Consider the following 42,610-nt stretch of genomic DNA (forward strand, 5'->3'; position numbering starts at 1 on the left):
CCTAAAGCCCCACCCAACACCGCCGATAACCTCCTACCACCAATCACCACCTGCTCCCCCACACCCGATTCGCTCCCAGCATGCCCGTATGGCACGTCGCATGCTTGCCTCACCCCGGCCCGTCCACATGGAGTACGAGTGAATGCCTGCCCAAGCCCGTTTCATCGAGCACTACCGCAAAGCCGACCGCATCATGCTCGCCCTGATCTGGCTGATGACCCTCTTCTCCCTCGGCCTGGCGTTCTGGCACGACACGCTGCTTCAAGCGCTCTTCATAGGCGGCGGCACCAGCGTGGTGCTGACCCTGGCCTATCGCGTCATCGGCGGCACCCGCCTGATGCGTTGCGCCCTTGGCGTTGGGCTGATGGTGATGGCGGCGTTGCACATCAACCAGGCCCAGGGTGTCATCGAATCGCACTTCGGTATCTTCGCGCTGCTGGCGGTGCTGACGTTCTACCGCGACTGGCTGCCTATCCTGGTGGCCGCCGTCACCATCGCGGTGCACCACGTGGTGTTTCATGCCTTGCAGCATCAGGGTTTCCCGGTGTTTGTGATGGAGCATCACGGCGGCTGGAGCATGATTTTCATCCACGCGTTCTACGTGGTGATGGAGACGGTCGCCCTGCTCTACCTCGCGGTGCACAGCCAGACCGAAGCGGTAGAAAGCCAGGAAATGCTCGAAAAAATGCTCGCCGTCACCACGCAGTTCAGCGGTGAGGCCGTCAAGGGCAGTCCGGAAAAAGTGCATGTCTCCCTTGCCACCCGTTTCGATCACTTTCTGACCCAGATCACCGGCCTGATCGACGGCGTCGCCCGCGACTCCCACGGCCTCGGCCAACTCGGTCAGGAGCTGGCTCACGCCAGCGGCACCCTGGAAAAAGGCGCGCGCCACCAACTGGCGGAAATCGCCCAGATGACCGGTTCCATGCAGCGCATGGAAGATGCCATGGGCCATATCGCCGTGCACGTGGAGCATGCCGTCGAGCACGCGGGGCAAGCCAGCCAGCAGATCATCCGTGGCCAGGAAAGCGTCGGCCGCGCCCAGCTGGAAATCACTCAACTCGCCACCCGCCTCCACGACACTAACGAGACGGTCGAAGGGCTGGCCGTGCAAGCCGAACAGATCGGCTCGGTGCTGGAGGTGATCAACAGCATCGCCAACCAGACCAACCTGCTGGCCCTCAACGCCGCCATCGAAGCCGCCCGCGCGGGTGAGCAAGGGCGCGGGTTTGCCGTGGTCGCCGATGAGGTGCGCAGCCTGGCGCAACGCACGGCGGTGTCGACCCAGGAGATCAAGACGATTATTGAAGGGTTGCAACACGGCAGCCGGCAAGCGGTTGAAGCCATGCACGACAGTCGCCAAGGCGTAGAGCGCTGCGTGGAGGACAGTCAGTTGGCGGTGGAGATGCTGCGGGCGGTGGGCAATGATATTTCGCAGATCGACCAGTTGAATGGGCGGATTGTGTCGACCACCCGTGAGCAATCCACGGCGAATGTGGAGATTGTGGGGCGGCTGCAGTCGGTGCAGAGCATTGCGCAGAATACGGCGCAGGATGTGGAGACGCTGGCCAGGAGCAGTGAGCGGTTACCGCCGATTGCGGTGCGGCTGGATGCGCTGGGGCGCCGGTTTCATCAGTGAGTGGGAGCATGGGCCGGTGCTTGATTCAGGCACTGCTTCTGACGCGGATTGTTAGTCCAGGCGTGAGCGTCGCTACGGTCAGATCGGGTTTCAATCAAATGAATCGGGCCCTTTCTGCTCCTTTATTTGGACGTGGCGTGTTCATTTTGAGCGTGGGCCGGATAACGCATAGCGGCTTGCCTCTTCCATCAAGTCATCGCACATCGGATTGGCTTTGAGCATGTACGCAGCCGGGTCGATTATCGACAAGCCAAGCGATGTCTCTTCTGTGGCAGATGCCCAAACTTCTCCCATTGGCCCGACAATCTATTTCACTGCCCTCCCAGGTGCGTAGGGGTTGATTTACCGCTACCTTCCCTGGAAATCTTGCAAAGAGACGATGCACATGGATGTTGAATGGGCGCATGCCATCGAAGCCGCAGAAAGCGAGTACTTGTGTTCCCGCGTTGAGAGCTTGTCGCAGGTTAGTGGAAATCCTTTTGGTGCTCGTGTGTTTTTCAATGGGGCCTTTCCGTGCTTTCAGGTGAAGGCAACACCTAGCCCGATGTTCAATCGTATCTACGGTGACAGCACCGGCAACCCCCATTCACTGCTGAGCTTGCTCAAGGAGTCAGCGGAGTATTCAACAGTAACGCCCCTTATCGGGAAAGCCTCGACGTTGGAGCAATTCGCTTTTGTGGGTGAGGAGCGATTCGAGCGTTTGAGGGGGTGGACGCATCTGCAGCTTGCGTGCCCCATCGAGGATGCCGTGTTGAATGCCCCATTATTCAACATCGAAGAGGCCACTTCAGACTCTCTTCCGGAGTTCGCGGCAGTTCATGCGAGTGGCTTTCATACCAAGCCAGAGCATCGTCAGTTGATGCCAGGCTTGTTTTGCAGGACTGATGTCGAATGATCGCCTGAAAATCTACGTCCTTAAAGCGGATGGGCAAGTCGTTGCAGGCGCGTTGATGTACCTGGCCACCAATGGCGTAGCCTACCTGGGCACGGCTGCCACTCGAAAAAATGCACGAGGCTTGGGCTATCATGGAGCGCTGATATCTCACCGGATAGAGCAAGCAAAGAAGCACGGCAGCCTGGTGATTGCTGCAACTGCGCTTCCAAGTTCACAGAGTCGCCGTAATTTGCAGCGCATTGGGCTGGCGGCGTCTCATGCTCAGGCGCTGTACCGCTTGGCAGATCATTGAAGTACGTCGGTATGGGAACGTTCGCTATTGGCCGGTAACGACGTTTCGTGAGGGGCCGCTAACGGCCAAAAGCAGTCTTTCAATGCTCTACAAAATTAGAGCCGATTCGCCCCATCTCAACTACCGCGCTAATTCCGGGGAGAGTGGGCATGGAAAACACGCGCTCACCCATCCGACAAAGACCGGTACGCAAAGCATGAGCCTCCAATCTGTCCGGCACCTCAAAGATGGCTGGCAAGCCAAGACCAGTGTTTACTGCCAGTCCAGAATCAAAACAGGCATTAATTCAGCTTCCTTACTGCCTTCAACAGCACTGCTACTGCTGTATATCACTGATCACAATCTGCGAACTCCCCTCGATCCTTCTGACTTCTACAGTCATGCTCCCATGCTCGCCTTTGACCAAGTAAAGGTACTGATGAAAACCTGGCTCAGTGTCACTTTTATAATATGTGAACCGCTTCAGCAATGTTAAGGAAGCTACATTGCCTACCTGAGTAGCGATCTGTTGGTTTGAGCGTAAATACTCTTCAAACGCAATATTAGCCTCATCCTTTGCCTCGTAGTACCTCAGCACAAATCCTGCGATCACGACGATCAACACTATCGCAATTAGAGGCCTGATTTTTTTGAATCTCGGGCTTTTTAAACTATGCATACCCACCCCCTAAAAATGGTTATAACCACCAAATTCTACGTTGATATTAGTACCCCAACGTCCGCCCAATTTACTGCGTTAGGATCAATAGAAAATACGACCGATGGACTGCCAAAGCGACCAACTACTTTGTTCGTGATGGCGTTGCCTATCGCCCCCTTATAGGAAATGCCTGCCGCTAGAGGGCCGACGCCTATCACCACCAAGAGGGGGCATTTGGTGAGGCTTTGAAATCAAAAGATTTTAGGTTAACAAGTGGTGAGTGATCCCTAACCAAGATAACTCCCTCGTGAAATATCACACTCGCTTGCCAGTTGAAATTTTCAAGATAGTAGACGCATAGACTGTCGCAACTTTTCATAAAAGCACATTCATTGAGGGCGATTCTTTTAATTAGATCGTCAGTTATTGGGAGTCGTTGAGTGCACCTGCCGATAATTCCGTCGGAGTAAGTTGTAACGGATATTGCATTGACTGCAGTGGGCGAATGAACGTCAAAACCCATTATGCTGTTGGCACTTGAGTCCGGATAAAGCCAAACAACCAACTCGAGTGGTGTTTGACTCGCAAATTCGGAAAGCAATTGGATTTGCCTATCAAAGCTGCTTTCTGAAATGTAAAGCACATCATCTATTTTACTTGTCATTGTCAGTATGTCGTCATCGGTCTCCATGATCGAGTATAGACGGTAACGCAATATATGTTTTACGGGGCGCATCTTTACTACTGGAATCGGTCGCCGGGGGCGAGCGGCCCCTCTTGGCCGATTGCAGCCCATCATGACGGGTAGCTTCTTGAAAACTGGCCCCCATTATCGGCCCCAATTTTTCGATGCTGATAATTGACTACTTTTCCCCGAAAAACCTCCTGGCTTGGGTCGAAGTCGTCGATACAACTACCACCGCCTCCACCACGCTTTCTGAGCAACCACCTCAGGCTTCAGCGAGGCAATCTTAGAGCCTGCAATCTTTACCGGTGCGACGTCCAGACCATCGAAGCTACCTAGACCCAGAGGGGGGCTTTCTGCTTGTAGAAAGCGAGTGGTTTCTGCTGAAGCCACTGCATGCAGTAACGACGAGGGCGTTATATTCCGACTCAAGACGTGAATGCCGCTCTCTGGGTCATGCAGACCACTTGCGTCGGTGCCTTCAACCCCATCTATCAGAAGCGGCTGGATCATGACCGTGCCAAGCTCGTAGGTGATTTCCAGATCACCGCAAACGCAACGCAGTCTTTGCAGTTCACCATTCGACGATACACACACAAAATCCAGCCCGTCGTCATCCGTGCAAAAGCTGCAAACGTGTAATTGAAGGCTTTTACTCAGCGCTAAATTCACATTCAGGAAAGCTCTCTTGAAGTAGTCGGCTAGCTGAGCATCCTTAAGCACTTTGTATATCCGCGATAGCGCTGCCAATTCTTGAGGGAGCTCAAGCGGTACATCCTTGATGGGTGGCATAGACGTAAAGGGCCATTTCCGTTCTTCGCCAGCCTTGAACGTGTCTAAGTAGAACGACGTGGCGTTTTCATCCTGGTGCAATGACCAACCAATGCTCACCGGCAACGTAGAAAGTGGTTCTAACTCCGGCTTCACATTCATCGCGTGAGCAACGACAAGGTACCCCATTGTTTAGATCCTTCAGGTACAGGGCTGAATCGCTCCAAGCATAGTCGATACTTGAGTGTGTGCTATTGGCCGATAGCATTCGCGCATGGCCGAGAGCTGACTCAAACGGCCTGAAAAATTCCGGGGACTGAAAATGGAAGAAACGCTCTCTTCGATATTTATGCACTAAAGGAAAACCCATAAATTTCAATGGAAAAACCGTCGTTGCGATCATCAACCCCGATTTTTCCTAGCCGTTTTACAAATGTTAACTCCTTCAAGTGGCTATTGGCTTTAGGCTTCGAATCACAAAGTCCGATCGGACCCAATCAGCTCTAAGACGACTCTACAACCATGAATCTGCACGCCATCGCCGCGACGCTTTTTGCGTTTTTCACGCTGCTTCCTTACTCGGTACACGCCGCAACCCCCATCGCCCATGTCGCTATCTACCGAGGCCCGGCGGGCTGCGAGGGATGTTCAGAGAATGTCAAAACAGCCCTGCTGCGCGTCCGCCCGAATGCGCAGATTGACTTTGTAGGTGCCGATGAATCGATCGACATCACGCCGCAAAGTCTCGCTCGTTATGACCTCTACGTTCAACCGGGTGGCGGTCAGGACATCCCTGCGGCGCTTGATAGTTTGGGGGATGCGCGGGTGCAGGCCATTCGTGACTTTGTCGCCCAGGGTGGGCGCTACCTGGGGCTGTGTATGGGCGCTTATCTGGCCGACGACAGCAACTTTGGCCTGATACCCTACGACCTTGATTCAGAGGCGGGCAGGCCTGGGTTTGAGGTCGCGGGCATTGCGGACGCGGCGGTGCAGGTTGTGTGGGATGGGAAAGCCGATAGCGTCTTTTATCAGGATGGGCCTTACTTCCCCAAGCCTGACGCGACCTCGCCTTCTTCAACCATTGCGACCTACCGGAATGGTGATGTGGCGGCAGCGCGTTACACCTATGAAAACGGGGTCGTGGTGCTGAGCGGCCCGCACCCAGAGGCGGATCGGGAGTGGTTCGAGAAGGCGAATATTCCCTTGAGCAAGATGCCGCGGGGTGAGCTTTTTGGGGCGTTGGTGCGCAGCATTGAGGGGCGCAACGGCGCAAAGTCACCCTGATTTGCAGCGCGCTGGACTGGCGACATCCCACGTTCAGGCGCTGGCTGGAACACCGTACCGATTGTTCCAGCCGGGGTTTCTGTTGTGCCTGACGGCCATGCAATAGGTATTGGCAAAGAACCCTGCCCTAATAGCGTTTTTCCAGTCTACAGGCACCTGTTTGATGACCCGACTCCCCCTCATATTCCTGATGGCTGCTGCAGTTACCAGTGCGAACGCCGCCGACAATGTCCCTTTGGAGCGTTCTATCAAGGACTGGATTGTCGGCTGTGATAACACGCGTGCCTGCACGGCTATCGGTGCCGTCCCGGAGCGTGACGATATCGGTATCTCGACGTTCAGCCTGCGGGTAACCCGTGAAGCCGGCCCACATGGAGACTTGCGGGTAGGCGTGTTCAGCTACACCGCCCCCCAGGGTCAGCCAACACTCGATGGCAAGCCGCTGAAAAATCGATTCGAGCCTGGCGAACTCAAAAAAGGTGAGGTATCTGAGGTGTTTGCTCTGACCGGAACGAATGCCGACGCCTTGATTGCAGAGTTGCGCAACGGGCGGGAGTTGATTTTACCCATTGAGGGCGGTACCTCCGTCGCCTCGCTAAACGGGATGAGCGCGGCGCTTTTGCTGATCGACTCGGTCCAGGGGCGCGTTGGTACACAGGGCGCACTGATTTCCAAGGGGCAGGCGCCCGCCAGCAGCGTGCCGCAAGCACCGGCCGCACCGCCGGCACCGAGTTGGCAGGCACCCGTTGCGCTAACCCCGGACAGGGCAAAAGAAGTCGCGGATGCCGTGGTGGCGGCCACGCGCAAGGAGTGGCAAGCGGATCTGAATGAAGGCGTTGCGCCAAAGGCAAACGCCTATGCCTTGAGTGCAGATCAAGCGCTGGTGATCATCGAAACCGGCTGTGGGGCATACAACTGTTTCTACAATATCTACCAGGCGCCCCTGGACCACCCTGAGCAGGCGCGCCCAGCACGGGTCGCCGAAGTGCCAAATCTGCCGGAAAGAGAGCCCAACGGCCTGGTCGATTTTGATCCGGCCACGGGTGAGCTGAGCAGCCAGGCAATGGCGATGGGCATGGGCGGTTGTGGCACTGCGCTGCGCTGGCGCTACGACGGTAACGGTTTCACGCTGACCCATGCGGCTGAAATGAACACCTGCATGGGGCTGGAGCAGGTTCATTGGCCTGTGCTGTGGCGTACCGAGGCAAGTCGCTGAAACTGTCGAATACATCAATGTGTGTGGCGAGGCGCGAGCGCCCTCGCCACACACGGGTGTGGCCCCTACCCCTTCAGGAAGCCTTCAACGCCCGCAACTCACCCTCTACACGCGCCGCGTTGCAGTAGGTGTCCAGCATTTCCAGCACTTGTTCGCCGGTGAGGACTTTACCGTTCAGTTGCAGGCCGAACAGCGTCAGGCATATCTGAGGCTCCCGGGAGCGCTTGATCTTGACGTGGGGCATCAGGGGGCCCGCAGCGTTTTTGCAGGCGGGCAATGGCGCACCCTCGCGCAATGTCAGCGTGATCCATAGCTTGATGCGGCCCTCTTTGATGTGGATATCACCGATATCCAGCAGATCGATTTCTGCATCAAGGTTGCGAAACCACAAGTGGCTATGGGTCAGGCGCATCAGGATCTCCTCGCCGGCCCGACGGTGCAGCCACACCCCGCTGAGCAAGACCAGCGCCACGATTGCAAAAATGCCTCCCATGAACGCGTTTTTGCCATCCCATGCACTCCCGCCCGCCATCACGAAAGCGAACACTGAAAAGAGCAACAGGGTGCGGCGCACCTTGCGTGGGTAGGCCAGTTCGGTGACTGCGGGAACCTCGGCCAACCACTCCTCGCGTTCCTGGATGGCCGCCTGCAACTGATCGCCAGTGTGCTGATTAAAATCCTCAGTGAGGGATTGGGCCAGGCTGGCCAGTGGATCATCAGGGTGGTTCATACCGGTACTCCATTCTTGTTGGCATCTTCAGCCGACTGCGGATCATGAGTGAGTTGACTGAACCACTGCCGGTCGTGCGCGGTGGGCGTCCGTGTTGCCTGGGCCAGCAACTGGTCGTCGAGAACCACACCCAGTTGCTGCAGGCGCACGGCAGTGGGGGGATGGGTATCGAACGGATGAGCGATCGCGTGATCCATCACCGCCTCGTTCAAGATCACCGGAGCCTGGCGAAGGTGTTCCGCTAACGCCTGGATCAAGTTGCTGTGGGTACGCTGCCCAAGCAGTTTGTTGACTTCGGCATCAAGGGCGATGACGCGCAGCAGCGCCTGGCAAAACAGCCGCTCGCCGGCAATTTGCGCCCCGACCTTATCCGCCACCAGTTCCTGCGCACGGCTCCAGTGGTGCACGGCAATCTGGAAGTGATGCAGAAAGCGCCACGTCATCCAGATCGCCGGGCGTTCGATCCAGGACGGCATGTCATCCACCGCGCTGATGTTCAGGAATTGCATGTACATCAGGCTGAACCGTGCCCCGGCTTCACTCCCGCGCTCGGTGTCGCGGCTGCTGAAGTGGCCAAGCTCATGGCCGATAATCGAGGCGGCTTCTTCCTGGCTCAGGGTCGACAGGAAAGTCAGCGGCAGGTACATCGTACGGCCCGTCAACAGTTGCCCCGAGGGTTGCAGGGCCACCTGGACACTGGTGACGAAAAACGATTGGTCGACCCCAATCACGATGTGGTCCGGCACGGGCGCGCGGGTGACGGCTGCCAGTTTTTCTATCCACTCCCATAAGGCCGGGGCGCTGGCCCGGCTGATTGAACGCCCCAGAAACCCGGATTGCGGCGTTTCCATATCCTGCCATTGCCGACGCAGGCGCCCAATCAACAGCACGCCCAGGTACAGCATCACCAGCAAGGGCACCACCACCAGCAGTATCACCATGCCGCTGTTCTGGCGGTTGCTCCAGCCCCAGCTGACTTCATACAGCAGGGCCATCGCCAGCGCCCCCACTATCAACCCGGTGTAGACCACCAGCCACTGCCCCAGCGCACGCCAGCTCAGGACCAGTCGATCATAAAGAAAGTCCCGCGAACGCAACGCGCGCCAGGCATCCAGGCGCAGTTTTACCCAGGTCGCGCAGCCCGCCAGCACGGCTGCGACCGCCAGCCAGTAACCGAGAAACGCCAAGACCTGGCGCATGTGCACCGAGCCCTGGTCGGCATCGGCCCGAGCGACCTCACGCTGCAGGTAGCCGCGCAGGCTGTCGTCCGGGAGTACCGGCGTTTTGCGCCATTGTTGCGGCAGTTGCTGCCTCAATTCATCGCTCGGGCTGGCGAGCCATTGGCGCATCACCTGCGCTTCTTCCAGGGTACTGTCGGCACGCCAGCTCTGAAGGCTGCTCCAGCCCATCAGTACCAGCGGCAGCAGCAACATCGCCAGGCCCCACGACCATCGTCTCAACAGGCTCATGGCTCAGTTCGCCTGGAGATAGTCAGTGAGAAATGCTTGCGCATTGCCCTGACTCGCCAGCGCCTCGTTATAGGCGACGGCCAGCGCTTTTGCTTCGCCTGGCAAGTACAGCTCTCCCCAGCCGTTTTGCAGAATCAGTACGACGAACTTCTGACCGTCTACCGTGGTGTAATAGCGCGTGTCCTTGCTGGTCTTCTCGACAGACATCTTTTGGATTTTCAGGTTCCAGTCGTGGTCAGCCCCTTCCACTTGCACCAGTGCCTGATTTTCGTCACGGGCCCCGATACGCAGTGTCCAGACTTTCACCCCGGCCTCACCCGAATACGCAGCGACCTTATCTGCGACTTCCGGGCGATCTTGAGCGAAGGTATTGCCCGTCATGACGGCCAGTACCATGCTTAGCACGGCAGCCCATTTGCGATAAATCAGCATACTCAGGTTCCTTGAATTTCACGGCCGACCATTGAAAGTCACCCTCGGCGATCTGCCAACCGTGCAGGCCGTTGCGCACAACAATGAGACTGCGGTTCACAACGACGAGTGACGGGGTACAATGGCGCGAACACATAAGGACATGACTCAAACCCTTCTCGATGAAACGCCAGAATCCTTATCTCGACACACACTTCTGCTTCGATCACCCGGGTCCCCTGGACCAGGCCGGCGTATTCGACGACAGCGCTCGTCAGGTTATTGGTTCTGCCATCGGCCACTACCGCGCACGGACCGTTCGGCCAGACCTGCAGTATTTCGACTGTGACTTGCAGTTCCCCGAGCCGCTGAAGATCCACAAGGTATTGCCCGACAGTGTGTGCATCGTGCAGGTGCTCGGCGGCCAGTGGCAGCATCGGGTCGACGGTGTGCTCAATGAATACACCACGGGCGCAGTCCATGTGCTGGGCCTGAGTGAGAGCATGGAAACCGTCGATCAACTGCCCGCCGGCAGTCATGCGCGCATGGCCGGGCTACGCATCGCAGGCGATTATTTGCGCGAGCTGGCCGAAGAAGACTCGGCGCTCCAGCCGTTACTCAGCCTGCTCAATGACGGCGTTCAATTTTCGGGACTGCACGGGTGCCCGGCACTGGGGCGTTTGCTGGAGCGGATATATCACTCTCCCTACCAAGGCGCCTTGGAGCGCCTTAATCAGGAAAGCCTGAGCCTGGCAGCGCTGGTGGAGCTGGCAGCCCATCTTGCCCCTCAACCTGCCAGGCCAATACCTGCGGTACGCGGTCATTCAGACCTGGCCCATGAAGCGCGGTTTCAACTGGATGCCAACCTGATCGACCCTCCCGGCACTCAAGCGCTGGCCCGTAGCCTGGGTGTGGGGGAAACCACGCTGCGCCGGGCGTTCAGTCAAATCTACGGCCAGTCGATGCTGGATTATGTGCGCCAGCAACGCATGGAGCTTGCGCGCAATCTGCTTCGTCAGCGCAAGTGGCAGGTGGCGCAGATCGCCTACCGCCTGGGCTATGCCAATCCCGCTAACTTCAACCATGCCTACAAGGCCTACTTTGGTCACCCGCCAGGTGCCGAACGCTAGAGAGCAAAGCCATGAATAGACCCCTTCCGGCCATTAGCTATCCCAATTCCCGCCCCAAAAACGGCGCAGTCCGGCTCCCCTTACTCTTCGCCACCTTCTGCGGCGTCCCGCTCACCACCACCTTCCCGCCTCTGTCCCCAGCCCCCGGCCCAATATCAATCACCCAATCACTCTGCGCCACCACACGCATTTCATGCTCCACCACAATCACCGTGTGCCCCGCCTCCACCAGATGATTCAACTGGCTCAACAACCGGTCCACATCCCGCGGATGCAGCCCGGTCGTCGGTTCATCCAGCACATACAACGTCGCGCCCCGGGCATTGCGTTGCAGCTCGGTCGCCAGCTTGATGCGCTGCGCCTCCCCGCCTGACAACTCGGTCGCCGGCTGGCCAAGGCGCAAATAACCCAAGCCAATATCCCGCAGCACTTGCAGCGAGCGCAGCACACCCGGCTCTTCAGCAAATACCTCTACCGCCTGTTCAACCGTCAGCCCCAGCACCTGGGCGATGGTCAGCCCTTCCCACTTGATTGCTAACGTTTCCGGGTTGTACCGCGCCCCGTGGCACGTCGGGCATGGCGCGTACACGCTGGGCATGAACAGCAATTCAACGCTGACAAACCCCTCGCCTTCGCAGTTCGGGCAGCGGCCTTTGGCGACGTTGAAGGAGAATTGCCCGGCGTCGTAATTCCGCTTTTTCGCCGCGGGTGTGGCGGCGAACAGTTTGCGTACGTTGTCGAACAGGCCGGTGTAGGTCGCGAGGTTGGAGCGCGGTGTGCGGCCGATGGGCTTCTGGTCCACCTGGACCAGGCGGCGGATGTGTTCCAGCCCGCCACTGATACGGCCGCCGCTGGTTTGCGGGGCGTCGTCTTCGAGGCTGGGTTCGTCTTCGGTTTCCACCACGCGGCCCAGGCCTGCGCCTACCAGTTCCAACAGCGCCTGGCTGACGAGGCTGGATTTGCCCGAGCCGGAAATGCCGGTGACGGCGGTGAAGCAGCCCAGGGGAAAGTCCACGCTGAGGTCGTTGAGGTTGTTGCGCGTGACGCCTTCCAGGCTCAGCCAGCCGGTGGGTTGGCGCGGTGGTTGGCTGACCGGGCGTTTTTCGGCGAACAGGTATTCGCGGGTTTGCGAGGCTTCGACCTGCGCCAGGCCGGCGGGTGGGCCGCTGTACAGGACCTGGCCGCCGTGCTCACCGGCAGCCGGGCCGACGTCGATCAGCCAGTCGGCGCGGCGCATGGTTTCCAGGTCGTGTTCCACCACGAACAGTGAGTTGCCGGCGGCCTTCAGGCGGTCGAGGGCGGCGAACAGGGCTTCGCCATCGGCAGGGTGCAGGCCGGCGGAAGGTTCGTCGAGCACGTAGATCACGCCGAACAGTTGCGAGCCCAGTTGGGTGGCCAGGCGCAGGCGTTGCAGTTCGCCGGAGGACAGGGTTGGTGTGCTGCGTTCCAGGGCCAGGTAGCCGAGGCCGAGGTCGGTCAGGGTGCTGACGCGTTCGAGCAGGTCCTGGGCGATGCGTTGGGCGGCCAGGCGTTTTTCCACGGAGAGCTTTTTATCGCCCTGCCCTTCGGCCACCGGTCGCAGCAGTTCGGCGAGTTGCAGCAGGGACATCTGCGACAGCTCGCCAATGTCCACGCCGGCAAATTTCACCGACAGCGCGGCCTTGTTCAGGCGTTTGCCTTCACACAGCGGGCACGGGCTGCCTTGCATGAATTGCGAAACGCGCTTTTTCATCAGGGCGCTTTGGGAGTGGGTGAAGGTGTGCAGGATATAGCGGCGGGCGCCGGTGAAGGTGCCCTGGTAGCTGGGCTCGAGTTTGCGTTTGAGGGCGTCGCGGGTTTGGGCCGGTGTGAAGCCGGCGTACACCGGTACGGTGGGGGTTTCTTCGGTGAAGAGGATCCAGTCGCGCTGCTTTTTCGGCAGGTCGCGCCACGGGATGTCGACGTCGTAGCCCAGGGTGACGAGGATGTCGCGCTGGTTCTGGCCTTGCCATGCCAACGGCCAGGACGCCACGGCGCGTTGGCGGATGGTGAGGGAAGGATCCGGCACCATCAGGGCTTCGGTCACTTCGTACACGCGGCCCAGGCCGTGGCATTGCGGGCAGGCGCCCTGGGGCAGGTTGGGGGAAAAGTCTTCGGCGTAGAGCATCGGTTGCCCCGTCGGGTAGCTGCCGGCGCGGGAGTAGAGCATGCGGATCAGGCTGGACAAGGTGGTGACGCTGCCCACTGAGGACCGTGTGCTGGGTGTGCCGCGCTGCTGTTGCAGGGCCACGGCAGGTGGCAGGCCTTCGATGGAGTCGACGTCCGGTACGCCGACCTGGTCGATCAGGCGGCGGGCGTAGGGCGCCACGGATTCGAAGTAGCGGCGCTGGGCTTCGGCGTAGACGGTGGAGAATGCCAGCGAGGACTTGCCGGAGCCTGACACGCCGGTGAACACCACCAGGGCGTCGCGGGGGATGTCCACGTCGACGTTGCGCAGGTTGTGTTCCCGTGCACCCCGCACCCGCACGAAGCCAGGGCGTTGGGAGGTGAGTGAGGTGTCTGGTGGCAGGTTGCGCTGGGAAGTCATGGGTAACCTTATCGGTGTGTTCAAGGCAGTGAAGATCAACTGTGGGAGCCGGGCTTGCCCACGATGACGGTGTGCCAGTTACCGGATGGGGTGCCTGACACTCCGCCATCGCGGGCAAGCCCGGCTCCCACAGTGGCTTGGTGTTACTGGCTGGATCTTCATTCGTCACATCATTCGGGAGGTCAGTACCGAGCGCACCCGTTGCGCCAAGTCATCCGGGCCATAGGGTTTGCTCAGCAGGTGAATGTCGTTGCCCAGCAGGTGGTTGCTGGAAAGAATGTCGCGGGTATGTCCGGAGGTAAACAGCACCGCTATCGCCGGCACTTGCCTGCGCGCCCACTCGGCCAGGTCGGTGCTTTTGACCCGGCCCGGCATCACCACGTCGGTGAAGATCAGGTCCGGTTGCAGGCCGGCCTGGAGCATCAGCATGGCCCGGTCGCCGTCTTCGGCGGTGAGCACGGTGTAGCCGGATTGTTCGAGCAATTCCACCGCGGCCGCGCGTACGCCTTCGTTGTCCTCAACCACCAGGATGGTCTCATGGCCGCCGGTGGGTTGTGTGAGCTCGACGGGCGCATCGTGGTTTTCCGGCTCTCCCAGGTTGCGCGGGAAATACATCTGCACCACGGTGCCGCTGCCCTCCACGCTCTCGACCTCAACATGCCCGCCACTTTGGCGCACGAACCCGAACACCATGCTCAGGCCCAGGCCGGTACCGTGGCCATTCGGCTTGGTGGTGAAAAACGGTTCGAAGGCCCGTGCCAGGATCGTTGGTGACATGCCGGCGCCGCTGTCGGCGACGGCCAGGCGCACATATTCACCGGGGTTGATGCTTTTACCGGCGCAATCCGGAGGGTTGAGGATGATGTTTTCGCCGGTGATCCGAATCACGCCCTCGCCTTTCATGGCATCCCGGGCGTTGATCGCCAGGTTGAGCAGTGCGTTTTCCAGTTGGTTGCGGTCGACGTTAATGCACCACGGATCCTGGGGCAGTTGCACATCAATGTGGATGGTTTCTCCCAGCGCCCGCTGCAGCAGCTCGCCCAGGCCTTCATAGATGCGCAGCGGGTTGTACACCGCCGGTGACAGCGGCTGGCGACGGGCGAAGGCCAGCAGTTGCGAGGTCAGTTTGGCCCCACGTTCCACTGCCGCGATGGCGGCGCTGACCCGGCGCTGCACCTGGGGGTTGTCCGGTTCATGCCGGGCCAGCAGGTGCAGGTTGCCGGAGACCACTTGCAGCAGGTTATTGAAGTCGTGGGCCACGCCGCCGGTCAGGCCGCCAATGGCTTCCAGCTTCTGTGATTGGCGCAACTGTTCCTCGGCGGCGGAACGGGCTTGCACCTCCGCGGCCACGCGCTGCTCCAGGTTGTGGGTGAGTTCCTGGCGCAGGCGCTCGGAGATCATATGTTCGGTGGTCTCCACTACAATCGCCAGGACCCCGGCCGGTCGTTGGTCGTCACCGGCCACGGGGCTGTAATACAGGTCCATCCAGACTTCTTCCGGGCGGCCGTCGCGCAACAGTTCCAGGGGCAGGTTGCGGTAGGACAAGGTGCCGCCAGCCAGGCAGGTGTCGACCACATTGCGGTTGAAGTCGGCGACTTCCGGCCAGCCCAGTTCCACCGGCGCACCCAGCAGATAAGGGTGGCGCCCGCCGGCAAACACCGAATAGCTGTCGTTGTAGATCATGTAACCGGCGTGCCCCCACAGCATCACCATGGGCATGGGCGACGCCAGCATCATCTGCACGGCGCTGGTCAGGCTGGAGGGCCAGGCACTCATCGGGCCGAGGTCGGTGGTGGACCAATCGAAAGCACGAATCCTCTGGGCCATTTCCCCAGCCCAACCCTCACAGCCGTGGGTATTGGATAAAAACTGCATCGGTCGGCTCTGCAAAAGATAAAAGGTGGGCGGCGATGAAAACTTTGAGCCCGGCAGTGGCGGTTGGTTTCATCGCATATTGCTTATGCCGGCAGGAAGGAGCAAGGGCCGACTCAGCGAAAGTCCCGGCTGCGCACACTGATGCCCGACAGCAACGGGGTCAGGTCGGTCAAGCGCCCGGCGATCAAGTGCCGAACCTCGCCCACCGCCTCCCAGCGGCCATCTACCTTGAGCAACCGCGAGCCCACCAGCGCCTGGCGTTGGCGCTCGGCCAAATCGCGCCAGACCACCACATTGATATTGCCGAACTCATCTTCCAGGGTGACGAAGGTAACGCCGCTGGCCGTGCCCGGGCGTTGTCGACCGGTGACCAGGCCGGCGACGCTGACGTTGCGGCCATGTTCAACCCGCAGCAATTCCCTGGAACTGCGGCAACGCCGCGCGCGCAGTTCATCGCGCAACAGCGCCAACGGGTGTGGGCCCAGGGTGGTGCCGACGCTGGCGTAGTCGGCATATAAATCTTCGCCGACTGTCGGCTGCGGCAGCTCCACCACCGCCTCTTCCGGGCTGGCGATACCGGCAAACAGGCCCAGTTGTTTCTGCACCCCGGCCACCTCCCAACGCGCCCGGTGCCGATGCCCGGCCAGGCCGCGCAAGGCACCGGCATCCGCAAGCAATTCCTGGGCGCGAGTGTCCAATTGGGCACGCTCGCCCAAGTCGGCAATATCAAAAAACGCCCGGGCCTGGCGCGCCGTTTCGATACGCCGGCCGTCCTCTTCGCGAAACCCGGAGATCATGCGCAAGCCCATGCGAATCGCCGGTTGCTGGCCTTCGATCGGCTCAAGGCTGCAATCCCAGTCACTGGCCTGCACATCCACCGGGCGGATCTGCAAATGATGGCGACGGGCGTCCTGCAGGATCTGGTCGGGGCTGTAGAAACCCATGGGCCAACTGTTGATCAGGGCGCAGGCAAACGCTGCCGGTTCATGGCATTTAAGCCAGCAACTGGCATAGGTCAGCAAGGCGAAACTGGCGGCGTGGGACTCGGGAAAACCGTAGCTGCCAAAGCCCTTGATCTGCTCGAAGATCTGCGCGGCGAAGGCTTCGCTGTAGCCGTTTTTCAGCATGCCGGTGCGCAGGCGTTGCTGATGGGGTTCGAGGCCGCCGTGGCGTTTCCAGGCGGCCATGGAACGGCGCAGTTGGTCGGCTTCGCCGGGTGTGTAATCGGCGGCGACCATAGCGATCTGCATGACCTGTTCCTGGAACAGCGGGATGCCCAGGGTTCGTTCCAGTACGGACTTGAGTTCCGGCGATGGGTAGGTGGTTTCTTCCTCCTTGTTCCGCCGCCGCAGGTACGGATGCACCATGCCACCCTGGATGGGCCCCGGCCGCACGATGGCGACCTCAATGACCAGGTCGTAGAATTTTTCCGGTCGCAGGCGGGGCAACATCGACATCTGCGCCCGCGACTCAATCTGGAACACGCCGATAGTGTCGGCCTTGCTGATCATCGCGTAGGTTGCCGCATCTTCCTTGGGCACCGAAGCCAGGCTCAGGTCCTGGTTGCGATGGCGGCGCAGCAGGTCGAAGCAGCGGCGAATCGCACTGAGCATGCCCAGCGCGAGGATGTCCACCTTGAGCAGGCCCACGGCGTCGAGGTCGTCCTTGTCCCACTGGATGATGGTGCGCTCGGCCATGGCCGCATTTTCCACCGGCACCAGGGTGTCCAGCGGGTGTTCGGAAATCACGAAACCGCCGGGGTGCTGGGACAGGTGCCGGGGGAAGCCGATCAGTTGTTGGGTCAAGGTCAGCACCCGGCGCAGCACCGGGCTGTCGGGGTCGAAACCACCTTCGCGCAGGCGTTCCAGGGGCGGTGCTTCGTCGCTCCAGCGTCCACAACAGTCGGCCAGGGCGTTGACCTGATCCGGCGGCAACCCGAGGGCCTTGGCCACGTCGCGCACCGCGCCGGCGCCGTGGTAGCTGCTGACCACCGCCGTCAACGCGGCGCGGGTGCGCCCGTAGCGCTGGAAGACGTATTGCAGCACTTCTTCACGGCGTTCGTGCTCGAAGTCCACGTCGATGTCCGGCGGCTCGTTGCGTTCGCGAGACAGGAAGCGCTCGAACAGCATGTTCATCAGGCTCGGGTCGATCTCGGTGATGCCCAGGGCAAAACACACCGCCGAGTTGGCCGCCGAGCCACGGCCCTGGCACAGGATCGAACGGCTGCGGGCGAAGCGCACAATGTCGTGTACGGTGAGGAAGTAGCTTTCGTAGCCGAGGTCGCTGATCAGTTCCAGTTCGTTATTGATCTGCTGGAGGGTCTTGGCGTCGACCCCTTTCGGCCAACGCTGGGCGATGCCTTGCTCGATCAAGGTGCGTAACCAGGATTTTGCATCCTGGCCTTCAGGTACCAACTCCCTGGGGTATTGATAGCGCAATTGGCCGAGGTCAAAGGTGCAACGCCGGGCAATGTTCAGGGACTCTTCCAGCAAGTGCGCCGGGTACAGCGCGGCCAATGCATCGAGGCTGCGCAAGTGCCGTTCACCATTGGGATGCAGGCGCGCGCCGGCTTCGGCCACCGGGACGTGGTGACGGATTGCGGTCATGGTGTCTTGCAACGCACGGCGACCGCGCACATGCATATGCACATCGCCGCAGGCCACCGCCGGCAGGTGCAGGCTGGCGGCCAGGTTCAGGCGTTGCTCAAGGTGACGGGCATCGTTCTGGCCGCAATGCAGTTCCACCGCCAGCCACAGGCGATCGGTGAAGGTGCTGCACAGCCATTGGATATGGGCCTGGGTGTCGGTGTCTTCGACCATCCATAACGCGAGCAAGCCGTGTACCGCGGTGAAGTCTTCCTGCAGCAAGCGGTAGTGACCTTTTCCCGCACGGCGACGGGCAATGGTGATCAGCCGGCACAGGTGTTGATAGCCTTCCAGGTTCTCCACCAGCAGCACCAGCTTGGGGCCGTTTTCCAGGCGCATCTCGCTGCCGATAATCAGCGGCAACCCGACTTCCTTGGCCGCCTGCCAGGCACGGACGATGCCCGACAAGGTGCATTCATCGGTGATGGCCAGCGCCTCGTAACCCTGCTGCCTGGCCCGTTCAAACAGCTCGCGGGCACTGGAGGCGCCCCGCTGGAAACTGAAGTTGGACAGACAATGCAGCTCCGCGTACTTCATGCGAACCAGCCTTGCAGCCACAGCGTGCCGCTCTCGCCCACGGTGCGGTAGGCCCAGCCTTGCTGGCCGGCACGGGTGCGCACCAGGTAATAATCGCGGCGCACATCGGCGCCATCCCACCAGCCGGATTCGATGCGCTCCGGGCCCATCAGGATGTGTAGACCCTGCTCGGCCAGGGGCGTCGGTTCATGCAACAACCAGCCCGGGCGTTGCACGTTGTTTGAGGGTGAGCACGGGCGAAGATCAGCACCGGCTTGCCAGGCGCATTCTGGGCGGTGGTCGGCGTGAAAGCGCAGGCCTTGCACCGCTTCGTCCCCCAACCGCGCCCGCAGGCGTTCGCGCAGTTGTTCCCACGGCAGGGTTTGTTGCGGGCGCTCGTCGAACAGGTCCTGGCGCTGGGGCACAAACACCGGCAGGTCCTCGGCCACCAGGCGAAAGCCGCGCACCGGCGAGGTGACTTGCACCTGCTCCAGGCGGCCGCGGGCCAGTTCGAACAGCATCGCCGCGTCACGCTCGGCGCTGAGCAGGCCGACCTTGATCACGCTGTCGGGCTCGGCCGCGTGCTCCAGGTGCAGGTCAAAACGCTGCACGCCACTGTCGCGGCCACACAGGAACGCCGACAGATCGCCAGTCAAACGGCGCAAGGGAAACAGCAAGGCCTGGTGGGACAACACATCAAAATTCAGCTCGATGCGCACATCAAACCGGTCCGGCGGCTGGTAGAACGCCAGCGCCAGGGGCCGTTGGCCGCACAGTGCATCGAGGTGCTTGAGCAGCGCAGCGTCGAAGCGCCGGGCCAGGGTATGCCGAGGCAACGCCTGCACCTGGGCCAGGGTGCGCAAGCCCATGCGCGACAATGCGGTGGCGGCTTGCGGGTCGAGGCCGGCGCGGTCGATGGGGATCGGTGCCAGGGCGTGTTGCAGGTATTGCTCATCGGCCACGGCCAGGCCGTCGTAGACATTCGCCAATATCCGCGCCGCCGCCGGGTTCGGCGCGGCGACGATGCGGTGACGAAACCCCAGTTCGGTCAGCTCCTTGCGCAAGCGTGCTTCGAGCAACGGCCACGGCCCGAACAGGCCCAGGCTCGACTCGATCTCGAACAGCAACGCCCGTGGGTAGAACACGCTGACCTGGGAGCTGAAACGGTAGGCCCAGGCGGCGAGAAACTGCTGCCAGTATTCGATCTGCGCCGGGTCGTATTCGGCGCAGGCGAACGCCTTGGTCAAGGCATGGGCCGCCGTCAGGGATTGGCCGGGGCGCAGGCCGAGTTTGCGCGCGGCGTCATTGACGGTTTGCAGCACCCGCCGCTGCGGCGTGCCGGCCAGCAGGGCCAACGGCTGGTCCGGTTCGGGGCGCGAACGCAGCACCCCGTCCAGCGCCAATTGCGGGAACACAATACACACCCAGCGCATGCCAACCTCAGTGCCCAAGCGCAATGGGCGCGGGATGGGCCAGGCCACCCCGGCACTTGAGCACCCGCACCTGCGCCGGGCTCGCCTCAACCGCCAGGCGCAACGCGGCCGGTGACGGGTTGATGGCCTCGTTCAAGGAGCGCCAGGCAAAGGCCAGGGTCTGGCCGGTTTCCGCCGCCACCTGCAAGCGGCGCAAGGCGCGGTCATCGGCCTTGCGCGGCCAGCACAGCACCGCGCCACAGCTGCCGGAACGCAGGCATTGCTCCACTGCCCACAAGGCATCGCGTTCATCGGCCTGGATCACTGACAGCTGGCGCACATCCACCCCGGCGTTTTGCCAGGCGTGGGGGTACGGCGTGTAGGGCGGCGCCACCAGCACGATGCGCTCACCGGCCGCCGCCAACCGTGCCAGGGTCGGCCACACCAGCTGCAACTCGCCCACGCCCTCCTTCGCCATCAGGATTTCGCTCAACGCCGCTTCCGGCCAGCCACCGCTGGGCAGCACCGCATCCAGGGCCGCAAGCCCGGTGGGATGGACGCTGGCCGGCGGCGCGGCGGGCCGGCCTTTCCAGACCCGGCCGCCATTGAACAGCGAGTCCAGTGCAACGACGGCGCCCATCAGCCTTGCCTCACCAGGCCGCAGAACACCCCTTCGATGGCCAGGTCCTGATCGGGCCGCACCACGATGGGTTGATAGGCGGGGTTGCGCGGCAGCAGGCGCACGCGCTCGCCCACGTGTTCGAAACGTTTGATGGTGACTTCACCGTCCAGGCGTGCCACCACGATCTGCCCGTTCAAGGCCTCGGCACTGCGGCGTACGCCTACCAGGTCGCCATCGAGGATGCCATCTTCGATCATCGAATCGCCCTGCACCCGCAGCAGGTAATCCGGGGTTTTCGCGAACATGCCCGGGTCGAGCAATAGACGGTTGTGCACTTCGGCATCGGCGCCAATGGGCAAACCGGCGGCCACCCGGCCGAGCACCGGAATATCCAACAGCTCCGGCCGCGCCGGTTGATTGAGCAGGCGGATGCCGCGCGCCTGGTTGGGGTTGACCTCGATAAAGCCGCCCTCGGTCAGCGCCAGCACATGCTTGCGCGCCACGCTGCGGGAGGCAAAGCCGAACGCCTCGGCGATCTCGGCGAGGCTGGGGGACTGGCCTTGCTGCGCGATACGGTCGCGGATAAAGGTCAGGATGGCGGTACGGCGGGGCGTTAGATTCTTCATGGAGTACATTTGTACTCCTGTGGGAATTTTCTGGCAATATCCGTCAGTCGCTTCCTTGGCAACCGCCGGAAAAGTACCCGCCAAGTTGACGAATGGTCTTTCGAATGTTCAGATGCCGGCCTGTTTCAGGTGCCTCATGCCGCCGTGCATGGGGTGAAACGGGAAACCGGTGCCGCTCTTTTCGAGCCAGTCCGGTGCTGCCCCCGCAACGGTAGACGCGTGATTCCTTCGACACACCACTGTGGCCTGCGCGCCATGGGAAGGTGAAGGTGTCCATACGCGTGAGCCCGGAGACCGGCCTGGAATTCTGTTTGGCAAAATCCTGCGGTGGGCGGGCATGGGCCGGTATTGGCGTGTGCTCGGTGCCTACTCGTGCGTGCTTTTCGCGAAAGATACTTTTCCGAGAAGACTATGATTCGACCTTACACTACTTCCGTGCCCAGCCTGTTGCTCGGCTGCCTGTTCAGCCCCCTGCTGCTGGCCGACGACCCTCCCCTTGAACTCAAGCAGCAGATCATTTCCGCACCGTCGGTGGAATCCACTACCGTGGCCGACATGGCCCAGTACGGCAGCAAGGTCGAGATCGTCACCCGCGAACAGATTGAACGCGCCGGCCCCGCCGCCGATGTGTCGCGCGTGATGCAGATGTTCATCCCCGGCCTCTACGTGGCCCCCAAGAACGGCCCGTTCGACTACGGCACCTATTCCCTGCTGGGCGGGCGCAACGATGACACGTTGATCCTGCTGGACGGCGTGCGCCTGAACAACCGCCTGTACGGCGGCCTGTACCTGGACACCCTGCCCGCCAACGCCATCGAGCGCATCGAAGTGCTCAAGGGTGGCCAGAGCCTGCTGTTCGGCACCCAGGCGGTGTCGGGGGTGATCAACATCGTTACCCGCAGCCCGCAAACCCGCGAGGCGTCCGGCGAGGTGAACCTGGGCGCAGACACCTTCGGCGGCACCACCGGCGATGCCCGGGTCGAGAAGATCTTCAACAACGGTTTTGGCGACCTCGGCTTGCTGGCCTACGTCAGCCGCAACGTCTCCGAGGGCTACCAGCCGTTTCGCAACCGCGACATGAAAAACGTCAGCGACAAGAAACGCTCCTACGAAGTCACCACCTTCGGCACCAAGGCGATCCAGTCGTTTGGCGATGACACGCGCCTTGAGCTGTTTTACCAGTACGCCGACGCCAACCTCGATTTCGCCCGGCCGGTGGACAACCACAAGACCACCAACGACCGCGTGCAACAGATCGCCACGGCCACCTTCGAGCAAACCCTCAACGAGCGCCTGAGCTACTTCGTCAAAGGGCATATCAACGATTGGGACACGCGCTATACCCGCATCAACAATATCGAAGGCGGCGGCACCCGGGCCATCAACCACAACGACTACTGGGGCTTCACCGACTGGGGCGTGCAGGCCGAAGGCAAGGCCGTGCTGCCCGGCGAGCACGTGCTGGTATTCGGGTCCGACAACCAGTGGTTCAAGGGCCAGGACGATGTATTGATCATCGACGACAACAAGGCCCAGGCCCACGCGCTGTATACCCAGTTGCGGCCGAATATCGAAGCCCTGCCGAACTGGCACCCGAGCATCGGCGTACGCCACGAAGCCATGAGCGGCGGCGACAGCGCCACCGTCGGCATGCTCACTTCGCTCTACGACCTCAACGACAACTGGGCCCTGCGCGGCCAATACGGCACTGCCTACAAACTGCCGAATGCCGAGCAACTGTTCGTCAACGAAGACGATGAAAAAGGCAACCGCAACCTCAAGCCGGAGAAGAGCCGCAACGCCGAACTGGGCGTCGACTACAAGGGCAGCCTGCTGGCCCGGGACTTCAGCGCCAGCGTCACGCTGTTCAAACGCAAGATCACCGACCTGATCACCCTGGACGATATCCAGTGGGTCAACGGCCAGGGGCAGATCCAGATGCGTGGTTTCGAGGCCGACGCCAAGCTGCAGCTCAATGAACAATGGAGCGTGCAGGCCGACATGACCCGCAACCTCACCGAGTCCCGTGCGGGTGTCACCATCAACGATATCCCGGGCTTCTTCGCCCGCTCGCGGGTCGGCTATGAATCGGTGGACCGCCTGTGGGGCGTCGGTACTGCCGTGCGTTACATCGGCGATATTGTCAGCTCGAAAAAGGTCGAGTACGGCAACTACACCGTGGTCGACGCCGACGCCTATCGCTACCTCGACAACGCCCACCAACACCGCGTCAGCCTGCTGGTAGAGAACCTGTTCGACCGCGATTACGTCACCAGCCGCGCCAGCAACGTCGACAACCTCGGGCGGCCGTTCACCTCCGAAGTACGCTACACGTATCGCTTCTGATGAGTACGCCCGTGGAAACTCATCCGGACTGGTCCCATGTGCCTGACCACGCCCGTCACGTGTTCCTGTGCACCGGCCCGCGCTGCACCCAGCGTGGCGCGCTGCAACTGTGGAAAACCCTGCGCCGCCACCTGCTGCAACACGACTGCATCGAAAAGCCTGGCGGCGTGCTGTTGGCCCGCACCCACTGCCAGTTCCCGTGCAACCTGGGGCCGATCGTGACGGTGTACCCGGACACTTGCTGGTACGGCGTGCACAGCAACGCAGACGTGCAACGGCTGGTGGAAGTGCATCTGGTGGGCGGCGAAGTCGTCGAGGATCTGCTGATCAAGGAGCGCCCATGAAGGCCTCGTGGTTGCTGTTGGGCGCCCTGCTCTGCCCATCGTTGGCCCTGGCGGACCGTTATCGCAACTGCAACCAGGACTGGACGGCCGCCCACTCACCGCCTTCGCGCATCGTGGCCCTCAATCAGCATGCGGCCGACCTGTTATTGGCGCTGGATGTCGGTCCCGCATTGGTGGGCGTGGCTTATCTGGATGACAACGGTGTGGCCCACCGACACGGCGAGTATTTCGGCGTGCCGGTGATTGCGCCCAAGTACCCGTCCAGCGAAGTGCTCTATGCGCAGAAACCGGATCTGGTGGTCGGTGGATTCGCCACTGCATTTGGCGCCGGCGTTACTTCCCGCACAGGGTTGGCAGGCAACGGAGTGGCGTCGTACTTGCTGGAGTCGGCGTGCGACGGGCATTCGCTGGATTACTTCGGGCATATCCGCAACGACCTGTTCACCCTTGGCGCCCTGGTGCATAAACAGCCACGGGCGCGGGCGTTGAGCGATGCCATGGACGCCGACCTGGCCAGTGCCCAGGCGCTGGCTGGTGAGGGTAAACCGCTGTCGGTGTTTTACCTGGACAGTGAGGTCAACGGGTTGGACAGCGAGGGTCGGCGTGGTTTTGTCACCACGTTGGTGGCGGCTGCTGGTGCGCGCAATTTATTTGCCGGGATCAACCAATACCGCGTCACCGTGAGCAGCGAAACCCTGCTGATGAGTGACCCGGATGTGATTTTGCTGGCAGATGCGCTGTGGTCACCGGCCAGCCGCAAACGTCAGTTGCTGACCACCGACCCGGTGCTGTCGCGTTTGCGGGCGGTGCGGGAGAACCGGATGATCGATATTCCGTTTACCCATTTGGTGCCCACCGCGAATAGCGGCCGAGTCGTGTTGGAGTTGGCGAGGCAATTCAAACAACTGGCTGAATAATTCACGAGCGAAGCGTCTGACCAATTTACTCAGTCCATGCCACCGACCAAAGTTGTGAAACGCTGTAGGTTTCCAATGCTGAGCGCTTCGTACTTTTAATCGCCTCCAGCTCCTGGCCTGACAGATCAGGGTGATAGAGCTCGCACTTGGTGGCCGAGATATCACTCATCCCGGCCTCAGTGACTACCGGCTCGACCGCGCCACCATCCACCGGGGAAAGCCGGGACCCCAAGACGAAAAAAAGGGGCGATCAATGATCGCCCCAAATACAACGAGAGGTCCTTTTCTAAAACTACAAGCTGATCTGCTGGCGCTCCTCATCCGTCAACCGCGCCCGCGCCTGGTCACTCAACGGTCCGGCGCCGAGTACCTGCACCGGGCTGTTGGGGTTGTAGCCCGAAGTCTTCTGCCCGTCCTCCGGCTTGCGCTCCACTGGCTCGCTGCCAAAGCTCAACACTTCCACCGTGACAATCGACGCCCGGCCCTGTTTGGCCGCCGCCTGCTGGCTGCGCGCGGCATCTTCCGCCGCCTGGGACGCCGCCGCACCGGCTGCGCTCGCCGAGGTCATGGCCCCGGTGTTTACCGCCGCCGACACCGGCACCCCGGACGACTTGCCCTGGGTCTGGATGTTGGCGGCATTAACGACGCGCAACGCGGCAATGTTGATGTTGCCCGAGACCCGAATCCCCGCTTCACCCGCATCGATAGTGCCCAGCGGGGCGATCAGGTCGATGTCTCCGGCCGGCACTTCGGGAATCGGGTTCAAGGTGGCAATCCCCGCCCCAGTGCTCGGCACCGCCGGCGACAGGGTCACGTTGCCCCAGTTGTCGTAGACACGCTTGGGCGGCGTGTACACCACGGTGGTCTTGGATCCGCGACCGGCGTTGATGTCGCCCTCGCCGGACCAGCCCATGATCGAGCCGCCGAAGGTGGTCATGATGCGGCTCTGGCCCAGCAGGATGCTGCCCATGGAATACAGCTGGATATCGCCGGCGCCCTGGGTGATCACACCGGCGGTGGACGGCGGTGCCGCGCCTTCGATGCCGAAGGTCTGCCCACCGCCCGGGGTGAGCATCTGGATCGAGCCACCGAAATTGGTGTGTACACCGGAGCCGCCGAACAACGTGATATCGCCCTTGTAGGTGATCGGGTTGCCGGCCACGTCCTTGTCCGGGAACAGCGCGGCAATCGCCGCACGCCCCCGTACATAGCTGCCCTGGCGCACACCGCCCACCGCGTTGTACTCACGGCCGGCGGCCTTGAGTTCGGCGAAGTACACATCACGGGCGAACACCCGTTGCTGTTCAGCGGGCAGTGCGGCGTAAACCGCGCGGGCCTGCTCGCGGGTGCCGACGAAACCGAAGCGCTCGGCGAGCCAGGTGACCAGTTCGTTCTCATAGGTCTTGGCGACCTTGCCGCCCTGGATCGACAGGGCTTCGCCTGGCTGGACGAGGTTGGCCGGGTCCAGGTAGGCCTCGACAAAGCGCCGGTAATCCGGGCCGTTGGGGCCGACGCCAGCTTGCATGACGATGCCTGCGCCAGGGCGGTTGTCGCCCGCGACCACCGGGCCCAGGCTGGTGATGCTGACTTCGCCGCCCTTCGCCGGGTCACGCCCGGACATCAGGATATTGCCGCCCGCCGTCACTTCCAGCAGGCCAGGACCGGCAACCTGGAAGTTGCTGTACAGAATGTCGCGCCCGGCGGAGACGATGGAGATGTCAGTGGGGTTGTTGTGGATGAACAGGTTGCCGGTCGACTGCTCGCTGACCGCACCGGGGGCCGTATTAAAACGGCTGCCACTGCTGACAATGTCTCGCCCCGCCATCATCCAAACCGGCCCGTTGCCCTCGTACCAGGTCTGCCCCGAATGCAAAAACGTGGGGGAAGAATTGAACGTCAGGGTCCGGCCGCTGCTGACCCCCACCAGATCGCCGGTCAAGGCATAGAACCGCGCCGGTTCCGTTGGCGCGTAAGCGGCTGCCGACGCCGTGGCGGAGCCAAAGGCAAACAAAGGACGCGGAATGGAACCCGACGAGCTACCGTTCTCCGACAGATTGTTGCCATCGGCAACCACCTGACCATCAATGGTCCCGACGAACGCCGGCCGCCAAGGTGTGGCCATGATGCTGGGGTCGGCCCCGGAAGGCGTGACAAACATACCGCCCGCATAAATCGAGTCATGGGCCAGGAATTGCAACTGGCTGCTGGCACCGGGGGCGAGCACCAAGGCATTTATCGGACTCGTATCGGCTTGGTACCCCAGGACGGCGCTTCCGTAATAAATACTGCCGCCAGCCGCCGTCGCTCGAACGATCGATGGGTAGACAGTTGCCAGGTCGGACGCTGCGGCGGAGACAGATGGCGTCAAGTTGCCCCCCGCTGAAAACAGGTCGATTGCCGTGTGCCCGGTCCATAACGAGAACCAACTTTCGCCGGTCCCACTCGTCCCGCCACGGGTAAACGATGAGTTGTTCAGCAGGACGACACGGCCCGGGTCAATCACTTGCTGCAGCACCAGGTCACCCAATGTGGTCAGGTTGAATGTGGCATCCCCCGGCACCAGGGTGATGCCCCCCACTGCCCGGCCACGGGTCGCCTGGAACGGATCGAATGCCCGGGTTTCGCCCGGGCTCTGCTCAGAGCTGTTGCTGCCGTAGGTCAGGTCGATCCGGCCCGTGGTCGCACTTTGCAGTTGGACATTGCCCCGGATATTCACCAACTGGCCGTTCTGATCGTTTACATCAACCACGCTGCCAGGGTTCAGGGCGCCACCGATACGCACCCGCAGATCACCACCGCCCGTCAACTGCAGGCTGCCATCACCGGCAACCCGCCCGGTACTGCCAACCGCCAGCACCAGCCCCTGGCTGCGCGGGTTGGCAGAGGCCGACATTGGGTTGCCGTCCATGCGCCGAAGCACACCGGCATCCCCGCCTACCTGTACATCCACGTCACCGCCGCCGAGGGTGCCAAAACCGGTAAACCCGACGAACGCATCAGCCTTGGAGGCGTTGGCGGTATAGCTACCGAAATTGATCCACCAGGCCGTCGGCTGCGCCTGCCCGCCGGTGTTCACCGTGCCGCTGCCCTGGCGCCACAGCCAGTTGGCCACATCGGCGGAGTCGATGCCGTTATCCAGGGGGTTGGGCCGACTTGGGTTGAAGACGCCTCCCAGGATATTCCCCGTCAGGTTGCCCCCCACGTTCACGCTCAAATTCCCCCCTGCCTCCGGGTACCAGGCACGGTACAGGCTGTCAGATGAGCCGTTGACGAACTGTTCAAAATAACTGTTGGTATCGTTCAGCACCGTCTTCGCGCTGTTCAGCGCCTTGGGCTGGTTGTAGGGGTCACTGGCACCGGTTGCAGTGGACGATGTACCGGCGGTGTAGACCCCGTACAGGGAGTCCATGCTCAAGTCGCCGGCGCTGAGCAGTTCGAGGTCGCCCGTACCGGTGCGAATCACACTGAAACGGCTGCTGGAGGGGGTCGCCGCATACTCTTTGCCGCTTTGGGCCTGGCAGTAGGCGGGCGAGCTTGCACAGAACTCATCGATGGACGGGATACCGAACTGGTCCAGGATGCTTTGCTCGATCGGCGTTCCGACGGTGACGATAATCCCGTTATCCGCCAGGTCCTTGGCGCCGAATTCGGTCCAGACATAGCCAACTTTCACGGCGCAGTACGCCGGATTGCCCCCACAGAAATCATCAATCGAACCCAGCCCGAAATCATCGAGGATCTTTTGGTCGATCGGGTCGCCTTCCTTGACCACCACCCCATTGGCCGCAAAGTCCTCCACCGCGAAGGCGGTCCAGGTCAACTTGCCCTTGGCGGGCATCTCCTTGGCAAACATGCCGTAGTGGCTGTCAGCCAAACGCAGGTCGCCGCTGCGCGGATGGGCTTGCAGGATGCGGCTGTCGGCCGCCTCGGTGTCAGCACCTGCAACCAACCGCAGCGACCAGGATTGCGAACCTTCGGCCAGCATCGGCGAGAGGGCCCACAGCTTGCCCTGGCGCCCCGCCACTTCCGGGCGCAACGCCACCGACTCAGCCCCGCCCGGCAACTTGACGTTGGTGCCGGAAGGAATCAACGCGCCGCGCGGCAGCGGTATGTCGCCATTGAGGGTCACGTAGTTTTGCGTCGGGTTAAGCGCCTCGTAGTTCGTCGGCAACGGCACCCCTTTGGGCCAGGTCAGCGCCCCGAGCCGGGTGTCCTGGGTCAGCAGGCTGCCGGCGTCCAGCTGTGAGCCGGCCGCCAGGGTGTGTGCCTGGCTCAATAACGTGCCTGCGGCAAACAGCAGATTGCCCGCGCTGTCGAACACCGCTGCGGCCAATACCGTACCGGCAGGCAGCGTCAGGTCCTGGTTCAGCGTCGCCCGGGTCGGCAAGCGCGTTCCGGCGGCCACGCCCACGGCCTTGATCGGCAGATCGTAGTTGAGCACGGTGCCCGCCGGGAAGGTCGTGCCGTCCGCCAGGGTGATGCCGTTACCCGGCACGATGATCGTGCCGCCGGTAAAGTCGATGCCCGGCAACAACACCCAGCCCTTGTCATCGACGGTCTGCGGTGGCGGTGCAAAACCGTCGTTGATGCTGCCGTAAATATTCAGGTCGCCACCGGCGCGCAGGGTCAGGCTGCCCGACTCACCGGAGCCATACACCGAGGTTTTCTGGCTGTTGGGGTTGAGGCTGGCGTAACGGTAGCCGGACAGGTCCAGATCGCCCTGCACCACCAGGTCACCGTCCGCGGTCTTGCTGACGATTTCCACGCCCGGGCGCAGGTGGAAGGCATCGGCGTAGGTTGCATTGTTAAGCCCGGCGAGTTTGTTTTGCAGCAGGTTCTGGTTGAGCAATGCACCGTTGATAAAGGCCGTGCTCAGCACATGCTTGCCATCCAGGTAGGCCTGGTCGATCTGTTGGTAAGGCCGCCCGCTGGCCGTCGGATCGGTGACCAGTGGCGCATCGTCGTAACTGATCATGCCGTTGAGGGTGATCGAGCGCGCGCCCTGGATCGTCAGGGGGCCATGGGCATCGATGTTGATGTCGTTACTGGTGCCATCGACGTTGATCAGCCGTGGTGCATTCAGTTCCAGGGTGCCGCGGTTGCGCCCGTCATTGCCCTGGACCGCCTCGGTGCCGTGGCGCAGGTCGACGCGTGCGCCATCGGCCAGGGTCAGTTGACCGGTGCCGGAGCCGAGCACCACCATGGCCCGGTTGGGCGAGTCGATGATCTTGCCGTAGCTGTCCACCCGCAGCTTGCTGCCATGGGCGTCGAGTACCGCGCCGCCGTCCAGCGTCAGGCCGTGCTTGCCGGCCAGGTTGATGCTGCCGACGCGCTCGCCACTGGCGTCCACCAGGCCGGTGACCCGCAGGCTGCCGTTGTCCACGGAGACGTTGACGGTGCCGGCCTTGAGGCCATTGCCGATGGTCAAGTCGCCCTGCTTGAGTTGGAAGCTGCGTGTGCCGAACACCTGGCCTTGATTCAGGCGCTGGTTGAGGTCGGCGAACTGCTGGTCCAGTGAACCGCTGCTGCCCAGGCGCTGGGCCTGGATTTCCACGGTACCGGCCTCATAAGGCATCGTGGTCCCGCCCGCATCGTAATAGCCACTGCTGCCGGCGAGGATCGTGCCTTGCAGGTCGACGATACCGCCCGCCGCGTCCACCGCAACCGCCCGCAGTTTGCCGGCCTGGTTGTTTTTGGCCGAGAGGTCGATGGTCGAGCCGGCAGCCTGCAGTATGTTGCCGCTGCGGCTGTCCAGCAGCACCGTGCCGCCCGCGCCGTACTGGGTCACATCGTTGAACACAGTGGCGCCACCGGCCACGTCGATCAACGCCGCATCCGTCAGCACCACATCACCCCGGGCGCCCAGGCTGACTTTGCCGCTGGGCAGCACTACCGCCGTGGCCAGGCGAATGCTATCGCCTTGCAGGGACAGTTCGGCGCCCTGGCCGTCGGCCTTGCCACGCGCCCCCACGGACGCTGCAATATCAATCGCCCCACCTGCGGTCATGCGGTTCACCGAACCGGCTTCGCCGGTCATCAGCGGGGTGAGGATATTCAGGTCGCCGCCGCTGTACTGGAAGCCCTTCACCGGGTCATAGGCGCCCTGGCTCTGATACACCGAGAGGCTGCCCTTGTGGTTGGCGGTAATGCGCTCGCTGGCATTGAGGTTCACGCTGGCAAAGCCCAAAGCCAGGCGATCGAAACTGCTCACGGTGTTGGTCTGGGCAAAGGCGCCGTAGCCGAACTCAATACGCTCGGCGTTGATATCCAGGCGCCCGCTGCCAGTGCCCGCCCCGCCGGCGATCACCGAGCCCGGTGGGGTGGTCGCGCCCTGCCAGATCAGGTTGGCGGTATGAATGTTGGCCACGTCGCCAGCGGCACCGGCACCGTAGATCGCCGGAGTGGAGAGCATCAGGTTGCTCAGCCGCGACTTACCCGTCAGTGGGTCATAGGTGTCCAGGGAGGTACTGCCGTAGAAGTTGAAACTGTCCCGCGCCGAGAGCTGCAGGGTTTCCAGGGCCGGCGCACCGAACTGTGAATCACCTTTGAGCAGGCGATCAAGAAGCGCCTGGGTGAGTGTCAGGCCGGCCGGCAACTGATTGGCCACAGCGGCAGCGGCCAGGGCTTGGGCGCTGCCGAGGTTAATGGTGTTGACCCCCAGGTTGAGGTGACGGGTGCCGTAGCGCACCTGGTCGCCCAACTGGAAGGTATTGTTGGTCAACGCCACGATGCTGCCTTCGGAGTACAGCCCGGTTTGCCCGCTGCACAGGCCCGTGTCACACACACCGATGCTGATCCCGCCGCTGGGCACCGTCGTATTGAATGCAATGACATTGAGCAAGCCGTTGGACGCCGCCAGCATATTGGTGACTTTGTAGATAAAACCGTCACGAGCGTCGTAGCTGGCTTTGCCACGGCCGATGGTGTTGATGGATGCGCCCTGCTCCAGGACGATCGCGTTGGTGTCACTCAACAAAAAGACTTCCGGCGCTGCGAGCGTCACACCTTCCCGAAGCGTGACGGTGCTGTTGGCCCGACTCGTACCGCCAGCCAGGACGATGTAATTCCCGGACTGGCCATACGTAACTGCCGTCATCCCCCCCACCATCAAACGCGAGGCTCCCAAGGCGTTGAGGCTGTCATCGTTGAAGGTAATGCCGGAAAAACCGCTGGTTGCGGAACTGCCCGCCGCGACGACTTCAATACCAAGCTTGCCTGGATCAATCACCGCCACCGCGCCGCCATAGCCACCCGCCGCGGCCTCAAAACGGCCTATGCCCTGGAACGAAAACGCATCAGCGCCGCCCCCTGGCCGCAAGGCCAGTTTCAGGGTCTTGGCGTCGACGGCGAGCATCGGGCGTGGCACACCCTGTTTCGCAGCGTCGGCCATGGCGAACTGGGCGTAGCTGGTTTCGTTGTATTGGGAATAGCGACGCAAGGTATCGGCCGAGGTCAAAATCAACTGGCTGGCAACGCTGTTGCCGATCCCGGTGTTGGCGATGGACAAGCGCCCGGCGGTGGACCAGGAGCCATTGCGCATGCGCTGGGTGGCGGCATCACTGCCGAGACCGGCCAGGCCGTTGATCTCGACACGGAAAGCGCCGGGCATCAAGGCGTAGGTGGACGGCATCAGGGTATAAGTGCCCGCCGGCAGCCCCGGCACTCCGGCGCCGATGGTGACCTGCTGGCCCACCAACGGATCGACTGCGCCCTTCTCCGGCGCCACCGGTGCCGCGCCGGGCTGTACCCCGGGCACGATGGCGTAAATCGGGTTGGTGGCCAGGCCCGGCAACACAAAACCGCCATTGGCACCAAACTGCACCAGTGGGCTGTAGCGCGCATCCGTAGAGCCTCCGCGCCCGGAAACGAAACCGGCCCCCAGCAATTCGCCGCCGCCCGACAGATCCAGGGTAGCCTCAGGCTGCACCTGCACCGACTGGCCGCCGAGAATCACCCCGACGCTGAGTTCCGCGTCCTGGTTGACCAGCCCGCCCTGGCCGACAAACGTCACGGTCTTGCCGTTGTACTTATAGACCTGCCCGTCCAGGGTGCCGCCATACGGCAGCACCAGGCCCCTGCCGCTCACCGACGTCACGCTGCCCGGCAGCAATTGCACCTGGCTGCTGCCCATGCTGCCGATATCGATCAACCCCAGGGGCGCCCGCACCACACCGCCCTGCCGCACCGTCGCGGCGCCCAGTTGCAGGCGCCCGAATGCCGAGTAAGGCACCGCGGCATCCGTGTTGCCGGTACGGCCAATGGTCAGGGTGCGCAGCGGGTCGAACGTGATGTTGAGGCTGTTGAATTCGCTCAGGTAGCCGGCAATGACCCGCGCACCGACCTCCGTGGCCGGATACAACTGCGCCGCCCGCAAGGTCATATCGCCCTGGGTCAATAACTGGGTGCTGACCCTCAAGGCCACGCCGTCCGGGTTCGCACCCGCCAGGAAGCGCAGATCGCCCTGGCTGGTCAGGTTGACCTGATCAAAGCCGCGACGCTCAAGGCCGACCAGGCTGTCGTCCGCCTGGCGCAGTTTGCCCTTGCTGCCAAACAACACGCTGCCGCGCACATCGATCAAGCTGCCGCTGGCATTGAACTGCGCCTCGGTGGCGCGCAGCGAGGGTAACGGCAACACCGACACCGGGTTCACGTAGAACTCCCGGGCCGGCGAATCCATGCCGGACAGCAGCAGAGACGGTGCCGACAGATTCACCCGGGCATTGGCTGCCGCGCCCTCACTGAGGTTGAAGGCACCGCTGTACAGGCGCAGGCTCTGGCCCATGTTCAAGGACACATCGCCGTCGAAACTCAACAGGCCGTTGCTCATCAATGCCAGGTTGTCGAAGCCGCCCGCACTGACCTGGTCGACGCCCAGGCGAGAATGGCCGTATTCCAGGCTGTCGGCCGCGTCGGCGGCGGTGCCGGCGAGCGGGTGGGCCTGATGGGTCTGGCCGAGCACCAGTTCACGCACCTTCAGCACGCGATCCGTGACACTGCTCTTGGTGTAATACGGGCTGTCCAGCGCTACGTTCAGGCTGCCGCCCGCTGCGCCGGCACCGCCGGCCCGGGCTACCAGACTGCCGTCCAGGTACAAGCCATTGTTGGACGCCAGGCTGATGCTGCCGCCATTGCTGGCCACCCGGGTTGCGCCCTGTCCCGGCACATCCAATACCGCTTGCGTGCCCGACGCGTCCAGCCGGGCGCCCTCGCGTACCACCACAAACAGGTCGCTGGCAGTGACCGTGCCGGTGCTCAGGTTGATCTCGCCACCGATGCTGATCTTGCCGCCGTCACGGACCAACCCGTATTGGCTCCCGCGATTGTCCACGGCGGTCGCGGCCCGGGCGGCGACATCGATCAGTGCGTTTTCACCCAGCCAGATGGAGCGGCCGTGGCCAACCGCGTTGGCCGGCTCGAACGCGCGCGTGGTCAGGCCGTTCAGGTTGACGCTGCCACCCCAGGCATTGAGCGTGCCGTCGACCGTCAGTTGGCCGATGCTGCGCAGGTTGATCGACTGGCCCGGGTCGACGCTGATCACCGCGCCCTTGCCGACCACCAGCGCGGTTGTCGGCAGTTGCTCGGCAGGCGACTCCAGGTGGCCGGCGGAAAGGGTCAGGCTGGCGCCACGGCGTTGGCCGAGTACGCCCTTGCTCGCGTCTTCCTGGTAAAGCGGCGGGGTCCAGCGCTCCATCACGCTGGCCGCAGCGCCGCCGCCCGGCGTCGTGGCGGCCTGCTCCGAGAGCCGGTAGGCCGGCACGTTCACATCCACCTGAGTACCATCGGCGACCAGCAATCCTTCGTTGCCGGTAATGTCATAGGCCGAAAAACCCTTGTTGAAAAAATCCCCGGCCAACTGCAAGGTCTTGGCATCCGGCGCCTGCGGGCTCTGGCCGATCTGCACCTTGTTGGCCTGCAAGGTCAGGGTGCCGCCTGCGCTGACGCCATAGCCGCGAATCTCGGCGCCTAGGTCCAAAGCCCCCAGTGCGCCCACGGTCACGTCGCCGCCCTTGCCGCCCCGGACTTTGCCATCCAGGCCGATGGTCGCCCCGGAGGACGTTTCCACCAGGCTGCCCGCCGCGAGGTTCACGTCGCCGGAGCTGCGCAACGACACCTTGCCACCGTTGATATACGCCACCCCGTCAGTGGCCGAAGGGTCCAGCGCCAGATTATTCCAGCGCCCGGAACTGTCCAGCTTGACTCCGGCGGCCACATCGAGCCGGCCGATGCCCGGCAGAATCACATCGCCAACGACATTGGAGCGATTGAGGTCGACCTGATTCAGCAGGTTGCCCGCGTTGATGCTGCCGCCGTGGGCCGTGAGGTTGGCATTGACTGAAACCACGGGGCCGAACAGGGTGATGTCGCCGCCGTCAGCCACCTTGAGTGCGCCATTGACGTCAATCTGCTGCTTTGCGCCGACCTTGATCGCGCCCAATCGGTAGCCATTGAGCTGGTCACTGTCGAGCACCAGTTTGCCCTGGCGTTCGGTCGGCAGCGCAGTGGCCAGGTCCAGGCCGTCGGCGATTTTTTGCGTGCTGCTCTCGATCAGCACCTGGTCGATGGTCGGGGTCAAGGCGTAGCGCAAGGTGCCGGTGGCCTTGTTGTACACCGGCGTGTACTGGCCAATGATCAACTGCGCCCGCTGGGCCATGGCCTGCTGTGACTGCTGATAACCATCAAGGTTGATATTCGGTGCCTGGGTCTGGCGATCGCCCTGGAATACATCGCTGATCAACTGGCCTTCCAGCACCGCGTTGGTGGTGCCCACCACCAGCTTGCCGGCGTCGCGGCCCACGGTGTAGCCCGCCTCGTAGCGGCTTTGCTGGGCCACCAGCGGGTTGTAGTAGAAATCGCTGCGGCCCCAGCGGACGCTGGTGTCTTCAAAGCCCTTGTAGATCCCCGCGTAGAGAATGTCCCCGGGGGCTTTCGACAGCTCATAGAGCTGGCCGTCAGGCCCCTTGAGCCAGGTCTGGCGGATGTAGCCGGCCTGCACATCGACGGTGCCGCCCGACAGATTGACCTGGGCACCCTGCTGGGTCACCACGTCCTTGCCGGTGAACGTCACAGTGCCGCCCTGGGCCATCCACTCGCCGACCGAGTGGCCCTGGGTGCCCAGGTAACCGCCGACTTCCAGCAGCCCGCCGGCGGTGTACCAGCGGTCCGTCGCATAGCCGTTGGTGCCGGCCGGGACGAACACCAGGTCCCGCAGGTCGACCCACACGTCGTTGTTGATCAATTGCCCGCCGTCACGGTTGGCGGGCGCGTCGCGCTGTTCGTTGCCTTGCACGTTGATCTTGATGTTGTTGGCTTCCATCGCCACCTTGACGCCAATCGCGCCGGACACGTCGATCATCGCGCCGTCACGCACCAGGCTGCGCTGGCCGGCACTGACCGCCACCTGGCCGCCGGTGGCCAGGGTGATCGAGCCTTTGCGCAAATCCACAGTGCCGCCGCTGACGATCTCGATCCGCGACTGGTCGGTGCGATCGGCCACCGCGCTGAGGTTGTTGAACTGGCCGGTGATCAGGTTGGCAGGCAAGCCGTCGAGCTTGATCAGGCCGTTGTCCTTCTGGCTGTTGAGGGCGGTGCTGCCGCTGGCGTCCAGCAGGATCGCCGTGGTACTGCCCTCGCCCAGGGTCACGCTGGCGCTGGTGTCGCTGGCGGCGTTGAGCAAGTGAATCGTGCCGCGGGTATCCACCGAGGTGCTGGCCAGGGCCACGCCGTTCTGCTGCACCTGGTGCCCGGTGAGGGTGATGTCGCCGGTCGACGCCATGATCAGGCCGCTGTTGCTGACCTTGCCCGACGTGCTGCCGGCCTTGAGGCTGGTGGCCACTTCATTGCCACGGGTGGTGGAGCGGTCGTTGCCGGTGGTGCCGACGCCCTTGCGGATATAAAAACTGTCGCCGGCGGCCAGGGTGGCCTGGCCCCTGGCGGTGATGATGCTGCCGGCGTTCTCGACCTCCGAGCCGAGCAGCAAGGCGTAGCCACCGGCGTCGGTAGAGGTGGCCGGGTTGTGAGTCTGGATCAACGCGCCGCGCTGCACCTCGACCTTGCCCGCCGCGTCGGTGAAGGTCGGCTGGGTGCCGTTGGCATCCACATAGATCCCGCGTTGGGTGAATTGGTCATCGGTGATGGTGGCAGCGGCCGCCACCAGGTTGCGCACATTGACCTGGCTGCTGCCGCTGAAGATCACCCCGTTGCGGTTCATGATCATCACTGTGCCAGGGGCGTTGATCTGGCCCTGGATTTCGCTGGGGCGCGCGTTGGGGTCGTTGACACGGTTGAGCACGGCCCAATTCGATTGCTGCTGGAAATCGACCGTGGTGTTGCGTCCGACGTTGAAGGTTTCCCAGTTGAGGATCGCCTTGTCGGCGGTCTGCTCGATGGTCACCGTGGTCTTGCCACCGGACTGGCTCTGGGTCGGGCCCTTGGCGTTGGTCCAGCCCTGGGTCAGGCTGTTGTCCACCTGCAAGCCGCCCTTGCCGAGGCCGTCGGGAATCGTCGAGACCTGGCCGAGCGCCGCTTGCCGGCCAGCGGCCTGGGCGGCCTGCTGGGCCGCAATCGCCGCGACACTGTTGTTGAGCGTGCTGATGGAACGTGACAACTGCTGGTTCGCCCGCGCCTGCTGATTCAACGACGGAATCCCCGGCACCTGCGCCCCGTTGAGGCGGGCCGCTGTCGCCGCCTGGGAGGCACCCTTGTCGGCAAACCAGCCGGAGCTGAACGCTGTCGCCGCGTGGGCGCTGCCTGCCACCATGAACAAGGCAATCGCCTGGGCCAGGGGTTTGAGGCGCAGGATCGTCTGGCCGCCAGGGCCTTGGGCATTCAGGTTGACCGGTGGTTTGCAGCGGACCATCAGGAAGCTTCCTTCTTTGTTTTTGCCCATGGGGAACTGGCGACGTGCGTCACGTATGGGAGTTAGGCGGTTGGCGAGGGGCGGGACTGAACTTCTGTCATGGAAAGTTCATGTAAGGCTGATAGCCGAGCCGCAAACGCAAAAATCAGCAACGGCACAGGCCGTTGCTGATCGGGTGTTGCCGGTCGGTAAAAGCGTGGGTTACAGCGGACGACCGATGGCGTTGCAGACATCAGACTTGCCGATGCTCAGCGCGCTGGTTGCGGTAACGAAGTTGCTGGTGATCGCGGCTTTCCAGGCAGCTGGCAGTGGCACGAAGCGGTTGGCCTTGATCGCGTTGTCGTTGCTGTTCAAGGCGCTGGCACCGAAGTGACGGGTGAAGAATGCACGCACTTGCGAGGTCTGGGTGGCGTCGGCGTAGCACTGGCTGAAGATCAGGTTGGTGAAGCCCAGGATCGGATAACCGCTGCTTGGGTAAGGCACGACGCTTGGGTCGTTGGCATCGGCGGCGGCAGCAAACACCGGTACCCAGGCGTTCTGGTTGGCGACGTTGGCAGCAGCCGGTACGGGCACAGCAGCAATGGCGGCGGAAACGTTATCAGGGGCTGGAGAAACACCGGCGACCTTGGCCACTTTGGTGGCGTCATCCAGGCCAGCCAAGGTAGGCGCGGCATAGTCCGGGCTCATGTAGGTGATGCGACCATCACCGGCGTTCAGCGCGGTCATCACGCCTTGGCTGGTCACGGCAGGCACGGCGCCTGGTGGCACGCCGAAGCTGTCCGCGAAGTTGGTGGTGACCACAAATTTCTTGGACTCATTGACGCACTTGGCCGCCAGGAAACGGGTGAACAGCTCGGTGGTGCCGCTGGCTTCGTTACGGTAAACCACCACGATGTTACCGGTGCGACCGGTAGCCGGGAGTTGGTTCCAGGTGGTGATGCGGCCCGAGAACACGCCGCACAGTTGATCAACGCTCAGGTCAACTGCGTTGGTACCGGCCTTGTTGAATGGAATGGCAACCGAAGTGGCGACCGAAGGCACTTGAATCAGCTTGCCCCAGGTCGCTTGTTTGGTGGAGGCGTAGGTGGACAGTTCAGTCGAGGTCAGCTTCGAGTCGCTGCCCGCCCAGTGAACGTTCTTGGTGCCGGTGCCGAACTGGCTGTAGTCGTTGTTCAGGAACGCCAGTTTGCCCTTGCCGCTGCCCACGCCGATGTACGGGGCGAAACCGGCGGTCAATACGCCGGAGGTCTGGTACAGCGGTTGTGGCAGGGTGGCGCCGCCGCCGTTGATGTCTGCCATGGCAGCCTGGGCCGAGCACAGTGCAGCGAGGGTCATGGATACCGCGAGAACGTTGCGCTTAAACATGAAGAAGCTCCTTTCGTCGTGTTTGTACGTTGGGGTAGATGACGCTATGGCTTCGGTCCCGGGCTGTGTTCCGGGGGGTACCCAGGGGTGAGGCCATGGGTATGAAATTTCGCAGCATCCGATGACAGCTAAAGGAAAAAACCTCGGGAGGAACGGCTTGATTTTTAAAAAGATTCTCGGGTGTTTTGGTCACACTTTTGAGCGATCTGGGGGTGAGGTGACAGCGAGGTTTCAGCGCGGACTTCGAGGACCGGGCTGGAGGCGTTACGGGCCATGTGGTGGGGTTGGGCAGATGACAGAATGAGGAACCCGAGGTTGGGACCCGCGTGTCGGGCGCGCGAAAATAGTCTTGAAGAAACGCGATTCAAATGTGGGAGCTGGCTTGCTCGCGAAAGCGGTGGATCAGGCGCGACATGTGTTGACTGACACACCGCTTTCGCGAGCAAGCCCGCTCCCACATTTTTGATCGTGTTTCGTCAGCAGTCAGGTCACCAGTTGATTGATTTCGATGATCGGCAGCAGCACGGCCATGACGATGACCAACACCACGGCGCCCATCACCACGATCATCAGTGGCTCAAGCAACGCCGTCATGCCCATCGCCCGACGCTCGATATCCCGCGACAGGGTTTGCGCCGCGCGCTCGAGCATTGGCGGCAGCGAGCCGGTTTTTTCGCCGCTGGCGATCAGGTGGATCAGCACGGGCGGAAAGACCTTTTCCACCGCCAGCGCAGGCGCCAGGTTGACGCCCTCGCGCACCTTGGCGGTGGCATCTGTGACGCACTGGCTCAGGCGGTCGTTGGACAAGGTCTGGCGCGCCGCTTCCAGGGCGCGCAACAACGGCACGCCCGCCCCGCCGAGAATCGCCAGGGTCGAGGCAAACCGCGCGGTGTTGAGGCCCAGTACAAAACGCCCGATCAACGGCAGGCGCAACACCCGGCTGTGCCAGCTCAGCCGCGCCACGGGGTTGCGCAGGTACAGGCGCCAGCTCCAGAAACCACCCACGATCCCGGCAAAACACAGCCAGCCCCAGGCGCGGATAAAGTCACTCGCATTGAGCATCGCCAACGTCAGCCCCGGCAGGTCCTGGCGAGCCTGGGAAAACGCACTGACCACCTGCGGCACCACGTAGCTGAGCAGGAAAATCACAATGCCGATGGACACCAGCCCCACCACGCCCGGGTAGATAAACGCCGTGAGGATCTTGCCCCGCAGGTTATTGCGTTCCTCGATATAGTCGGCGAGGCGCTCCATGACCTGGGCCAGGTCGCCGGACTCCTCCCCCGCCGCGATCAGCGCCCGATAGATCGACGGAAAGTCCCGGGGCCGCGCGGCCAACGCATCGGCCAGGCGCATGCCGCTGCGCACATCGGCGCGCACCGCGCTCAAGGTCTGGGCAATGTGTTTTTTCTCGGCTTGCTCCACCGTGGCGCTCAACGCGGCCTCCAGTGGCAGGCTCGCACCGAGCAGGCTCGCCAGCTGGCGCGTGGCCCAGGCCAGGTCATTGTCCGAGAGCTTGGCGCTGAACCGGCTGCCACCGCCGGCACGCTCGCTGTTGTTCTCGACCTGCACCCGCAAGGCCGTCAGGCCACGGCTGCGCAGGTGGGCAAACGCGCCGCTCTGGCTGTCTGCCTCAAGGTGCCCGGACTCCAGCTTGCCGCTGGCGTCGGCGGCTTCGTAGCGGTATCGGTTCATCAGGCGTCCCGTGTTACGCGCAGGATTTCTTCGGGGGCGGTGGCGCCGCTGCGTACCCAGCGTTCGCCATCCTCACGCATGCTGAACATGCCGGCGCGGCGTGCGGCGGCCTTCAAGGCCTGCTCGCCGGCGCCCTGGTGGATCAGCCCGCGCAGCTCGTCGTCGATGCAGAACAATTCATGGATACCGGTACGCCCGCTGTAACCGATCTGGTTGCACTGCGCGCACCCGACAGGCCGCCAGGTGCCGGGCGCGGCCGGGTCTTCCTGCTTGCAGTGCGGGCACAGCCGACGCACCAGGCGCTGGGCCAATACGCCGAGCAGTGACGAGGCCAGCAGGAACGGTTCGACGCCCATGTCGATCAAGCGGTTGACCGCCGAGACGGCGTCGTTGGTGTGCAGGGTGGCGAGCACCAAGTGGCCCGTGAGCGAGGCCTGGACGGCAATTTGTGCGGTCTCCAGGTCGCGGATTTCGCCGATCATGATGATGTCCGGATCCTGGCGCAGGATTGCCCGCAGGGCCAGGGCGAAGGTCATGTCGATCTTGGCGTTGACCTGGATCTGGCTGATGCCCGGCAGGTCGTATTCCACCGGGTCTTCGACGGTCAGGATATTGCTGGTGCTCGCATCCAGCCGGGCCAGGGCGGCGTAGAGGCTGGTGGTCTTGCCGCTGCCGGTGGGGCCGGTGACCAGCACGATGCCGTGGGGTTGGCGGATCAGGGTGTCGAGTTTGGCCAGGACGGCGGGGTCCATGCCGAGGGTTTCCAGCTGCAGGCGGCCGGCTTGTTTGTCCAGCAGGCGCATCACTACGCGCTCGCCATGGCCGGTGGGCACGGTGGAGACGCGGATATCAATGGGGCGACCGGCCACGCGCAGGGCAATGCGGCCGTCCTGGGGCAGGCGTTTTTCGGCGATATCGAGTTGGGCCATGATCTTGATGCGTGAGACCAGGGCGCCGTGGAGGGCCTTGCGCGGGGACACCACGTCACGCAGGGTGCCGTCGACGCGGTAGCGCACCACGGAGTGGGTTTCGTAGGGTTCGATGTGGATGTCGCTGGCTTCGTCGCGGGCGGCCTGGGTGAGCAAGGCGTTGATCATGCGGATCACCGGGGCGCCGTCCTGGGTGTCGAGCAGGTCGGTGATTTCGGGGATGTCTTGCATGAGGCGGTCGAGGTCGACTTCGTTTTCGGCGGCGCCCACGACGGCGGCGGCGCTGCCGGTGTCGGCGTAGGCAGTGGCCAGGAGGCCGTCCAGTTCGTCTTCGCGCACCTGGATCAGGTGGGTTTGGCCGAACTGGCGGTGGACTTCGCTGATGGACCAGCCGGGGGTCGAGGGGCAAATGGTCAGCGTCGGGCCCTGGGTTCCCGGGTGAAGGAGGATGCGTTGGGATTTGGCCCAGGCGTAGGGCAGGAGGCTCATGCTTTTGGGCTTCGTTTGGTTGAGTACATATCCATTCCTTCGGTTACGGCTTGTATTGGTTCCGCTCTTACAGCGGCTCACTTTTGAACAGCGCAAAAGTAAGCAAAACGCTCTTGCCCCACCACTCGGCACCTCGCCTAGGCTCGGTGTGCCCTCACTCCGGCTTTGGACCGTGGGCCGCCGTCATGGGCCATCCCTGGCCCAGGACGGCTAACCCGGCGTCCTGCCGGGTTACCCACGCTCCA

At 62.6% G+C, this 42,610-nt stretch carries 21 protein-coding genes, 1 pseudogene and 1 riboswitch; of the genes and pseudogenes, 8 read left to right on the forward strand and 14 right to left on the reverse strand.

Annotation, left to right across the window (positions count from 1 at the left end; genetic code table 11):
• The first annotated feature begins 142 nt into the window (after positions 1–142).
• Together HX873_RS31965 and HX873_RS18925 are read left to right on the forward strand one after the other, a co-directional pair.
• Positions 143–1,639 carry a methyl-accepting chemotaxis protein gene (locus tag HX873_RS31965; protein ID WP_102368750.1) on the forward strand — a complete coding sequence of 499 codons (1,497 nt, stop codon included), beginning with the start codon at positions 143–145 and terminating at the stop codon, positions 1,637–1,639.
• Positions 1,640–2,024: 385 nt separating this feature from the next.
• Positions 2,025–2,826, forward strand: a pseudogene (locus HX873_RS18925) (GNAT family N-acetyltransferase).
• A 1,553-nt stretch (positions 2,827–4,379) separates the two neighbouring features.
• On the opposite strand, the gene HX873_RS18930 reads toward HX873_RS18925, so the two are convergent.
• Positions 4,380–5,111 (reverse strand): hypothetical protein, encoded by a 732-nt coding sequence (locus HX873_RS18930; RefSeq protein WP_177123031.1) that lies wholly within the window; start codon positions 5,109–5,111, stop codon positions 4,380–4,382.
• 333 nt (positions 5,112–5,444) lie between these two features.
• Between HX873_RS18930 and HX873_RS18935 the strand changes: the two genes are divergently transcribed.
• Both HX873_RS18935 and HX873_RS18940 read left to right on the forward strand, forming a co-directional pair.
• The gene (locus HX873_RS18935) at positions 5,445–6,206 is read left to right on the forward strand and encodes a BPL-N domain-containing protein (protein WP_177123032.1); all 762 of its coding nucleotides are present in this window, start codon (positions 5,445–5,447) and stop codon (positions 6,204–6,206) included.
• Between the two features lie 163 nt (positions 6,207–6,369).
• Entirely contained in the window at positions 6,370–7,422 is a 1,053-nt protein-coding gene (locus HX873_RS18940) for a DUF1176 domain-containing protein (protein ID WP_177123033.1), read from the forward strand.
• A 73-nt stretch (positions 7,423–7,495) separates the two neighbouring features.
• Here HX873_RS18940 and HX873_RS18945 read toward each other — a convergent pair whose 3' ends face one another.
• The 3 genes from HX873_RS18945 to HX873_RS18955 are packed head-to-tail and all read right to left on the reverse strand — an operon-like array spanning position 7,496 to position 10,053.
• The gene (locus HX873_RS18945; RefSeq protein ID WP_003210505.1) at positions 7,496–8,152 is read right to left on the reverse strand and encodes a hypothetical protein; all 657 of its coding nucleotides are present in this window, start codon (positions 8,150–8,152) and stop codon (positions 7,496–7,498) included.
• Complete coding sequence (locus HX873_RS18950) at positions 8,149–9,621, reverse strand: M48 family metallopeptidase (RefSeq protein WP_256349643.1); 1,473 nt, start codon at positions 9,619–9,621, stop codon at positions 8,149–8,151. The genes HX873_RS18945 and HX873_RS18950 overlap by 4 nt, the downstream gene beginning before the upstream one ends.
• Positions 9,622–9,624: 3 nt before the next feature.
• Entirely contained in the window at positions 9,625–10,053 is a 429-nt protein-coding gene (locus HX873_RS18955) for a hypothetical protein (protein WP_003210496.1), read from the reverse strand.
• A gap of 161 nt (positions 10,054–10,214) precedes the next feature.
• Here HX873_RS18955 and HX873_RS18960 point away from each other — a divergent pair, with 161 nt between their 5' ends.
• Positions 10,215–11,162, forward strand: a complete 948-nt coding sequence (locus HX873_RS18960) for an AraC family transcriptional regulator (protein WP_087694703.1) — start codon at positions 10,215–10,217, stop codon at positions 11,160–11,162.
• A 37-nt stretch (positions 11,163–11,199) separates the two neighbouring features.
• On the opposite strand, the gene uvrA is transcribed toward HX873_RS18960, so the two are convergent.
• The 6 genes from uvrA to lexA form a co-directional block, all read right to left on the reverse strand.
• Positions 11,200–13,728, reverse strand: coding sequence for an excinuclease ABC subunit UvrA (gene uvrA, locus HX873_RS18965; RefSeq protein WP_177123034.1), 2,529 nt, complete (start codon positions 13,726–13,728; stop codon positions 11,200–11,202).
• 165 nt (positions 13,729–13,893) lie between these two features.
• Positions 13,894–15,603, reverse strand: coding sequence for an ATP-binding protein (locus tag HX873_RS18970; protein WP_177123035.1), 1,710 nt, complete (start codon positions 15,601–15,603; stop codon positions 13,894–13,896).
• A 113-nt stretch (positions 15,604–15,716) separates the two neighbouring features.
• Positions 15,717–18,806 carry an error-prone DNA polymerase gene (locus HX873_RS18975; RefSeq protein WP_371318398.1) on the reverse strand — a complete coding sequence of 1,030 codons (3,090 nt, stop codon included), beginning with the start codon at positions 18,804–18,806 and terminating at the stop codon, positions 15,717–15,719.
• A complete protein-coding gene (locus tag HX873_RS18980) occupies positions 18,782–20,197 on the reverse strand; it encodes a DNA polymerase Y family protein (protein ID WP_177123037.1) in 1,416 nt (471 codons plus the stop codon). The genes HX873_RS18975 and HX873_RS18980 overlap by 25 nt, the downstream gene beginning before the upstream one ends.
• A gap of 7 nt (positions 20,198–20,204) precedes the next feature.
• Positions 20,205–20,816: a translesion DNA synthesis-associated protein ImuA gene (gene imuA / locus HX873_RS18985; RefSeq protein ID WP_008432576.1), complete on the reverse strand. Its 612-nt coding sequence runs from the start codon at positions 20,814–20,816 to the stop codon at positions 20,205–20,207.
• The gene (gene lexA / locus HX873_RS18990; RefSeq protein ID WP_003210482.1) at positions 20,816–21,433 is read right to left on the reverse strand and encodes a transcriptional repressor LexA; all 618 of its coding nucleotides are present in this window, start codon (positions 21,431–21,433) and stop codon (positions 20,816–20,818) included. Before lexA ends, imuA begins: the two co-directional genes overlap by 1 nt.
• A 101-nt stretch (positions 21,434–21,534) precedes the next feature.
• Positions 21,535–21,742, forward strand: a riboswitch (cobalamin riboswitch).
• Positions 21,743–21,835: 93 nt separating this feature from the next.
• Here lexA and HX873_RS18995 point away from each other — a divergent pair.
• From HX873_RS18995 to HX873_RS19005, 3 genes are read left to right on the forward strand one after another with little or no spacing between them, the layout of a single operon-like run.
• Positions 21,836–23,770, forward strand: coding sequence for a TonB-dependent siderophore receptor (locus HX873_RS18995; protein ID WP_177123038.1), 1,935 nt, complete (start codon positions 21,836–21,838; stop codon positions 23,768–23,770).
• An 11-nt stretch (positions 23,771–23,781) separates the two neighbouring features.
• A complete protein-coding gene (locus HX873_RS19000) occupies positions 23,782–24,114 on the forward strand; it encodes a (2Fe-2S) ferredoxin domain-containing protein (RefSeq protein WP_177123039.1) in 333 nt (110 codons plus the stop codon).
• Entirely contained in the window at positions 24,111–25,031 is a 921-nt protein-coding gene (locus HX873_RS19005) for an ABC transporter substrate-binding protein (protein ID WP_177123040.1), read from the forward strand. The genes HX873_RS19000 and HX873_RS19005 overlap by 4 nt, the downstream gene beginning before the upstream one ends.
• A gap of 292 nt (positions 25,032–25,323) precedes the next feature.
• Here HX873_RS19005 and HX873_RS19010 read toward each other — a convergent pair whose 3' ends face one another.
• From HX873_RS19010 to gspE, 4 genes are all read right to left on the reverse strand, one after another.
• Complete coding sequence (locus tag HX873_RS19010) at positions 25,324–37,887, reverse strand: filamentous hemagglutinin family protein (RefSeq protein ID WP_177123041.1); 12,564 nt, start codon at positions 37,885–37,887, stop codon at positions 25,324–25,326.
• 201 nt (positions 37,888–38,088) lie between these two features.
• On the reverse strand, positions 38,089–39,252 hold the full coding sequence (locus tag HX873_RS19015) for a substrate-binding domain-containing protein (protein WP_003210472.1): 1,164 nt from the start codon (positions 39,250–39,252) through the stop codon (positions 38,089–38,091).
• 483 nt (positions 39,253–39,735) lie between these two features.
• A complete protein-coding gene (gene gspF, locus HX873_RS19020) occupies positions 39,736–40,947 on the reverse strand; it encodes a type II secretion system inner membrane protein GspF (RefSeq protein ID WP_177049829.1) in 1,212 nt (403 codons plus the stop codon).
• Positions 40,947–42,365, reverse strand: coding sequence for a type II secretion system ATPase GspE (gspE, locus tag HX873_RS19025; protein ID WP_177123042.1), 1,419 nt, complete (start codon positions 42,363–42,365; stop codon positions 40,947–40,949). Before gspE ends, gspF begins: the two co-directional genes overlap by 1 nt.
• Between the last annotated feature and the right edge of the window lie 245 nt (positions 42,366–42,610).

Origin of the sequence: Pseudomonas sp. P7758 (assembly GCF_013386485.1) — a bacterium.
Classification (GTDB): domain Bacteria; phylum Pseudomonadota; class Gammaproteobacteria; order Pseudomonadales; family Pseudomonadaceae; genus Aquipseudomonas.

What these genes read in the sequence shown, in the direction of transcription:
- HX873_RS31965 (WP_102368750.1), top strand. Translation starts at nt 143, where the DNA reads ATGCCTGCCCAAGCCCGTTTCATCGAGCACTACCGCAAAGCCGACCGC.
- HX873_RS18930 (WP_177123031.1), bottom strand. Translation starts at nt 5,111, where the DNA reads ATGGGGTACCTTGTCGTTGCTCACGCGATGAATGTGAAGCCGGAGTTA.
- HX873_RS18935 (WP_177123032.1), top strand. Translation starts at nt 5,445, where the DNA reads ATGAATCTGCACGCCATCGCCGCGACGCTTTTTGCGTTTTTCACGCTG.
- HX873_RS18940 (WP_177123033.1), top strand. Translation starts at nt 6,370, where the DNA reads ATGACCCGACTCCCCCTCATATTCCTGATGGCTGCTGCAGTTACCAGT.
- HX873_RS18945 (WP_003210505.1), bottom strand. Translation starts at nt 8,152, where the DNA reads ATGAACCACCCTGATGATCCACTGGCCAGCCTGGCCCAATCCCTCACT.
- HX873_RS18950 (WP_256349643.1), bottom strand. Translation starts at nt 9,621, where the DNA reads ATGAGCCTGTTGAGACGATGGTCGTGGGGCCTGGCGATGTTGCTGCTG.
- HX873_RS18955 (WP_003210496.1), bottom strand. Translation starts at nt 10,053, where the DNA reads ATGCTGATTTATCGCAAATGGGCTGCCGTGCTAAGCATGGTACTGGCC.
- HX873_RS18960 (WP_087694703.1), top strand. Translation starts at nt 10,215, where the DNA reads ATGAAACGCCAGAATCCTTATCTCGACACACACTTCTGCTTCGATCAC.
- uvrA (WP_177123034.1), bottom strand. Translation starts at nt 13,728, where the DNA reads ATGACTTCCCAGCGCAACCTGCCACCAGACACCTCACTCACCTCCCAA.
- HX873_RS18970 (WP_177123035.1), bottom strand. Translation starts at nt 15,603, where the DNA reads ATGCAGTTTTTATCCAATACCCACGGCTGTGAGGGTTGGGCTGGGGAA.
- HX873_RS18980 (WP_177123037.1), bottom strand. Translation starts at nt 20,197, where the DNA reads ATGCGCTGGGTGTGTATTGTGTTCCCGCAATTGGCGCTGGACGGGGTG.
- imuA (WP_008432576.1), bottom strand. Translation starts at nt 20,816, where the DNA reads ATGGGCGCCGTCGTTGCACTGGACTCGCTGTTCAATGGCGGCCGGGTC.
- lexA (WP_003210482.1), bottom strand. Translation starts at nt 21,433, where the DNA reads ATGTACTCCATGAAGAATCTAACGCCCCGCCGTACCGCCATCCTGACC.
- HX873_RS18995 (WP_177123038.1), top strand. Translation starts at nt 21,836, where the DNA reads ATGATTCGACCTTACACTACTTCCGTGCCCAGCCTGTTGCTCGGCTGC.
- HX873_RS19005 (WP_177123040.1), top strand. Translation starts at nt 24,111, where the DNA reads ATGAAGGCCTCGTGGTTGCTGTTGGGCGCCCTGCTCTGCCCATCGTTG.
- HX873_RS19010 (WP_177123041.1), bottom strand. Translation starts at nt 37,887, where the DNA reads ATGGTCCGCTGCAAACCACCGGTCAACCTGAATGCCCAAGGCCCTGGC.
- HX873_RS19015 (WP_003210472.1), bottom strand. Translation starts at nt 39,252, where the DNA reads ATGTTTAAGCGCAACGTTCTCGCGGTATCCATGACCCTCGCTGCACTG.
- gspF (WP_177049829.1), bottom strand. Translation starts at nt 40,947, where the DNA reads ATGAACCGATACCGCTACGAAGCCGCCGACGCCAGCGGCAAGCTGGAG.
- gspE (WP_177123042.1), bottom strand. Translation starts at nt 42,365, where the DNA reads ATGAGCCTCCTGCCCTACGCCTGGGCCAAATCCCAACGCATCCTCCTT.